52 protein-coding genes and 1 pseudogene (2 of these 53 running past the window's edge) are annotated in these 57,319 nt (G+C 64.8%); 26 read left to right on the top strand and 27 right to left on the bottom strand.

Annotated elements, in window-relative coordinates:
* Positions 1 to 174, bottom strand: partial view of a cell wall hydrolase gene (locus FJ414_RS14540; protein WP_140645066.1) — the 5' end (the start) only. 1,002 nt of this gene lie to the left of the window's left edge; only the first 174 of its 1,176 coding nucleotides appear in the window; it begins with the start codon at positions 172 to 174; its stop codon lies off the left edge, out of view.
* 151 nt (positions 175 to 325) lie between these two features.
* Positions 326 to 1,603 carry an MFS transporter gene (locus tag FJ414_RS14545; RefSeq protein ID WP_140645067.1) on the bottom strand — a complete coding sequence of 426 codons (1,278 nt, stop codon included), beginning with the start codon at positions 1,601 to 1,603 and terminating at the stop codon, positions 326 to 328.
* 115 nt (positions 1,604 to 1,718) lie between these two features.
* On the opposite strand from FJ414_RS14545, the gene FJ414_RS14550 reads away from it, so the two are divergent.
* Positions 1,719 to 2,639, top strand: coding sequence for a LysR substrate-binding domain-containing protein (locus tag FJ414_RS14550; RefSeq protein WP_140645068.1), 921 nt, complete (start codon positions 1,719 to 1,721; stop codon positions 2,637 to 2,639).
* 258 nt (positions 2,640 to 2,897) lie between these two features.
* On the opposite strand, the gene der is transcribed toward FJ414_RS14550, so the two are convergent.
* Entirely contained in the window at positions 2,898 to 4,328 is a 1,431-nt protein-coding gene (gene der / locus FJ414_RS14555; RefSeq protein WP_140645069.1) for a ribosome biogenesis GTPase Der, read from the bottom strand.
* A gap of 6 nt (positions 4,329 to 4,334) precedes the next feature.
* A complete protein-coding gene (locus FJ414_RS14560; protein WP_140645070.1) occupies positions 4,335 to 5,000 on the bottom strand; it encodes a tetratricopeptide repeat protein in 666 nt (221 codons plus the stop codon).
* A gap of 200 nt (positions 5,001 to 5,200) precedes the next feature.
* On the opposite strand from FJ414_RS14560, the gene FJ414_RS14565 reads away from it, so the two are divergent.
* Complete coding sequence (locus tag FJ414_RS14565) at positions 5,201 to 6,211, top strand: polysaccharide deacetylase family protein (protein ID WP_140645071.1); 1,011 nt, start codon at positions 5,201 to 5,203, stop codon at positions 6,209 to 6,211.
* 48 nt (positions 6,212 to 6,259) lie between these two features.
* Here FJ414_RS14565 and sbmA read toward each other — a convergent pair whose 3' ends face one another.
* From sbmA to FJ414_RS14580, 3 genes are all read right to left on the bottom strand, one after another.
* Positions 6,260 to 7,519 (bottom strand): peptide antibiotic transporter SbmA, encoded by a 1,260-nt coding sequence (gene sbmA, locus FJ414_RS14570; protein WP_140645072.1) that lies wholly within the window; start codon positions 7,517 to 7,519, stop codon positions 6,260 to 6,262.
* A gap of 123 nt (positions 7,520 to 7,642) precedes the next feature.
* Positions 7,643 to 8,800 carry a YbfB/YjiJ family MFS transporter gene (locus FJ414_RS14575; RefSeq protein WP_246672396.1) on the bottom strand — a complete coding sequence of 386 codons (1,158 nt, stop codon included), beginning with the start codon at positions 8,798 to 8,800 and terminating at the stop codon, positions 7,643 to 7,645.
* Between the two features lie 83 nt (positions 8,801 to 8,883).
* Positions 8,884 to 9,090: a hypothetical protein gene (locus tag FJ414_RS14580; protein WP_140645073.1), complete on the bottom strand. Its 207-nt coding sequence runs from the start codon at positions 9,088 to 9,090 to the stop codon at positions 8,884 to 8,886.
* Positions 9,091 to 9,187: 97 nt separating this feature from the next.
* On the opposite strand from FJ414_RS14580, the gene FJ414_RS14585 reads away from it, so the two are divergent.
* From FJ414_RS14585 to FJ414_RS14595, 3 genes are all read left to right on the top strand, one after another.
* Complete coding sequence (locus FJ414_RS14585) at positions 9,188 to 10,102, top strand: LysR substrate-binding domain-containing protein (RefSeq protein WP_140645074.1); 915 nt, start codon at positions 9,188 to 9,190, stop codon at positions 10,100 to 10,102.
* Between the two features lie 85 nt (positions 10,103 to 10,187).
* Positions 10,188 to 11,444 (top strand): aminopeptidase, encoded by a 1,257-nt coding sequence (locus FJ414_RS14590; protein WP_140645075.1) that lies wholly within the window; start codon positions 10,188 to 10,190, stop codon positions 11,442 to 11,444.
* A gap of 26 nt (positions 11,445 to 11,470) precedes the next feature.
* Positions 11,471 to 11,824, top strand: a complete 354-nt coding sequence (locus FJ414_RS14595) for a DUF488 domain-containing protein (RefSeq protein ID WP_140645076.1) — start codon at positions 11,471 to 11,473, stop codon at positions 11,822 to 11,824.
* Between the two features lie 249 nt (positions 11,825 to 12,073).
* Here the strand turns inward: FJ414_RS14595 and FJ414_RS14600 are convergent, their stop codons facing one another.
* Positions 12,074 to 12,421, bottom strand: a complete 348-nt coding sequence (locus tag FJ414_RS14600) for an ArsC family reductase (protein WP_140645077.1) — start codon at positions 12,419 to 12,421, stop codon at positions 12,074 to 12,076.
* Positions 12,422 to 12,571: 150 nt separating this feature from the next.
* Here FJ414_RS14600 and FJ414_RS14605 point away from each other — a divergent pair, with 150 nt between their 5' ends.
* On the top strand, positions 12,572 to 12,925 hold the full coding sequence (locus FJ414_RS14605; protein WP_140645078.1) for a metalloregulator ArsR/SmtB family transcription factor: 354 nt from the start codon (positions 12,572 to 12,574) through the stop codon (positions 12,923 to 12,925).
* A complete protein-coding gene (locus FJ414_RS14610) occupies positions 12,922 to 13,401 on the top strand; it encodes an SRPBCC family protein (RefSeq protein WP_140645079.1) in 480 nt (159 codons plus the stop codon). Before FJ414_RS14605 ends, FJ414_RS14610 begins: the two co-directional genes overlap by 4 nt.
* Before the next feature lie 94 nt (positions 13,402 to 13,495).
* Here the strand turns inward: FJ414_RS14610 and FJ414_RS14615 are convergent, their stop codons facing one another.
* From FJ414_RS14615 to FJ414_RS14655, 9 genes are all read right to left on the bottom strand, one after another.
* Entirely contained in the window at positions 13,496 to 13,849 is a 354-nt protein-coding gene (locus FJ414_RS14615) for a nuclear transport factor 2 family protein (RefSeq protein WP_140645080.1), read from the bottom strand.
* Between the two features lie 135 nt (positions 13,850 to 13,984).
* Complete coding sequence (locus FJ414_RS14620; RefSeq protein ID WP_140645081.1) at positions 13,985 to 14,620, bottom strand: 2'-5' RNA ligase family protein; 636 nt, start codon at positions 14,618 to 14,620, stop codon at positions 13,985 to 13,987.
* Between the two features lie 57 nt (positions 14,621 to 14,677).
* Positions 14,678 to 15,664 (bottom strand): 2-dehydropantoate 2-reductase, encoded by a 987-nt coding sequence (locus tag FJ414_RS14625; protein ID WP_140645082.1) that lies wholly within the window; start codon positions 15,662 to 15,664, stop codon positions 14,678 to 14,680.
* Positions 15,664 to 17,193: an acyl--CoA ligase gene (locus FJ414_RS14630; RefSeq protein WP_140645083.1), complete on the bottom strand. Its 1,530-nt coding sequence runs from the start codon at positions 17,191 to 17,193 to the stop codon at positions 15,664 to 15,666. Before FJ414_RS14630 ends, FJ414_RS14625 begins: the two co-directional genes overlap by 1 nt.
* Positions 17,194 to 17,238: 45 nt before the next feature.
* Entirely contained in the window at positions 17,239 to 18,825 is a 1,587-nt protein-coding gene (gene ggt / locus FJ414_RS14635) for a gamma-glutamyltransferase (RefSeq protein ID WP_140645084.1), read from the bottom strand.
* A gap of 21 nt (positions 18,826 to 18,846) precedes the next feature.
* A complete protein-coding gene (locus tag FJ414_RS14640) occupies positions 18,847 to 19,647 on the bottom strand; it encodes an ABC transporter permease (protein WP_140645085.1) in 801 nt (266 codons plus the stop codon).
* Positions 19,644 to 20,567: an ABC transporter permease gene (locus FJ414_RS14645; RefSeq protein WP_140645086.1), complete on the bottom strand. Its 924-nt coding sequence runs from the start codon at positions 20,565 to 20,567 to the stop codon at positions 19,644 to 19,646. Before FJ414_RS14645 ends, FJ414_RS14640 begins: the two co-directional genes overlap by 4 nt.
* Positions 20,564 to 21,643 carry an ABC transporter ATP-binding protein gene (locus FJ414_RS14650; protein ID WP_140645087.1) on the bottom strand — a complete coding sequence of 360 codons (1,080 nt, stop codon included), beginning with the start codon at positions 21,641 to 21,643 and terminating at the stop codon, positions 20,564 to 20,566. Before FJ414_RS14650 ends, FJ414_RS14645 begins: the two co-directional genes overlap by 4 nt.
* Before the next feature lie 80 nt (positions 21,644 to 21,723).
* Positions 21,724 to 22,764, bottom strand: coding sequence for an ABC transporter substrate-binding protein (locus FJ414_RS14655; RefSeq protein ID WP_140645088.1), 1,041 nt, complete (start codon positions 22,762 to 22,764; stop codon positions 21,724 to 21,726).
* Positions 22,765 to 23,000: 236 nt separating this feature from the next.
* On the opposite strand from FJ414_RS14655, the gene FJ414_RS14660 reads away from it, so the two are divergent.
* Complete coding sequence (locus FJ414_RS14660) at positions 23,001 to 23,699, top strand: GntR family transcriptional regulator (RefSeq protein ID WP_181167006.1); 699 nt, start codon at positions 23,001 to 23,003, stop codon at positions 23,697 to 23,699.
* Between the two features lie 15 nt (positions 23,700 to 23,714).
* On the opposite strand, the gene FJ414_RS14665 is transcribed toward FJ414_RS14660, so the two are convergent.
* The 6 genes and pseudogenes from FJ414_RS14665 to FJ414_RS14695 form a co-directional block, all read right to left on the bottom strand.
* A complete protein-coding gene (locus FJ414_RS14665) occupies positions 23,715 to 24,785 on the bottom strand; it encodes an ABC transporter ATP-binding protein (protein ID WP_246672397.1) in 1,071 nt (356 codons plus the stop codon).
* 61 nt (positions 24,786 to 24,846) lie between these two features.
* Entirely contained in the window at positions 24,847 to 25,455 is a 609-nt protein-coding gene (locus FJ414_RS14670) for a cupin domain-containing protein (RefSeq protein WP_140645091.1), read from the bottom strand.
* A gap of 283 nt (positions 25,456 to 25,738) precedes the next feature.
* The gene (locus FJ414_RS14680) at positions 25,739 to 26,809 is read right to left on the bottom strand and encodes an ABC transporter substrate-binding protein (protein ID WP_140645092.1); all 1,071 of its coding nucleotides are present in this window, start codon (positions 26,807 to 26,809) and stop codon (positions 25,739 to 25,741) included.
* Between the two features lie 26 nt (positions 26,810 to 26,835).
* Positions 26,836 to 27,653 (bottom strand): annotated as a pseudogene (locus tag FJ414_RS14685) (ABC transporter permease).
* On the bottom strand, positions 27,650 to 28,540 hold the full coding sequence (locus FJ414_RS14690; RefSeq protein ID WP_140645093.1) for an ABC transporter permease: 891 nt from the start codon (positions 28,538 to 28,540) through the stop codon (positions 27,650 to 27,652). The pseudogene FJ414_RS14685 and the gene FJ414_RS14690 overlap by 4 nt, the downstream one beginning before the upstream one ends.
* 94 nt (positions 28,541 to 28,634) lie before the next feature.
* Complete coding sequence (locus tag FJ414_RS14695) at positions 28,635 to 29,918, bottom strand: FAD-dependent oxidoreductase (RefSeq protein WP_140645094.1); 1,284 nt, start codon at positions 29,916 to 29,918, stop codon at positions 28,635 to 28,637.
* A gap of 194 nt (positions 29,919 to 30,112) precedes the next feature.
* Between FJ414_RS14695 and FJ414_RS14700 the strand changes: the two genes are divergently transcribed.
* The 5 genes from FJ414_RS14700 (at position 30,113) to FJ414_RS14720 (ending at position 35,467) form a co-directional block, all read left to right on the top strand.
* Positions 30,113 to 31,270, top strand: coding sequence for a fumarylacetoacetate hydrolase family protein (locus FJ414_RS14700; protein WP_140645095.1), 1,158 nt, complete (start codon positions 30,113 to 30,115; stop codon positions 31,268 to 31,270).
* 272 nt (positions 31,271 to 31,542) lie between these two features.
* Positions 31,543 to 32,475 carry a substrate-binding domain-containing protein gene (locus tag FJ414_RS14705; RefSeq protein WP_140645096.1) on the top strand — a complete coding sequence of 311 codons (933 nt, stop codon included), beginning with the start codon at positions 31,543 to 31,545 and terminating at the stop codon, positions 32,473 to 32,475.
* A 95-nt stretch (positions 32,476 to 32,570) separates the two neighbouring features.
* Positions 32,571 to 33,557 (top strand): ABC transporter permease, encoded by a 987-nt coding sequence (locus FJ414_RS14710; protein WP_140645097.1) that lies wholly within the window; start codon positions 32,571 to 32,573, stop codon positions 33,555 to 33,557.
* Between the two features lie 3 nt (positions 33,558 to 33,560).
* Positions 33,561 to 34,355 (top strand): ATP-binding cassette domain-containing protein, encoded by a 795-nt coding sequence (locus FJ414_RS14715; protein WP_140645098.1) that lies wholly within the window; start codon positions 33,561 to 33,563, stop codon positions 34,353 to 34,355.
* 89 nt (positions 34,356 to 34,444) lie between these two features.
* Entirely contained in the window at positions 34,445 to 35,467 is a 1,023-nt protein-coding gene (locus FJ414_RS14720; protein ID WP_140645099.1) for a LacI family DNA-binding transcriptional regulator, read from the top strand.
* 454 nt (positions 35,468 to 35,921) lie between these two features.
* On the opposite strand, the gene FJ414_RS14725 is transcribed toward FJ414_RS14720, so the two are convergent.
* The gene (locus FJ414_RS14725) at positions 35,922 to 36,770 is read right to left on the bottom strand and encodes a methyltransferase domain-containing protein (protein WP_140645100.1); all 849 of its coding nucleotides are present in this window, start codon (positions 36,768 to 36,770) and stop codon (positions 35,922 to 35,924) included.
* The gene (locus FJ414_RS14730) at positions 36,770 to 37,351 is read right to left on the bottom strand and encodes a TetR/AcrR family transcriptional regulator (protein WP_140544202.1); all 582 of its coding nucleotides are present in this window, start codon (positions 37,349 to 37,351) and stop codon (positions 36,770 to 36,772) included. The genes FJ414_RS14725 and FJ414_RS14730 overlap by 1 nt, the downstream gene beginning before the upstream one ends.
* 251 nt (positions 37,352 to 37,602) lie before the next feature.
* Between FJ414_RS14730 and FJ414_RS14735 the strand changes: the two genes are divergently transcribed.
* From FJ414_RS14735 to FJ414_RS14745, 3 genes are read left to right on the top strand one after another with little or no spacing between them, the layout of a single operon-like run.
* Positions 37,603 to 37,842, top strand: coding sequence for a hypothetical protein (locus FJ414_RS14735; RefSeq protein ID WP_140645141.1), 240 nt, complete (start codon positions 37,603 to 37,605; stop codon positions 37,840 to 37,842).
* Positions 37,836 to 41,033, top strand: a complete 3,198-nt coding sequence (locus FJ414_RS14740) for a multidrug efflux RND transporter permease subunit (protein WP_140645101.1) — start codon at positions 37,836 to 37,838, stop codon at positions 41,031 to 41,033. The genes FJ414_RS14735 and FJ414_RS14740 overlap by 7 nt, the downstream gene beginning before the upstream one ends.
* A gap of 35 nt (positions 41,034 to 41,068) precedes the next feature.
* Positions 41,069 to 42,217 carry an efflux RND transporter periplasmic adaptor subunit gene (locus FJ414_RS14745; RefSeq protein ID WP_140645102.1) on the top strand — a complete coding sequence of 383 codons (1,149 nt, stop codon included), beginning with the start codon at positions 41,069 to 41,071 and terminating at the stop codon, positions 42,215 to 42,217.
* A 115-nt stretch (positions 42,218 to 42,332) separates the two neighbouring features.
* On the opposite strand, the gene FJ414_RS14750 is transcribed toward FJ414_RS14745, so the two are convergent.
* Positions 42,333 to 43,226, bottom strand: coding sequence for a LysR substrate-binding domain-containing protein (locus FJ414_RS14750; protein ID WP_140645103.1), 894 nt, complete (start codon positions 43,224 to 43,226; stop codon positions 42,333 to 42,335).
* A 98-nt stretch (positions 43,227 to 43,324) separates the two neighbouring features.
* Between FJ414_RS14750 and FJ414_RS14755 the strand changes: the two genes are divergently transcribed.
* From FJ414_RS14755 to FJ414_RS14795, 9 genes are all read left to right on the top strand, one after another.
* A complete protein-coding gene (locus FJ414_RS14755) occupies positions 43,325 to 44,116 on the top strand; it encodes a 2OG-Fe(II) oxygenase (RefSeq protein ID WP_246672399.1) in 792 nt (263 codons plus the stop codon).
* 97 nt (positions 44,117 to 44,213) lie between these two features.
* Entirely contained in the window at positions 44,214 to 44,903 is a 690-nt protein-coding gene (locus tag FJ414_RS14760; RefSeq protein ID WP_140645104.1) for a GntR family transcriptional regulator, read from the top strand.
* Between the two features lie 26 nt (positions 44,904 to 44,929).
* A complete protein-coding gene (locus FJ414_RS14765; RefSeq protein ID WP_140645105.1) occupies positions 44,930 to 46,033 on the top strand; it encodes a mandelate racemase/muconate lactonizing enzyme family protein in 1,104 nt (367 codons plus the stop codon).
* A 1-nt stretch (position 46,034) separates the two neighbouring features.
* Entirely contained in the window at positions 46,035 to 47,219 is a 1,185-nt protein-coding gene (locus tag FJ414_RS14770) for a mandelate racemase/muconate lactonizing enzyme family protein (protein WP_140645106.1), read from the top strand.
* A 237-nt stretch (positions 47,220 to 47,456) separates the two neighbouring features.
* Complete coding sequence (locus FJ414_RS14775; RefSeq protein WP_140645107.1) at positions 47,457 to 49,118, top strand: ABC transporter substrate-binding protein; 1,662 nt, start codon at positions 47,457 to 47,459, stop codon at positions 49,116 to 49,118.
* A gap of 119 nt (positions 49,119 to 49,237) precedes the next feature.
* Positions 49,238 to 51,610, top strand: a complete 2,373-nt coding sequence (locus tag FJ414_RS14780; protein ID WP_140645108.1) for a molybdopterin guanine dinucleotide-containing S/N-oxide reductase — start codon at positions 49,238 to 49,240, stop codon at positions 51,608 to 51,610.
* Between the two features lie 56 nt (positions 51,611 to 51,666).
* Positions 51,667 to 52,557, top strand: coding sequence for an ABC transporter permease (locus FJ414_RS14785; RefSeq protein WP_246672030.1), 891 nt, complete (start codon positions 51,667 to 51,669; stop codon positions 52,555 to 52,557).
* Positions 52,554 to 53,435: an ABC transporter permease gene (locus FJ414_RS14790; RefSeq protein ID WP_140645110.1), complete on the top strand. Its 882-nt coding sequence runs from the start codon at positions 52,554 to 52,556 to the stop codon at positions 53,433 to 53,435. The genes FJ414_RS14785 and FJ414_RS14790 overlap by 4 nt, the downstream gene beginning before the upstream one ends.
* Complete coding sequence (locus FJ414_RS14795) at positions 53,428 to 55,461, top strand: ABC transporter ATP-binding protein (protein WP_140645111.1); 2,034 nt, start codon at positions 53,428 to 53,430, stop codon at positions 55,459 to 55,461. The genes FJ414_RS14790 and FJ414_RS14795 overlap by 8 nt, the downstream gene beginning before the upstream one ends.
* Positions 55,462 to 55,467: 6 nt before the next feature.
* On the opposite strand, the gene FJ414_RS14800 is transcribed toward FJ414_RS14795, so the two are convergent.
* Entirely contained in the window at positions 55,468 to 56,376 is a 909-nt protein-coding gene (locus tag FJ414_RS14800) for a LysR family transcriptional regulator (protein WP_140645112.1), read from the bottom strand.
* Positions 56,377 to 56,504: 128 nt separating this feature from the next.
* Here FJ414_RS14800 and FJ414_RS14805 point away from each other — a divergent pair, with 128 nt between their 5' ends.
* Positions 56,505 to 57,319: the 5' portion of an ABC transporter substrate-binding protein gene (locus tag FJ414_RS14805; RefSeq protein WP_140645113.1), read on the top strand. Its footprint extends 844 nt past the window's final position; only the first 815 of its 1,659 coding nucleotides appear in the window; the start codon lies at positions 56,505 to 56,507; the stop codon falls past the right edge of the window.

The raw sequence follows: 57,319 nt of genomic DNA on the forward strand, positions 1-57,319 counted from the left end.
ATAGGCGTTCCAGCGGGTGTTGGACGATTCCAGGCCGGAGATCAGGCTTGCCATATCCTGATAGGCGACGGCCGACGGAAAGCCGATCCAAATGCCGAGCCCGAGCACCAAAGGAGGAAGAAAGGAACTCGCAACGGCGGCGGCGGCAAGCCGCAATGAAACGCGTCGATGCACGGAACTCTCCAGAACGCTACTGACCCCGGAGAGTCAAAATGAAGCATTAACCTTGATGGGGGGTTAACGACATCGATCGTGTTCTTTTCATGTTTGAGCGAAGCCGGCTTGCCGTTTCCGCGGCAAGCCGGCGAGGAATCAGACTGGTGAATCAGGCCGGGCGCAGGAAGATCGGCCAGGCGGTCGCCGCGCAGATCGCGGCCGCGAGCCACACGCCCGGCCATGCGAAGAACACCAACAGCCACGGAATGGCGATCTGCACCACGCAGAAGCCGACGAACACAAAGCTGTTGGCCAGGCTGAGCGCGGTGCCGACATGGCCGGCACCGGCAAGCGTGGCAAGTTCGGTATAGGCGACGCCGTGCCAGGCGGAGATGGATATGCCGGCAACGACGACCATCAGCGGGAGCAGCGGCACCAGCGACGGTGCTATGGCGGCGCCGATCACCAGCAGCCAAAGCACCAGGAATGCCAGCGTGCTCAACGCGCTGCAGAGTTTCAGGAACGGCCGACGGTTGCCGTGCCGGTCGGTGAAGCGCCCGCTCCAGATACGCATCACCATGGCGCCGGTCTGCACGGCGGCGAGGCTGGCGCTGGTCACAAAGGTGCCCATGCCGGCGAAGTCGTGCAGGAAGACCGAGGCGAAGGTCAGCACCGCGACCTGCGGGAAGCAGAGCAGGCCGATGGCGGTCGAGATGCGCCATACCTCGATGTTGCGCAAGGGTGCCGGGCCGCTTGTCGCGGCGGCGGCGCGGCCGCCGCTTGCCACCGGCGGCTCGTGCAGCCAGCGCCAGGCAAACCAGGCCGACAGAGCGGAGACGGCCGCAAGCAGGCCGAAGACCGCGGTGAAGCCCAAGGCCAGCGCCAGGGACGGCAGGACGAGCGCGCCCAGCCCGCCGCCAAGCGGCACCGCCGTCTGCCGGATGCTCATGGCGAAGCCGCGCTCGCCCTCGCCGAACCAGCCCATGATGGCGCGGCCGCTGGAGCCGTTGACGCTGCCGCCGAGCAGGCCGGCGACGACCAGGCTTGCCGACAGCAGCGCGACGCCGGGATTGGCCGTTTTTGTCGGCACGACAAGCATGGCCATGATGAGAAGCCACGCGGCTGTCGCGCCAAGTCCGGTCAGGAGCACGCGGCGGTCGCCCCAGCGATCGGTGAGCACGCCCCAGGGCAACTCGCTGAGCGCCACGCCGAGGCCGAGCAGCCCAAGCGCCAAACCCAGCGCGGCATTGTCGAGGTGATAGCCCTGGCGCATCGCCACCGCGGTCGCCGGGATGCCGGAGAAGGTGGCGGAGAAGCCGGCATTGGCGGCGACGCCGATGCCCAGCACCTTCCAGCGATGATTGGGACCGAAGGCGCGGCGAGCAGGGTTGCCGGCACTTTCTCCTGCGGGCGGCTGGCAGTCGTTTCGTGTGACGCTGGCGGACATGGTTCCATTCCCGTCACGGCCTGCTGACGGCTTGACGGACGGGATGTAGCGCCATAGCTTTATCCATAAAATCAGGAAGTTTTTGATCAACAATCCTGAAAATCAGGACAATCTCATGCGCCGCATCACTTTCGACCTCCATGTCCTCAGGACTTTTGTCACCGGCATGGAGCTGGGCAGCTTCGCCAAGGCGGCCGAGCGGCTGGGACGCTCGACGTCCGCGGTCAGCGCGCAATTGAAAAAGCTCGAAGAACAGGCGGACACGCCGGTTTTCCGCAAGGCGGGGCGCGGCCTGGCGCTCACCGAAGCCGGCGAGACGATGCTTGGCTATGCGCGGCGGCTGATCGAGCTCAACGACGAGGCGGCCTCCGCCATCCGAGACATTGAACTGGAAGGCTGGGTGCGGCTCGGCCTGCAGGAGGATTTCGGCGAGGCCGTGCTGCCGGACGTGCTCGGCCGCTTCGCCCGCGCCCATCCCAAGGTCCGCATCGAAGCGCGGATCGGCCGCAGCCACGACCTGGCCGAGCGCGTCCTGTCAGGCAATCTCGACATCGCGCTCGCCTGGCATGACGGCATGACGCTGCCCTACAGCCGCCATGTCGCCAACGTGCAGGCGCGCTGGATCGGTCCGGCAAAGCCGATCGAGGCCGGTCCGCGCAATGGCGAGCCGCTGCCTCTGGTGGTGTTCGAGGCGCCGTGCCTCTTGCGCACCGTGGCGACCGAAACGCTCGACCGCGCGGGCATGCCCTGGCGCATGGCCTTCTCGAGCCCCAGCCTTGGAGGCATCTGGGCGGCGGTGGCGGCAGGCCTCGGCCTGACGATCCGCACCGATATCGGCTTGCCGGCCAATGTCAGGGCGATCGCACCGGGAATTCTGGAACTTCCCGCCCTGCCCACGATGGCGCTGCATCTGCACCAGAAGGACGCCGAACTCGATCCGGTGGCGGCGCGGCTGGCCGAGATATTGCTGCAGGCGGCGATGGAGACGTTGCCTGAGGGAGCGCGAACCCGCGATGGGTTGCGAGAGGTCGCTTAGCTTTTTCGGACAGGTAGTGCTGCGGATCGAAGTACCCGGCGTCGCGTTCCGTCACACCCCCCTCTGTCCTGCCGGACATCTCCCCCGCAAGGGGGGAGATCAGACGTCACGCAGACTTTCGCTACTCTCCCACGTTGCAGGATCGGCGGCGCGCCGAAGCTGCCAATCTCCCCCCTTGCGGGGGAGATGCCCGGCAGGGCAGAGGGGGGTGCTGTCCCGCCAGCATTGTGAGGATCTTACCCGCGACGGGAAAAGACCTCACCGCTTCTTCGCCCTGCCGGCAAACGGATTGTCCGACGTGCGCAGCGCCATGCGGATCGGCACGCCCGGCATGTCGAAGGCCTCGCGCAGGCTGTTGGTCAGGTAACGGACGTAGGATTGCGGCATCGCGTCCGGGCGCGAACAGGAGACGACGAAGCCCGGCGGGCGGGTCTTGGCCTGGGTGACATATTTGATCTTCAGGCGGCGGCCGGCGACGGCGGGCGGCGGATGATGGGCGAGGATGCCTTCCAGCCAGCGGTTGAGCTTGCCGGTCGAGACGCGGCTGTTCCACACCTTGTGCGTCTTGATGACGCTTTCCATCAGCTTGTCGAGGCCGCGCCCGGTCTCGGCCGAGACCGTCACCGCCTGGATGCCGCGCACCTGCGGCAAGAGCCGCTCGGTCTTTTCGCGCAACTCGGCCAGCAATTCCTGCGGGTTGTCGATCAGGTCCCATTTGTTGAAGGCGATCACCGGCGCCCTGCCCTCGCGGGTGATCAGGTCCGCGATCTGCAGGTCCTGCTTCTCGAAGGGAATCGTGGCGTCGAGGACGATGATGACGATCTCGGCAAAACGGATGGCGCGCAGGCCGTCCTGCACCGAGAGCACTTCCAGCTTTTCATGGATCCTGGACTTGCGGCGCATGCCGGCGGTGTCGAACAGCTTTATGCGGCGGCCGCGCCAGTCCCAGTCGACCGAGATCGAATCCCGCGTGATGCCGGCTTCCGGACCGGTCAACAGCCGCTCCTCGCCGATCAGCGCGTTGATCAGCGTCGACTTGCCGGCGTTCGGGCGGCCGACGACGGCGATGCGCAGCGGCTTGGTATCGTCATATGATGCTTCAGCGTCCGGGTCGGCGATGTCCTCGCCGATCAGCACTTCGCTCGCGGCGATCTCGTCGCTGCCGTCTTCGTCGTCGTCGCCGAAGGCGCGCTCCTCGCCAAGCGCCGCAATCACCGCGTCGCGCAGGTCGGGCATGCCCTGGCCGTGTTCGGCCGAAACCGGGATCGGTTCGCCGAGGCCGAGTTCCCAGGCCTCCAGCATGCCCCCTTGAGCGCCGCGCGCCTCGGCCTTGTTGGCGACGAGCACGACCGGCTTGCCCGATTTGCGCACGACGTCGGCGAAGGTGCGGTCGTCGGGCAGCAGGCCGGACTTGGCATCGATGGTGAAGAAGATGAGGTCGGCTTCGCGGATGGCGATCTCGGTCTGCTGACGCATGCGGCCGGGTAGCGTCGATGCGGCGGCATCCTCGAAGCCGGCGGTATCGATGACGTCGAAGTGAAGGTCGTAGAGCTTGGCGGCGTGGACGCGGCGGTCGCGCGTGACGCCCGGCGTGTCGTCGACAAGCGCCAGCTTCTTTCCGACCAGCCGATTGAAAAGAGTCGATTTGCCGACGTTAGGCCGGCCGATGATGGCGACTTTGAAGCCCATCCAGGATCACGACGCGTTGCCCGACCCGCGGATCAGCTCGGACATCAGCTGCGCCCGCTGGCGCACATTGCGCGGGGCGGCTTCATCCGAAGAGATCTGGTCGAACAGTTTGAGTGCGTCCGCGGACTTGCCATCCTTCCAGGCGGCAAGGCCGAGCGCCTCGCGCGCCGAATGGCGCAGCGGATTGGTGTCGGCGGTGAGCGCCTCGATGCGGCTGGAGACGTCGGCGTAGGAACCGTGGTCGACGAGCAGCAGCGCCGCCCTCAGCCGCGCGATGTCGCGAATGCCGGCCGGAATGGCGTTGTCGGCGGCGACCTCGTCGAAATCCTTGACCGCGCCGTCGACGTCGCCCTTGTCGGCCTTGACGGTCGCGGCGCGCATGCGGGCGAGCAGCGGATAGGCGCCGTAGCCGTCCTTCTCCAGCTGATCGAGAGCGGCGATCGCCTCGTCGTTCTTGCCATCATTGGCGAGCTTGAGGGCCGCCGAGAAGGCGTCGCCGGAGCGGTTGGCGCGGGTTTCGTCCCAGTAGCGGTAACCAACGACAGCGGCGGTGCCGAGCACGATGAGGATGGCAAGGCCGAGAATGGCCGGGCCAAAACGGTCCCATAGCTTCTGCGCCTGCTCGCGACGCATCTCTTCGTTGACTTCGCGGATAAAACTGTCGTCCGACATCAATCAAAACCATTGCTGCCCCGGAAGGGGGCGCCTCTTGAGCCCGCGTTTTAGCGAAATTTTGTCGGCATGGAAGGGGGCGGACCGGAAAATCGGCTTGGAATGCCGGGCGCCCACAGCCCTTGCCTGAACGCAACCGCGCCACATTTGCGCGATAGCCGGCTTCCGATCAGCCGGAGATGTCCCGCCAGAGGTTGCCAATGCTTCGTATGTACCGCGTCCTTGCATTCAGTCTCGCCTCGCTCGCCTCAGCCAATGCGGCCTTCGCCGATCCGCCGAAATCGCCAATCGTTTCGCCTGCCAGACCCAAGCAGGTGGTGCTGATCTCGTTCGATGCCGCCCGCGAGATCTCGCAGTGGCAACGCAGCCGTGCGCTGGCAAAGCGCACGGGCGCGCATTTCACCTATTTCCTGTCCTGCGTGTTCCTGCTCTCGCCACAAACGCGGCAGGACTATGCCGGCCCCGGCAAGGCAGCCGGCAAATCCAATGTCGGCTTCGGCGCGTCGAAACAGGACGTGGCCGACCGGCTGGAGCAGGTCCGGCTGGCCGCGGCCGAGGGTCACGACATCGGCAGCCATGCCTGCGGCCATTTCGACGGCAACGCGTGGAGCAAGGCGGACTGGCTGGCCGAATTCGCCTCCGTCCGGAGCATTTTCGAGAACGCCTATGCGATCAACGGCATTCAGGAGCCGGCCGACTGGCACGATTTCGCGCATCATGCGCTGGTTGGGTTCCGCGCGCCCTATCTCTCGACCGGCAAGGCGCTTTACGAAGCCCTGCCCGAGGCCGGTTTCCAGTATGACGCCAGCGGTGTCTCCAAAGGCCCGACCGTCCCGCCGACCCTGAATGGGACAACCCGCTTTGCCCTGCCGCTCATCCCGGAGGGACCGAAGGCGAAGCCGGTGATCGCCATGGATTACAATCTTTATGTCCGCCACTCGGACGGCACCGAGAAGCCGGCCATGGCGGACGCATTCACCGACCGCGCCTACCAGGCGTTCCACGCCGCTTTCGAGGCTCAGTACAACGGCAAGCGCCTGCCGCTGGAACTCGGCTTCCACTTCACGCTGATGAACGACGGCGCCTACTGGAACGCGCTGGAGCGCTTTGCCGGCGAGGTCTGCGTGATGCAGCAAGTCGAGTGCATCAGTTTCCGCGACTATGTCGCGCGCCGGCGCGCCGGCCAGGCACAGGCGACCGCGGGCGGCTGAGCCGCCCGCCGGATCGCTTATCTTTACGCTCTCCTGGGTTGTTCCAGATCAGGCCGGGTCCTCAGCGCCCTGCCGAGCCAGATAGCGCCGGTCGATGTCCGGAAGCGGCTCGCCTTGGAGCGTCGCCTCGAAGGCGCGCAGGCGCTTGTGGACCGACTGCAGTTCGACGATGGTCGACCAGGAATTCAGCAGGAACTGGAGCGAATTCGTCACCTTGCCGAAGGCATTCGAAATCTGGTTGAGCGCGCCGAAGGTGATCTTATGGGCGACCAGCGATGGCCCGAGGATCAGCAGCGAGAAGATGTTGTCCGCCTGCAGGTACGTGTACCGGACGACGTTGAAATAGATGTAGTGGAAATAGAGCCTGAAGTAGTTGCGGCGCACATTGGTGAACAGCTCCGCCGTCGTCGCCGGCTGCGCCCGATCGGGATGATCCTCGCCGTAGACAAGTTCCTTGCGGTAAGCCGCCTCGACGCGCTGATTGCGGAACTGGAGGCCCGGCAGCTTGATGCCTGCGAGCATCACCGAGGCCGTGCCGAACAGGCACCAGCCCAGAGCCGCAACGACCAGAGGCTGCGGCACCGCGCCGATGATCGGCAGCTCGGTGATGTGCGCCTGAAGCTGGATCATCACCGGCAGGAAGGCGATCAGGGTCATGATCGACTGGACGAAGCTGGAGCCCAGGTCCTCCATGATCTGCGAGAAACGCATCGTGTCTTCCTGGATGCGCTGCGAGGCGCCCTCGATATGGCGCAGCCGGCTCCAGTTGGCCACGAAGTAATTGTTCATCGCGGTTCGCCAGCGGAAGATCCAATGGCTGACGATGAAGGCGTTGATCACCTGCACGTTCATGCCGACTAGCGCCAGCCAGGAGAAGTCGGCCAATCCCTTGTAGAATTCGGTGTCGGTCGAGGCTGTCGTTCCCGACATCAGGCCCTGAACGTAGTCGAAGAAAGGACCATACCAGTTGTTGACCGCGACGGAGACCTGCACGTTGAAATAGATGAAGAACAGGATGACGGCGGTCATCAGGATCGACCAGTTCTGCCACGGATGCGGCGCATACCAGCTCCAGAACGCATAGAAGACCGCCACGCAGGCCGCGAAGTAGATGTAGAACCACAGGAAGGGCTTCGACCACAGCACCGCGATGCCGATGATGGGCGGCGCGCCGGCCGCAGCGGGAGGGAAGCCTAAGACGGCTCCCAGTTGCTCGCCGCCGAAAAACCAGAACAGAATCGCCGCAAGGCTCCAGACGGCGGCCGAGGTGAAGAAGAGCTTCGGCTGCGGGAAAAAAGATACGAACACTGTGGCGGGTTTCCTCGGTCTGACCGCAAATCAGCGGCGTTGCTGTTCGGCGGGCATAAGGTCACACATTAGGGGGAAAGAAAATGCCCATGCCCGATGCCCGGCATCGAACAAGGCCGCAAATCATGGCGATTTTGGCGCAGCCGACCAGGCAATGACGCCGGAGAGCAGCAAGGCCGCCGCCGCCATGATCGAGGCAAGCACGTAATTGCCCGATGCCTGAGCAAGCAGGCCGGCGGCGATCGGGCCGACGATCTGGCCAAGGCCGAAGGCTGCCGTCATCACCGCGAAGATGCGGCGCGGCGCCCGCGGCGCGAGCTGCCTGCCCATCTGTATGCCCAGCGCCGTGAGGGCGATGAAGGTGCCGCCGAGCAGGACGCCGGCAATCAACGGTCCGGCTGCGCCCTTGACGACGACGCTGGCGGTGACGCCGACCACCTCGACCAGGCAGCTCGCGGCATAAGCGGCATAGAGCCCTATCCGGCCGGCGAGCTTCTGCCACGCCCAAGTCGAGGGAAAGCCGGCAAGTCCGGCGACCATCCAGACGGTGGCCTCGAAGACGCGCCCGCCGCCGCCTTGGCGCACGATGGCGACCAGGAAAGTGGCCGTCACCACATAGCCGAAGCCGAACAACCCATAGGCGACGATCATCTTCACCAGGGAGCCGTCCTTCGGCAGCGCCGGCTCGCGCCCGTCGGTGACATTGGCCGGCGTGGTCGAGCCGGCGAGCAGCATGACGACGAGCAGGCCGACCGCCGAAAGCGCTCCGGACCAGAGCCAGCCGGCGGCCCAGCCCGCGTGTTCGGAGACGAGGATCGCCAGCAGCGCCGAGGACGCGGCAATGCCGAGACCGACGCCACCGAAATGCAGCGCCTGCAAATCGCCGCGGCCGGCCTCAGCCAGATGGCTGAAGACGATCGAGGCCATGAACACCATGACGAAGGCGCTGGCGAGGCCGGCGAGGAAGCGGATGACGAGGAAGGCGGCCATGGTCTCATTGAGCCCCATGAGGGCCGCGAGCACGGCGCTGGCGGCGAGGCCGGCGAACATCAGCATGCGCTCGCGGTCATGCGCCCAGCCGCCGGCCGCGGCGAGCGCGCCGATGAGGTAGCCGAGATAATTGGCGGAAGCTATCCAGCCGGCGTCGGCCGGCGTCAGGTGCAGTTCCTCCATCATGCCGGGCAGGATGGGCGTGTAGACGAAGCGGCCGATGCCCATGGCAACGGCGAGCGCGACCATGCCGGCAAGGGCAAGGCGCAGTGGAGATGGCGAGGCGTTCATTGCGGCGCACAATAAGTGCGCGCGTCAGCGAAACAATGTGCTTGCGTTGGGCCAGCGCTGCCCCGCAACCGGGCCGAATGGCGTCAGAGACAGGTTGTGCCCACGATCTCGTATGCGGTGCGGCGGGCCGTCAGCCGGAAGGGCATGTCGCCGAGCTCGCGCTCCGACATGGTGTCGAGCACCGGATGCGACAGCGGATCGGTGATCCAGCGGGTCATCTCATCGTCATCGTCATCGCGCGGCCTCGCCTCGGCGCCGGAAAGCCCTTTCAGCAAGGATAAAATCTTCATGGGACCACCTCCTGGCTCAAGGCTATTCCTGTTAAATTCCGCCCTTTTCTGTCGGGTTTCAATTGAGATTCCGATCCATCTACTTTAGAAAAACTGAATGGCTATGCTCAATCGCGTCCATCTCAACGGCCTGCGTGCCGTGGAAACCGTCGCTCGGCTGGGATCGCTGGCGGGAGCGGCCACCGAGCTGAATGTCTCGGTCAGCGCCGTCAGCCAGCAGGTCAAGCGCACCGAAAAGCAGCTGGGGCAGGCGCTGTTCGAACGGACGCCGGGCGGGCTCGTGCCGACCGAATTCGGCGCTGCCTTCACGGCGCGGCTCAGCGCCGGCTTCCGCGAGATCGCGCAAGCGGTGGCGCTGGCCGACGAGGCCAACGAATGCACGCTGGTCGTCTCGGTGGCGCCGGCCTTCGCCTCGAAATGGCTGCTGCCCCGGCTATCGAGGCATTTCTCCCGACACCCGAACGTGCTTTTGCGCATCGACGCCTCGGCCAGGGTCGCCGATCTCGACCGCTCGGACATCGATATCGCCATCCGGCTTGGCGATGGCAAATGGCCGGGCGACCGCGCCGAGCTTCTGCTTGCCCAGGAAGTGTTTCCGGTCTGCGCGCCATCGATCGCTGCCAGGCTGAAGTCGATCGGCGATCTGGCGCAGACCTGCGCCATCACCGACGAACGGGCGATGTTCAGCTGGGACGGCTGGTTCGAGGCGGCCGGCGTCGAGCCGGTCACCTTCCAGAAGGGAGCGCGTTTCACCGATCCGATGCTGTGCCTGGAATCGGCGATCGCCGGCCACGGCGTGATGCTCGCCTGGCAATTGCTCACCGCCGACGCGTTGGCCGACGGCCGGCTGGTCGCGCCCTTCGGTGTGCGGGCCGAGAGCGGGCTGGGTTACTGGCTGGTGACCTCAGCCACAAAAAGCGAAAGCCGCAAGGTGCGCGACTTCAAGGCCTGGATTCGCGAGGAGATCGAGGCGACCATGGCGCAGTTCCGGGCGCTGGACAGCGCCGCCTGAAATCAGGCCCAGTCGATCGCGGTGGAAAGGCCAACCGCAGCGGTCTATGTAGGAACAGGACCCCAACAAACGGCAGGCAGGACCCATGACCACACATTCGCGCGGCGTTTCGGCAACCATCGACCCGGTGAAGCTCGACAGGCTGGCGGAAGTCGCCATCAAGGTCGGGCTGCAGCTGCAGCCCGGACAGGATCTGGTGCTGACCTCGTCGATCGCGGCGCTGCCGCTGACCCGCCGCATCGTCGAGCACGCCTACAAGGCCGGCGCCGGGCTGGTGACGCCGATCTTCAACGACGACGAGATCACGCTGGCGCGTTTCCGCTACGGCGCCGACGCCGGCTTCGACCGCGCCGCCGGCTGGCTATATGAAGGCATGGCGAAGGCCTTCTCGAACAATGCGGCGCGGCTCGCCGTGCGCGGCGAAGATCCGTCGCTGCTCTCGTCGCAAGATCCGGCCAAGGTGGCGCGCGCCAACAAGGCGAACTCGATGGCCTACCAGCCGGCGCTGGAAAAAATCACCGGCTTCGACATCAACTGGAACATCGTCGCCTATCCCGACCTTGCCTGGGCAAAGCAGGTTTTTCCGGGCGAGGCGGACGACGTCACGGTGGTGAAGCTCGCCGACGCCATCTTCTCGGCCTCGCGGGTCGACGTCGAGGACCCGATCGGCAACTGGAAGGCACACAACGCCGCCTTGGCCGAACGCACGAAATGGCTGAACGGGCATAATTTCCACGCGCTGCATTTCACCGGTCCAGGCACCGACCTGACCGTCGGGCTGGCGGATGGCCATGAATGGATGGGCGGCGCCTCGACGGCGAAGAACGGCGTCACCTGCAACCCGAACATCCCGACCGAGGAAGTCTTCACCACGCCGCATGCAAGGCGCGTCGAGGGCCATGTCTCCTCGACCAAGCCGCTCTCCTATCAGGGCACGCTGATCGACGAGATTTCCGTGCGCTTCGAGGGCGGGCGGATCGTCGAGGCCAAGGCCTCGAAGGGCGAGGACGTCTTGAAGAAGGTGCTCGACACCGACGAGGGCGCGCGCCGCCTCGGCGAAGTGGCGCTGGTGCCGCATTCCTCGCCGATTTCGAAGAGCGGGCTGTTGTTCTTCAACACGCTGTTCGACGAAAACGCCGCCTGCCACATCGCGCTCGGGCAGTGCTATTCGAAGTGCTTCGTCGACGGCGCTTCGCTCAGCCAGGACGAGATCGCCGAGCGCGGCGGCAACAAGAGCTTCATCCATATCGACTGGATGATCGGCTCCGACAAGATCGACATTGACGGCGTCGCCAAGGACGGCGGCCGCGTGCCGGTGATGCGCAAGGGCGAGTGGGCGTAAGAGGTCTCTCGCTCATTGGAGGTATGATGGCCTTCGACATAGCGGTGAAGCGCGTCTACGAGCCGCCGGCGAAAGCCGACGGCCAGCGGGTGCTCGTCGACCGAATCTGGCCGCGTGGCGTCAGCAAGAAGGACGCCGAACTGACGCTATGGCTGAAGGAGATCGCGCCGAGCGACGCGCTGCGCAAATGGTTCGGGCACGAGCCGGAGCGCTGGGCAGAGTTCCAGAAGCGGTATCGAGCTGAGCTCGACGCGAATGGCGACGCGGTGGCAGAGCTGCGTGCGCTACTCGGCAGGGGCAAGGTGACGCTGCTCTACGGCGCGCATGACGAGGCACATAACAACGCGATGGCGCTGGCGGGATATTTGCGAGGGGCGTGAGAGGATCTCTGCGCTACCTATCGGCGATTGACGAAAGCCGACGCGACGTCATATCTCCCCCCTTGCGGGGGAGATGCCCGGCAGGGCAGAGGGGGATGCTGTCCCTCAAACCCCTCAATAATCAAACCGCTTACCCGAGGCAGGTTCGCGTCGCCACGTTGGCCAACGCCGCGTTCCTTCACACCCCCCTCTGGCCTGCCGGCCATCTCCCCCGCAAGGGGGGAGATTGGCAGCTTCGGCGTCCGGCCCCTATTTCACCGCCTCCTCATAGACCTCCGGCTTGAACCCTACCAAAACCCGCTCCCCGACCTCCAGTACCGGGCGCTTGATCATCGTCGGCTTGGCGAGCATCAGCTTCTTCGCCTTCTTCTCGTCCAGCCCGGCCTTGTCCGCCTCCGTCAGCTCACGAAAAGTGGTGCTGCCCTTGTTGAGCAGCTTTTCCCAGCCGACCCTGCCGACCCAGCCGTTCAGCCTTTCCGCCTCGATCCCTTCGGCGCGGTAGTCATGGAAGCGATACGGCACGTCATGGCTCTCCAGCCAGGCGCGCGCCTTCCTGATCGTCTCGCAGGTGGTGATGCCGTACATAGTGATGGGCAAGGCAGGCCTCGGTGGGTTTGCGAATCTGAGTGAATCCTAGGCCCGCAGCAGCAGCTTTGCCAGCGCTTCACGACGGCTCGTTCTTGGCTCTTGCCAACACTAAGGTTTTTTCCTAAGTATTATTCGCAACGCCAGGACCGAGAGCCAATGATGAGCCTCGATACCGCCAGCCAGAGCCCGCCGCCCATCGACGGCATTTTTCGCGCGCTTGCCGATCCGACGCGCCGGGGTGTCGTGGAGCGGCTGAACAGAAGCCCAGCCTCGGTCAGCGAACTGGCGGAGCCGTTCGAGATGGCCCTGCCCTCCTTCGTCGAGCATCTCAAGGTGCTGGAGGGCTGCGGACTGGTGCAGTCGCAAAAGACCGGCCGCGTCAGAACCTACAGTCTTTTGCCCGAGCCGCTGAAGCTTGCGGAAAACTGGCTCGTCGAACAGCGCGCGCTGTGGGAGCGCCGCCTCGACCAGTTCGACGCTTATGTGATGAGCCTCAAGGAGAGTGAAAAGTGAGCTATCCGTTCAAGCCGAACCCGAAACTGGACCTGACGCTGGAGCGCTTTCTCGATGCGCCACGCGAATTGCTGTGGCGCGCCTGGACGATGCCGGAGCACGTCAAGCAGTGGTTCACGCCAAAACCGTGGGTCATCACCGATTGCGAGATCGACTTCAGACCGGGCGGCCTGTTCCGCACGCGCATCCAGTCGCCCGACGGCAAGGAGGTGAGCGACCGCCATTGCTGCTATCTCGAGATCGTGCCGAACGAACGCTTGGTGTGGACCGACGCGCTGCTGCCGGGCTACCGGCCGTCGGGCAAGCCGTTCATCACCGCGGTCATTACCCTGACACCGGAAGGCAAGGGCACGCGCTACACCGCCACCGCCATCCACCGCGACGAGGCGACGCGCAACAGCCACGAGGAGATGGGTTTCTTCGACGGCTGGGGCGCGGTGGCCGACCAGCTGGCTCAGTATGTGAAGACGATTTGAGAAGCCGGCATGGCGACCGGAATATCTGCCCGGTCGCCATCCCTGATTTCAAATTTGCAAGCGAAAGGAAGCAAAAAGCCTCAGCGCATCGGCCTCAATAGTAAAAACGCTCTTCGCTGATCTTGCCGTTCTTGACCGTGTAGAGGCCGACCTCGTCCATTTTGACACGTTCGCCGGTGGATTTGGGCGTAATGTCGAAGCTGAAGCGCAAGGCGAACTGGTCGCCATTGACATAGGGACCCTCGACCGAGCCGCCATGGACCTCGTGGTTCGCTTCCCACCACTCGCCCTTCTGCTTGACGGCTTCCTTGCCGTTGCACACGGCCATCGGGCCTTCCATGGCTTCGTAACTTACGATGTCGTCGGCATTGTATTTCGCGGCGGCGCTATGGCTGTCGCCCTGCTTGAGGAGTTCGGTGAAGTCCTTGGCAATTTCGGCAGTGGTCATGGGATCCTCCCGGTTTGGACCAGACATCAAGTAGGTATCGATCGTTCGCCCGCCACGGCTCGGTCGCTTCGCAGGTGACAATTCCTGTCAGCATGGCGAGGCCTGCGCGCTGACGCTAAAGACGATTTGAGATGCTCACATGACAGCATGCGCGTCATCCTGACCGTTCAATTGCCAGCGTCTGATGACCTGATAGCGGTCCTGACGCAGGAAGCTGTGTATCAGCACGAACTCGCGCACGGTCCAACCAATCGGCTCAATTGGCCGCTCATTGACTTTCGGAACACGCACTTTGTCACGCAGCAATGTGACGTGCGGCTCGATCGACTTCCCGACAAGCGGCTTAAACGGGCTGTCGGATAGCACAGCGGCGAGCGCTCGCCAGAAGGCCTGCAATGCGGGAACGCCGTCACTGCCGCGCAGAACGAGAGCGCCGCCACCAAAGGCCGACAGACGGTCAAACGACACATCAAAGGCTTGAGCTCGGACGAGAGAGCCTGCCGAGCAAGCGGCGTCGACCAGAGATCTTGGCAATCCATCGTGATCGCCGAGCATGACAAGCGAAATATGCAGATGCCTGGTTCGAATGAGCTTTCCGCCGAGCCCTAACTCCCGCTGCCAAGTCACGGCTCGTGAGGCCAGCATACGAGCAATCATCTCTTCGAGAAGGATGGCGAAGAACAGTCGGTCGTTGGGCTCCTGACTGGGCTCGTCCCAACGAAAAAAAGCCTGCCCATTCCTGCCGATCCCGAACCACGGTTGTTCGTTCATGGCTGATCCCTTTCGGATATCGTCCAAAGGATCAGATTAGAACAAATCAGGAACAAACTACAAGGGAGAATAACACCCGCGCTCGATCGCCAGCCGCCGTACCAGCGCCAGCACGGTGTCGATGGTAGGCGTCGGCTGGCCGGTCAGGCGCCCGAGCTCCTGCACGGCGGTAACCAGCGCGTCGATCTCCATCGGGCGGCCGCGTTCGAGATCCTGCAGCATCGAGGTCTTGTGCTCGCCGACATCGCCTGCGCCCTTGATGCGCCGGTCGACGGGGATGAGGAAACGCACGCCGAGGCTCTCGCCGATCGCCTGCGCCTCCAGCATCATGGCGCGGGCGACGGCGCGGGTGGATTCGTCTGCAACGATGGCCGCAAGCGTGCTGCCGGTCAGCGCCGAGATCGGGTTGAAGGAAAGATTGCCCCAAAGCTTCACCCAAATCTCCGAGCGGATGTCCTCGCGCACCGGCGCCTGCAGCCCGGCCTTGACCATTTCGCGGGCAAGCGCGGTGGCTCGCTCGCTCTTCTCGCCCGACGGTTCGCCCAGCGAAAAGCGCGCGCCCTCGACATGGCGGATCAGGCCGGGCGCGTCGACCTCGACGGCGGGATAGACGACCGAGCCGATGACCCGCTCCGGCCCGATGCGATCCCAGATCGCACCGCCAGGATCGACCGCGTCGAGCCGCGAGCCTTCGAGCGCGCCGCCGGCCTTGTGGAAATACCACCAGGGCACGCCGTTCTGCATGGTGACGACGGCTGTCCCCTCGCCCAGCAGCCGCGCGATCTGATCGAGCGCCGGCGCCAGCGAATGCGCCTTCAGCGCCAGCACGACATAGTCCTGCACGCCGAGTTCCTCGGCACGTGCCGCCGCCCTGACCCGCGCCACCGTTTCCTTGCCGTCCTCGATCAGGCGAAGGCCGTTGGCCTCGATCGCCTCCAGATGCGCGCCGCGCGCCACGATCGACAGATCGACCGAGCCGGCGATCGCGAGCTTCGCGGCGAGATAGCCACCGATGGCGCCGGCGCCGAAGACAGTGATGCGCATCAGCCGAGACCGAGCTTGGCCGCCAGCCCAATGCGCTGCAGCTTGCCGGTCGCGCCCTTCGGGATCTCGTCGAGGATCAGCACCTTGCGCGGCACCTTGAAATCGGCGAGCCGCGTCGAGGCAAAGCCGCGAATGTCTGCCTCGCTGGCGCTCTGGCCTTCGCGAAGCACGACAGCGGATGCTACCTCTTCACCCAGCTTGTCATGCGGCATGGCGAAGGTGACGACCTGCGCCACCGCCGGATGGTCCATCAGCACTTCGTCGACCTCGAGCGGCGAAATCTTTTCGCCACCGCGATTGATGATTTCCTTCAGCCGGCCGGTGACGCGCAGGTAGCTGTCCTCGTCGAGCACGCCCTGGTCGCCGGTGTGGAACCAGCCATGAGCGAAGGCGCTGGCGTTGGCGTCCGGGTTCTTCTCATAGCCGGCGGTGACGTTGGGGCCGCGAATGACGATCTCGCCGATCTCGCCGGGTTTGAGCAGCCGCCCGTCCTGCGCCATGACGGCGATTTCCGGTCCCGCCGACGCGCCGACGCTGCCGGGCTTGCGCAGTCCGGGCGGCAGGCGGTTGGACGCCATCTGGTGCGCGGCCTCGGTCATGCCGTAGGCCTCGACCACCGGGCAGCCGAAGGTGGATTCGAGCTCGGCCATCACTTGCGCCGGGAGCGAAGCCGACGACGAGCGGATGAAGCGCAGCTTCGCCTCGGCGAGTTGCTCGGGGTTGCGGGCGGCGCGCGGCAGGATCGCCTGGTGCATGGTGGGCACGGCGGTGTACCAGCTGGGCTTGGCTTCGGAGAGCCACTGGAAGAAACGCAGCGCGTTGAAACCCGGCGTGCAGAAAACGCTGCCGCCGGCGGCGAGCGAGGAAAGCACCGCGGCGATCAGGCCATGGATGTGAAACAACGGCATGATGTTGAGGCAGCGGTCGGCTGGCGTCAGGCCGAGCGTCGCGCCGATATGCGTTGCCGACGCCGCGAGATTGGCGTGGCTGAGCGGCACCAGTTTCGGACGCGACGTGGTGCCGGAGGTATGCAGAAGGAGCGCGACATCGCCGTCGGCGGCCAGGCCCGAGGCGACCGGCGGCCCGGCGGGATCGCCCTCGATCGTGAACACGCCGGACGGCGCGCCTTGCGGCGCCGCCAGCCGCAGCACCGGGATGCCGAGGCGCCCGGCGACTTCGACCGAAGGGCCCTGCTCGTCCCTGCCGACGAGGATCGCCTTGACGCCGATGTCGCTCAGATAGAAATCGAGCTCGTCGGCGCGGTAGGCCGGATTGAGCGGCGCGGTGGACGCGGCCGCAGCAACGGCGATGAAAGCCGTCGCCATTTCCGGACCGTTCGGCAGCACGATGGCGACACGGTCGCCGCGGCCGATGCCCAGCGCGTTGAGCCCCGCCACGGTATCGCCGATCAGGCGGCGCAGTCCGCCATGCGAAAGGGCCGTCCGTTCGGGCGCGGCGATGGCCGGCGCGTCGTCGGCGCCAGGCGCAAGGCGATGGGCGAGATCGGTGGCGTTTTCGCTGTTTGTCATGGTTCCAGACTATGTTTCGAACGATCGGCCGATGTCCAGCGCTGCTCAATATCCGAGCGCCAGGCCGTCCTTGCGCGGATCGGACGCGCCGGTCAGCGTGCCCTTTTCCCAATCGATCAGCACCGCCTGCCCGCCGCCCAGCGGATGACCGGGCTCGACCACCTTGTGACCAAGCCGGCGGAGGCCTTCGATCGTCTCGGTGCGCACGCTTCGCTCGGCCTCGACGACGTCGTGGTTGTAGAACACCCGCGCGGCATCGATCGCCTGCTGCGGGTCCATGCCGAAGTCGATCATGTTTGTCAGCACATGGACATGGCCGAAGGGCTGATAGCCGCCGCCCATCACGCCGAAGGGCATCATGGCGCGGCCGTTCCTCGTCATCATGCCCGGCATGATCGTGTGCATCGGCCGCTTGCCCGGCGCGATTGCGTTCGGGTGCTTCGGATCGAGGCGGAAGCTGGAACCGCGGTTCTGCAGCACGACGCCGGTCTTCGGGCCGACGACGCCGCTGCCGAAGGAATAATAGGTCGAGTTGATGAAGCTGACCGCATTGCGGTCGCGGTCGACGACGCTGATATAGACCGTGTCGCTGCCCGGCAGGTCGAGACGCGGCAGATCGGTCATGGCGCGCTCGGGATCGATCGCGGCGCGCAGGCGATCGGCATAGGCGCCGGAAAGCAGCGCCTTGACCGGCACGTCGACATGATCTTGATCGGCGAAAAACGCATCGCGGTCCTGGTAGGCGAGCCGGCCCGCCTCGATCTCGAGGTGCAGGCGCGCGGCGCCGTCCGGATCGAGCTTGCCCAGATCAAAGCCCGAGAGCAGGTTAAGCATCAGAAGCGCTGTGAGGCCCTGATTGTTGGGCGGCATCTGGTGGATGTCGTAGCCGCGATAGGAGGTGCTGACCGGGGTCCGGTAATCGCCCTTGGTGGCGGCGAAATCGTCGAGCGTATGCAGGCCGCCGAGCGCGCGAAGCCGCCCGACCAGATCGTCCGCGACCGCACCCTCGTAGAAACCGGCGCGGCCTTTCCTGGCGATGACGCGCAGCGTCTCAGCCAGCTCCGGCTGGCGATGGACGTCACCCGCCTTCGGCGGCTTGCCGCCCGGCAGGAAGATGCGCGTCGCGACCTCGTCGGCCGACAGGTCGGTCTCGGGATCCTCCCAGTCGAAGGCGACGCGGTCGTGCACGACATAGCCTTCTTCCGCGTAACGAATGGCCGGAGCGAGCGCGTCGGCCAAACCCTTGCGGCCGTGATCCTCCAACAAGCGGCACCAGGCGTCGATGGCGCCGGGAACGGTGACCGCGTGCGGGCCTTGTTTCGGCAGTTCGCTGAATCCCTTGTCCCGGTACCAGTCGACCGTCGCGGCGGCGGGTGCGCGGCCCGAGCCATTGAAGGCAAGCACGTTCCCGTCGCCCTTCGGGCAATAGAGGACAAAGCAGTCGCCGCCGATGCCGGTCGATTGCGGCTCGACCACGGCCTGCACCGCGGCCGCGCAGACCGCGGCGTCCATGGCGTTGCCGCCGGAGCGCAGCATGTCGATTGCCGCAAGCGTGGCGAGCGGATGCGAGGTCGCGGCCATGGCCCCGGTGGCGCGAACCGGCGAGCGGCCTGGAAACTGGAAGTCACGCATGCGGTTCTGGGTATCCCTGTATCAACGTCGGCGGCCGAAAAGCTGGGCAGCGGACAACAAGACGATCGATAGCCCGATCAGGCAAGTCGAAATGGCGGCGATCGTCGGATCGATCTGGTCGCGCAGCGCATTGAACATGCGGCGCGTCAGCGTCGTGGTCTCGCCGCCGGAGATGAACAGCGACACCACCACCTCGTCGAAGGAGGTGATGAAGGCAAACAGCGCACCGGAGACGATCGAGAAGCGTATCTGCGGCATCGTCACCTGAAAGAAGGCAGAGAAGCGGCCGGCGCCGAGGCTGCGCGCGACCATCTCCTGGTTCATGTCGTAGGAGCGCAGGCCCGAAAGGACTGTCAACACGACCAGCGGCAGCGCCTGCACCGTGTGCGCGATGACGAGGCCGGTCAGCGTGTTGTTGAGGCCTATGCGGGCATAGAGAAAGAATGTGCCGATGCCGATCAGGATGACCGGGATGATCAGCGAGGCGGTGAGCAGCGCGTTGATGGCGCCGGTCAGCCGCAGCGTGCGGGCGTTGATGGCGTAGGCCGCGGCGGTGCCGAGCAGGGTTGCGACGACCGCCGTCATTAACGCCACTTTGACCGACACGATGGTGGCGTCGCGCCATTCGACGGAGCCGAAATAGCTCTCATACCAGCGCAGCGACCATTCCTGCGGCGGGAACTGCAAGAGCGTCGAACCGGAGAAGGACATGATGACGATGATCACCGACGGCGCGATCAGGAACAGCATGACAAGCCCGCCGAGCGCGTAGAGCCAGAGGCGTTGCCGATGCGAGATGGGCAGGGCGTTCTCCATGCTCATCGCTCACTCCAGACCCCGGTGGCGCGGGCGCCGAGCAGCCACTGGAAGAGGCCGAGCAGCGCCAGCGTGACGCCAAGCAGCACGACGCCGAGCGCGGCGCCCGCGCCCCAGTTGGAATAGAGGCTGGTGGTCTGTTCCATGCGCATCGCCCACATGATCACCTTGCCGCCGCCCATTAGCGCCGGGGTGACGAAGAAGCCGAGGCACAGCACGAAGATGATGACCACGCCCGAGGCGAGACCGGGCAGCGACAGCGGCAGGAAAATCTGCCGGAAAGTGGCGGCCGGGCTGGCGCCGAGATTCATGCCGGCGCGCAGGCAGTCGGTGTCGATGCTCTTCATCGACGCGTAGAGCGGCAGGACCAGGAAGGGCAGCATGATGTGGGTCATGCCGATGACCACGCCGGCGAAATTGTTGGCGAGCGGCAGCGGCTGGGAGACAACGCCGAGGTCGATCAGCCAGCTGTTGACCAGGCCCTTGCGCTGCAGGATGACCAGCCAGGCATAGGTGCGCACCAGCACCGAGGTCCAGAACGGCAGGATGACGAAGACCAGGCAGACCCCGGCGGCGCGGCGCGGCAGCTGCGACAGCATATAGGCCAGCGGATAACCGAACAGCACGCAGGCGCCGGTGACGACGAAGGCCACCTTGAAGGTGGTGACGAAGGTCTTGATGTAGGAGGCCTGCTCGAAGAAGCGCGCGTAATTGGCGGCGCTGAGTTGGCCGGCTTCGTCGAACAGCGACAGCCAGAACAGCCAGCCGATCGGCACGATGATGACGGCGAAGACCAGAAGCAGCCCGGGCGACAGAAGCGCGAGCAGGCCACGCGCCTCCCGGCGCGCGTCGGCGTTGAGCGCATCGGCATTGAGCGCGCGATGAGACCTGCCGACATGATCGAAACCGGCGGATGCGAGGCTCATTGATCGGCCACCAGAACGACGTCCTGCGCGTCGATGCCGAGCGTGATCGGCTCGCCCGGCGCCGGCAGTTTCGCCAGCACGTCGGAACGGCAATAGTCGCGCAACGTCACCTGTCGCCCATCCCTGAGCGTCGCGTAGCAGACGAAGCTGTCGCCCTGATAGATGACGTCGCCGACAATTGCCGGCAGCGCATTGACGTCGCCTGCAGGTTCGCCGGCGATCACGCGCAGCTTTTCCGGCCGCACCACCATCAGGTGCCGGCCCGAGGACGGCATCGGATCCTTCATGCGCAGCTTGCTCCCCTCATGCCAGACGCCGCCATTGCGGCATTCGACCGGAATGAAGCTGGATTCGCCGATGAAGCCGGCGACGAATTTTGTCTTCGGCCTGGCGTAAAGGGCTTCGGGCTGGTCGATCTGCTCGATGCGCCCGGCATTCATGACGGCGACGCGGTCCGACATGGTGATCGCCTCGCGCTGGTCGTGCGTGACGTAGACCGTCGTCATGCCGAGCCTTCGATGCAGGTTGCGCAGCTCGATCTGCATATGCTCGCGCAGGCTCTTGTCGAGCGCCGAGAGCGGCTCGTCCATCAGCACGATGCGCGGCTCGAAGACAATGGCGCGGGCCAAGGCCACACGTTGCCGCTGGCCGCCGGAGAGCTGGTCGACGCGGCGCTCGCCGAGGCCTTTCATCTGCACAAGGTCCAGCGCCCTCTCGACACGCTCGGCCGTTTCGGCCGTCGACACGCGTCGCTGCTTTAGCGGAAAGGCGATGTTGTGGAAGACGTTCATATGCGGGAACAGCGCATAGTTCTGGAACACCATGCCGATGTTGCGCTTGTGCGGCGGCATGGTGATGATCTCCTCGCCACCGACCTTGATGGAGCCGGCATTGGCCCGGACGAAACCGGCCAGGATCATCAGCAGCGTCGTCTTTCCCGAACCGGACGGCCCGAGCAGCGTCAGGAACTCGCCGGCGGCGACATCGAGGCCGAGGTTATGCAGCACGGACACGCCGCCGAAGCGCTTCTCGATACCGCTGATACCGATGGGAAGCGCGGTCTGCGCGAGAGACAAGAGCATCTCCTTCAACTCCGGATCATTTTTCGCGAAACGATACGGAGCGGCGTCTCGCCGACGCCGCTCCAACAGGATCGCTATTGCTGGATCAGGTTGTTGAACTTCTCGGTCGCCTCGACGAGGGTGTCGCGCCAGAAGGCTGGATCCTGCAGCACCTGCTTCTTGACGTTCTCGGGCGCGGAATTGATGTCCTTGATGCGCTCCGGCGGGATTTTGCCGGTCTCGAAGGCCTTCTCGTTGGCGGGGCCATTGTCGACATAGAGGGGCAAATTGGCCTGCAACTCGGGGCTGACGAACTTGGCCAGCGCCTTCATCGCGATGTCCTTGTTCTTCGAGCCCTTCGGGATGACCATGCAGTCGGCGGTGAGCACGCCCTGGTCGAAGGAGAAGCTCACGGGCGCGCCTTCCTTCTTCAAGGTGCCGGCGCGGCCGTTCCAGATGCTGGCCATGTCGACCTCGCCGTCCTTGACGAGTTGCATGGCCTGCGCGCCGGATGTCCACCAGGCATCGATGTGGCCGCGGATCTTGTCCACCGACTGCAGCGCGCCGTCGATGTCGACGGGATAGACCTTGTCGATCGGAATGCCCTTGGCGAGTGCCGCAACGCTCAGCGTTTCGGTCGACTGGCTGCCGGAAAGCGCGCGGCGGCCGGGGAATTTTTCGACGTCCCAGAAATCGGCCCAGGTCTTCGGGCCTTTGTCGCCGAAGACATCGGTGCGGTAGATCAGCACAACGGAGGTGTAGGAGATGCCGACCCAGTCGTCGTGGACAAGCTTCGGGTTGATACCGCTCTTGTCTATGACGTTGTAGTCGAGTTTTTCGAACAGACCTTCCTTGGAGCCGCGCGCGCATTCGTCGGCGCCAAGCTCGGTGATGTCCCATTTGACGGCATTGCCGGTGACCTGCAGGCGCACGTCGTCGAGGCCGTTGGTGGTGTCCTGCTTGATGGTGATGCCGAGTTCCTTGGCCGTCGGATCGAAGAAGGCCTTGGCCTGCGCTTCCTGGTAGGTGCCGCCCCATGAGGCGACGGTGATGGTGTCGGCGGCCGAGGCCGGAACGGCGACTATGGCCAGCAGGCCGGCGACGGCCATGCCGTGAATACAAAGTCTCTTCGTCATTTTCGCTTCTCCAACCGGTGTTCCCGTTATCGTTGATTTGGTATGCGAATTTGTATACAATTTTGAGTGTATTTTTTCGGAGGCCGATGTCAACTCGGGTTTTCGCGTTTTTTGGTTGCGGTAGAGGACGACCGTTCCGCGGGGGGCAATTGCCTCCGGCGAAATGCTCCTGTTCAAGCCTGCCCTAAAACGAACTAAGCTCGCGAATCCGTGACGCAACGTTGGAGACGGAACGCTTGAAGGAGAGAAAGAACACGCTGCGCGACTCGGTGTTCGAGGCGCTGAAGGCGTTGATCATCACTGGCCAGATCCCGCCGGGCGGCCGCGTGACGGAAAATGAGATCGCCGAGCGCCTGAAGGTTAGCCGCACGCCGGTGCGCGAGGCCTTCAACCGGCTGGAGCGCGACGGGCTGGTGATCGGGCGCCCGCGCCAGGGCTATGTGGTGGCAGAGTTCAATCTCACCATGTTCCGCGAGGCTTTCGACATCCGCGAACTGCTCGACGGGCGCGCAACCGAACTGGCGGCAGCCAACGCGACCGCCGCCGACAAGGCGAAACTGCGCGACATGCTCGCCGAATGCGAACGGCTGGCGGCGATCCCGGACCGCAGCACCAGGGAGAAATTCGAGGAGCTGCAGGTCGGCATCGATCTGCACCGGGTGATCGCGGAGATCAGCGGCAACGAAATGCTGCACGGCATGCTTTGCGGCATCCTCGACAAATGCCAGCAATATGTCTGGACAGAGCTTCTGTGGCTGGACGAATGGAAGCTCACCCGCGAGGAACATGCCGGCATCGTCGACGCGATCTGCGCCGGCGATGTCACGCTGGCCGGCGAGCGCGCCCGTTCGCATGTGCGCGGCTCGCGCGAGAACATCCTGCGCCTGCTGCAGGCCAAGTCCGATTATCAGGGATTCTTCGCCAAGGCGTCTTGAACCAACGCTATCGCATCAATTGGAAAGCATGGGACAGTTGGCGCCGCGCCGCAGGCTGACATGCGCCACGTCGCCGACGCTGAATTGTGAACCGTCGGCACGGCGCGGGGCATCGATGACGATCGCGGTCCCCTCACCCAGTTCGGCATGCAGGCGCAGCGTGCGGCCATGGAAGACGACGCCGCTCACCCGTGCCGGCGCGGTTCCCTCGGCGGCTTCACCGGCAGCCAGAAGATCCTCCGGCCGCACGCCGATGGTGCGCGTGTCGCCGACAGCCGGCGTCTCGCCGCTGTCGGATGTAGCCTCCAGCGGCAACTCACCTGCGGCGAAGCGCAGCCGCTCGCCGTCGCGTCCGACGAAATGCGACTGTAAGAGGTTCATCGTGCCGATGAAGGAAGCAACGAAGCGCGTCGCCGGCCGGTCGTAGAGCGTCGCCGGCGCAGCAGTCTGCTCGATGCGGCCCTTGTTCATGACGACGATGCGGTCCGAAATCGACAACGCCTCGGTCTGATCGTGGGTGACCATGACGAAGGTGGTGCCGAGCCGCGACTGCAGCCGCTTCAATTCGACCTGCATCTGCTCGCGCAGATGCGCGTCGAGCGCCGACAGCGGCTCGTCGAGCAGCAGCACGCGCGGCTCGCAGACGATGGCGCGGGCCAAAGCGACGCGTTGGCGCTGGCCGCCGGAAAGCTCCGAGACGCGGGCACGCAGTTTGTCGGCGAGGCCGACCATGTCGAGCGCCTCGCGGACCCGTTTGGCCTGCTCGGCTCCGGTGAGTTTGCGCAGCGACAGGCCGAAGCCGACATTGGCCGCGACGTCCATATGCGGGAACAGCGCATAGTCCTGGAAGACGGTGTTGACCGGACGCGCGAAGGGGCGCAGCGCCGTGATGTCGCGACCTTCGAGCAGGACCTTGCCGCCGGTCGGACTTTCGAAGCCGGCGATGACGCGCAGGCTCGTCGTCTTGCCGCAGCCGGACGGACCGAGCAAGGTCAGGAACTCACCGGCGGCGATATCCAGATCGACGGCATCGAGGCCGACCACGCCACCCGGAAAGACTTTCGAGACTTTCTGCAGCCGAACCAATGGTTCTCGCAATTCCGGACGGAAAACCGCTTCACACTTTTCCTGGAATTGCTCTGAGGCATCAGGCGCCATCGCGCACCTCTGACGGTTTTGTCGTGTTGACCCACAGGATCTGGCAGCACTCGGCGCCAGGGTTGCGGAAGGCATGCAGCAGCGTGCTCTTGAAGGCAAAACTGTCGCCGGCTTTCAGCACATAGGTCGTGGCGTCCACCACCAGTTCGACCTCGCCCGCCATCACGAAGCCGAATTCATGGCCGGCATGGGCATAGGCTTCCGCCGTGCCGCCGCCGGCCTCGACCGTGACCAGCATGCCGGTGAGCGTCGCGGCAGGCGGCGACAGCAGCGCCTTGGCGATGCCCTCGGACTTCACCGGGATCTGCCGCCGCTTGTCGGCGCGCACGCAATAGAGATCGTTGACCGCTTCATTGCCGTCGGCGATCAGCGCCGAAGGCTCGATGTCGAGCGCGGCGGCGAGCGGCCAGATCACCTTGACGCGCAGCGAGGACATGCCGCGCTCGATCTGGCTGAGCGCGCCGATTGAGATGCCGGCCTTGGCCGCGAGCTCGGCCAGCGACAGCTTGCGCTCGAGCCTGAGCGCCCGGACGCGCCGGCCGACGCGGATATCGGCATCGTCTTTCGGCTTCGCCGCCGCTTCGTCGAGAATGTCCATGCAATGGTCCTCGTTGCAGTCAATTAGGCCGGCAATTGACCAAGCCGGCCTCATTATTAAGTTTCTTATCCTGCCGGACGCTGGCACTGCCCCTCATCGCCCTGCCGGGCACTTCTCCCCGTATAGTGACGGGGAGAAGGAACTGGCCGCAACGCTGGCGCCAGTCCTGCGACGAGGTGATTGGCGAAACCACCGGCGACAGCGCCCCTCTCCCCGTCACTATACGGGGAGAGGATGCCGGCAGGCAGGTGAGGGGCAGCGCAAAACTTCGGCAATTAATCGCTCAGCCCCCGGCCTTCACCTTCTCGAACATCTTGGCCATATCGTCATTCTGCTTCATCGGACCGGTGAAGATGGTGCTCTTCAGCATCACGTCCGGATCCGCTGGCAGTTGCAGCTTGTCGAGTTCCTCCTTCGACACGCCGGCGAAGGCGGTCGAGAGCGAGCTGCCATAGCCGTAGGACTGGATCAGGAACTTGCCCGAGTCGGCGTCGAGCCGGCTGTTGATGAAGTCATAGGCGAGATCGACGTTCTTGGCCTCCTTGAGCATGACGAAGCCGCAGGCCCAGGTCAGCATGCCTTCCTTCGGCTTCATGAATTCGACAGGCACGCCCTGCTTCTTCAGCGAGGTGGCCGAGGCATTCCAGGTCATGGCGGCGACCAGCTGGCCGCTCGCCAAAGCCTGCTCGACCGAGGTCATGTCGGTGGTGTAGCTCGACAGCAGCGGCCGTTGCTCGCGCAGCTTTTCGGCCACCTTGTCCATCTGGGCCGGCGTCATGTCGAAGGGGTTCACGCCGGCCAGAAGAGCCGCAACGATCGGCGTGTCGTGCACGGCGTCGATGGTCGCCATGCGGCCGGCATATTGCTTGTCCCACAGAAGGTTCCAGCTCGCCTCGGGATTTTTTACCAGGTCGGTGCGGTAGAGGATCGAGGTGTTGCCCCAGTCCCACGGCACCATCCAGACCTTGCCGTCGCCGGCCTGCAGGTCGGGCAGGTTCTTGAACACCGGGAAGATCGAATCCCAGTTCTTGATGCGCTTGGTGTCGATCGGCTGCAGCAGGCCTTCCTTGTTCCAGCGCGCTACCTTGTCGTAGCAGGGGTGAGCGATGTCGGGGCGGAAGCCGGCCTTGACCTTGGTGAAGGCATCGTCGTCGTCGCCGAAGATCGAGGCCTCGACACCGTCGGGATGCGCGGCAAGGAAGCTCTTGTTGAAGTCGGGCAGCTCATAGCCCGACCAGGTGAAATATTGCAGCTTGTCGGCGGCAAGAGCGACCGTCGACGACAGCGCGAGCGCCAGCGCGGCAAGGCCCGCCCGGGCTTTGTGTGCGGTGATCGATTTCAGGTGGAATGTCATTTTCGTTCTCCTCTTCTTGTTGTGGTTCAGGCTGGATTGCGGCGCGCAGTTCCAAGACCGCGATGGCGAAGGATTTCTGCGGTTCCGGCGATGATGAAGGACACGGTGAGGATCACCGTTCCCAGCGCCATCACGGTCGGCAGCGAGCGCGGGAAGCGCAGCTGGCTCCAGATGTAGAGCGGCAGCGTCGGCTCGGTGCCGGCGAGGAAGAAGACGACGATGAACTCGTCGAAGGAAACCAGGAAGGAGAGCATGAAGGCCGACAGCACGGCGGGCAAGCTCAGCGGCAGCATGACGCGCCGGAACGTCGTCCAGTCGGAAGCGCCCAGGTCGAGCGCCGCTTCGCGGATCGTCTTCGGGATGGCGGCGAAGCGGCTGCGCATCACCACCACGGTGGTCGGCAGCGCGACGAGGATGTGACCGAGCACGATGGAAACGCGCGATGGTCCAAGGCCGATGAGGTTGACCAGGATCAACAGCGAAATGCCGACGATGACGCCGGGGATGAGGATCGGAGCCGGGCGATGGCGCTGATCGTGGCGGCGAGCGGCGAGCGGCCGTAGAGGTCCATATAGGATACGGTGATGCCGCAGAGCGTCGCGCCGGAGGCGGCGATGACGCCGATGACCAGGCTGTTGGCCAAAGCGCCGGAAAGCGCCGGATTGCCATAGAGCGTGCGGTACCATTCGAGCGTGAAGCCCCGCAGCGGAAACGCCGCCTGGATGGAGTTGTTGAAGGAAAACAGCGGGATCAGCAGCACCGGCAGATAGAGGAAGACGAGATAGCCAAGCACATAGAGGCCGAGCCAGCGGCCGTCGCTGCTGGTGTCAGCCCGGGCGCTCATGTGCGACTGCCGAATCTGCGGTCGGCGCCGCGCGCCACCAGGACGACGCAAAGGATGACTAGCATGACGCAGACCGAGAGGGCCGCCCCGAACGGCCAGTCATTGGCCTTGCCGAACTGCGACTGGATCAGCGTGCCGATCATGGTGCTGGCAGGACCACCGACCATGGCTGGCGTGACATAGTCGCCGACCGTCGGCACGAAGACGACGAGTGCTGCCGCCAGCACGCCCGGCATGGAATTCGGCAGCACGACACGACGGAAGCAGGTGAAGGGCCGCGCGCCGAGATCGGATGCGGCTTCGAGCAACGATTTCGGGATCGTGTCCAGCGCCACATAGATCGGCAGGATTGCGAAAGGCGCGTAGGCGTGGGCGAGCGTCACCACCACCGCTGCCGGCGTGTTGAGGAAGGCAAGCGTCGGCTGTGACCAGAGGCCGGTCTCGATGAAGGCCGAGTTCAGAACGCCATTATAGGCGAGCACGATCTTCCAGGCGAAGACGCGCAGCAGATAGCTGGTCCAGAACGGCAGCGTGACCAGGAAGAGCAGCAGGTTGCGCCGCCGGCCGGCGTGGAAGGCGAGGTAATAGGCAACCGGATATGCAGTAGCGACGGTGGCGAGCGTGACCAGGCCGGCGATGACCAGCGAGCGCAGCGTCACCGTCCAGTAGAGCGGATCGGTAGCGACGGTGACGAAATTCTCCGCCGTCAGGCCGACGCCGAGCAGCGAGCCGTCATTCCCCCTGAAGGCGAGGAAGACCACCAGGCCAAGCGCGAACAGGATCAGGAAGAAGGTGACCAGTCCGCCCGGCAGCAGCATGGCGAAGCGGAACACCGGCGAGATGCGGTTTTCCGGCAGGGGCCGCGTTGCAGCGATGGTCGACGACATCGAACTGTCCATCGAAATTCTGAAATCACCAAATGATTTTTCATATTCCTGAAATTGTCAAGCTGAATCGCTTGTGCGCCGCACGCGTTCGGGGTCAGCGCTCGAACGCGTCGAGCATCCGGTACCAGGTGATCGCCGCGGCGACGCCGACCTGGCGGAAAGCATGGAACGGGATCGGCCGGATCGGCGACAGCGGGAACGGCAATTGCCTGGCATCGCCGCTCGAGAGGTAGCCCGCCATGCGCTTGCCCAGCGCGCTCATCAGGCCGACGCCCCTGCCCTGGCAGCCGACGACCGCGAGCAGACCTTTCTCCGGCTCATGCAGATGCGGCAGATGATCCGGTGTCAGCGCCACGCGGCCGAACCAGCGCTTTTCGATGGCGACGCCCGCGAGCGCCGGATAGAGGCGGGTGAGCGCGCGTTCGCAATGCGCCCAGTCCGCAGGGCTGGAGGGCAGCGCCATGCGGCCGCGGCCGCCCAGCACCATCCGGCCATCGGGACTCCGGCGATAGTAGACGAGGATGCGACAGGAATCGGAAACGGCTTGCCCGCCCGGCAGGATGCTGGCTGCAAGGTCCGCCGGGAGCGGCGCGGTGGCGATCTGGAAGGAATGCAGCGGCACGATCGTCTGTGCGAGGCCAGGCAGCAGGCCATCCGTATAGGCGTTGGTGGCGAGCACGACCGACTTGGCGCGCAATTCGGCGCCGCCTTGCGTCGAAACCCGCCAGACGCCGGCCTCCTTGGCGAGTTTCACCACCCGTTGCTGCTCGGCGATCTTGACGCCGGCGGCCGAGGCGACGCGCGCCAATTCCATCGTGTAGGACAGCGGATCGATGACGCCAGCGCGGCGGTCGAGCCAGCCGCCGAGATAGCCCCTGGCGCCGGTCATCGCCGCGATCCCTGCCTTGTCGAGCAACTCGACGTCGGCGCCGCGCGAGCGCCATTGACGATCCCGGTTCGCCGCCGCCTTCAGCGCGGTTTCGGTGTGGGCCGCCTGGATCCAGCCGTTGCGCGTGAACGGCACGGTCAGCTTCTCGTCGCGGATCACATCGAACACGGCGTCGGCTGTCGCGGCGGCGAATTCCACCAGGGCTTCGCCGCGCTCCTTGCCGAAATGCCTGAGCAGCCATTCCGGATCGTATTTGAGGCCTGGAATGACCTGGCCGCCATTGAGGCCCGAAGCGCCCTGCCCGATCGCGCCGGCGTCAAGCACCTGAATGGAAAGGCCCGCGCGCGCCGCATGCAGCGCCGTCGATAGTCCCATGATGCCGCCGCCGACGATGACCGCGTCAAGCGTGCCGCCAGCCGACAAGCCCGATTGAAATGCCGGGGCGGCCTGCGGCTTTTGCCAAATCGGATCGGAAAAGGCTGCGGGCAAAGATTACCTCGGCGCTGGAGCTTCGTGAAAATCCTATTGTTCATTTCACGAATTTGAAAGCGCGTTCGATGGGCCAGCCGGCTACGCTTTTGATGACAGGGACAACTGGCCCACGAACCGGGTTACAAAACGGCATGGACGTTTGACCCAAATCCGGGGAAAGTGCCGCGCGACAGTTGAGAGGAAGCATCACCATGACCGATCCGACCCGCCTGCCCGCCGACGGCCTCTTCGTCGGCCGCGCCAGGACAAGCGAAGCTACTCATCCGCTGGTGGTGACGGTGCGGGACGGCCAGGTCATCGACATCACCTCGAGCGCGGCGCCCACGGTGCGCGATGTCTGCGAGCTGAAGGATCCGGCCGGCTATCTGCGCTCGGCCAAGGGCAAGGCGATCGGCGCGATCGCCGAGATCGCGGCCAACAGCCTCGAAGACAAACGCGATGCGAAGAAGCCGATCCTGCTCTCGCCCGTCGACCTGCAGGCGGTGAAAGCTTCCGGCGTCACCTTCGTCGTCAGCCTGCTCGAGCGCGTCATCGAGGAACAGGCGCGTGGTTCGGCCGAAAAAGCCGACGCCATACGCGCCGACATCGCGGGGCTGATCGGCCACGACCTGTCGAAGCTCAAGCCCGGCTCGCCCGAAGCGATGGAGATCAAGACCAAGCTGATTTCGCGCGGCGCCTGGTCGCAATATCTCGAAGTGGGCATCGGCCCGGACGCCGAGATCTTCACCAAGTGCCAGCCGATGGCTTCCGTCGGCTTCGGCGCCGATGTCGGGCTGCACCCCGTCTCCACCTGGAACAATCCGGAGCCCGAGATCGCCATGATCGCCGACAGTTCGGGTCGCATCGTCGGCGCCACGCTCGGCAATGACGTCAATCTGCGCGATGTCGAAGGACGCTCGGCGCTGCTCCTCGGCAAAGCCAAGGACAACAACGCCTCGGCCTCGCTCGGGCCGTTCATCCGCCTTTTCGACGAAACCTTCTCAATCGCCGATGTGAAGCGCGCCACGGTGCGGCTCAGCGTCGAGGGCGAGGACGGCTTCGCGCTGCAGGGCGCGAGCTCGATGGCCGAGATCAGCCGTTCGCCGGAAGAGCTGGTCAAGGCGGCGATGGGACCGCACCACCAGTATCCGGACGGACTCGCGCTCTATCTCGGCACCATGTTCGTGCCGTCGAAGGATCGCGGCGAGAAGGGCAAGGGCTTTACCCACAAGGTCGGCGACATCGTTACCATCTCGTCGGAAAAGCTCGGCGCGCTGGTCAACCGCGTAAGGCTGTCGCCGGACTGCCCGCACTGGACCTACGGCGCCAGCCATCTGATGCGCGACCTGGCCAAGGCGGGCCTGATCTAACGCCGCACCGAAGGGCGGTTGCTTGGAGGCCAATCCGTGCAGCGGATGGTCGATGGCGCCGCTTGCCCAACGAATATCACCGCTGCTGATGCAATCTGATGGGATTGCTGATGGCGCGCGCGCCTGTGCCAACATCCACTGACGATGGAGGCTTGCCACCGCCCGAAAAAGAGAATGCTCTGGACGTTCCGGTCGGCGCTGGCAGGAGATGCGGGTTCCAAGGTCGCATCGCGCTGATCCAGGAGGAGAGTTTCAACATGGGAGGAAATCGAATGCTTTCGCGGCTAAGACTACTCGTGCTTGGCTTGATCGCGGCTATCGCCATTCCGGCGATGGCCGAGGCCAAGACGTTCTACTGGATTTCGCATGGCGGCCCGGCCGATCCGGTCTGGACCTATTTCCTGGCCGGAGCCAAGCAATGGGCCAAGGACACGGGCAACACCGTCAACACCTCGTTCCACAATGGCGACGTCGCGTCCCAGCAGGAAGCCGTGCGCGCCGCGATCGCGGCCAAGGCCGACGGCATCGCCACCACCAGCCCCGATCCGGGCAGCCTGGTCGAGATCGTCAAGGAAGCCCGCGCGGCCAACATCCCGATCATCAACTTCAACACGCCCGATCCGAAAGCCAATTTCAACGCCTATGTGGGCGGCGACAACGTCACCTTCGGCAAGCACTGGGCGCAGTATCTGGTCGACAAGGGCCTGGTGAAGAAGGGCGACTTCGTCTGGATGCCGGTCGAGATCCCCGGCGCCACCTATGGCGTGCAGGAAGAAGAAGGCATCAAGAGCGTGTTCGAGCCGGCCGGCATCACCTATGAGGTGACCGAGGCGACGCTCGACCAAGCCGAAGCGATCAACCGCATGGTCGACTACCTCACCGCGCACAAGGGCAAGGTGAAGGCGATCATCGGCCTCGGCGATCTCGTCACCGGCTCGATCAAGCGCGTGTTCGACCAGGCCGGCGTCAAGCCGGGCGAAATCCCGGTCGTCGGCTGGGGCAACTCGCTCGACACCACGCAGGAAGTGCTCAACGGCTACGTCAATGCCGGGCAGTGGCAGGACCCGCAGGCGACCAGCTATATCGCGCTGTCGATGGCCAACATGGCCGCCAGCGGCATTCCTCCGGGCTTCAACGTCATCACCGGCGCGCTCTATGAGAAGGACACCGCCGGCGTCTACGACAAGATCCTGTCCGGCAAATAATCCTCGAGCGAACGGTCGCGACACCCCTGTCGCGACCGTTTTTCCTTCTCCCAGCGCCGTCCTCATCGGACGGCCGCGCTTACGTCGCGGGTTCAATGGAAAACCATTCCTTCGTCCAACGCCTTGTCGCGCGGCCGGAATTCGGTCCGCTGGTGCTGCTCGTCGTCGAGCTCGCCGTCTTCTGGGGCATCAATCCCGACTTCCTGTCGCCGCAGAACATTTCGAACATCCTGGCCTTCACCGTCGAACTCGGCCTGATCGCGCTGGCAATGACCTTGCTGATGACATCCGGAGAATTCGACCTCTCGGTCGGCTCGCTGTTCGGCTTCTCGCCGGTGCTGATGTGGACGCTCTTCAACAGCGGCGTCACTTCGCTGGAGATGGGCCTGCTGATCGCGCTGATCGTCGCTGCCCTGGTCGGGCTGGTGAATGGCTGGTTCGTCACGCAGCTCAAGATCCCGTCCTTTCTGGTGACGCTCGGCATGCTGCTGGTCGTGCGCGGCACGGCATTGTTCATCACCGACGGTTTCCCGCAGCGCACCTGGAGCGCGGAAGGCAGCTGGCTGGCGAACATCCTGGTCGGCGACTTCTATGTCGGCCCGTTCCGCATCTATGCCTCGCTGTTCTGGTTCATCGGCGCCGCGATCGTGCTCGGCTATGTGCTGACGCAGAGCCGAACCGGCAACTGGATCCAGGCGGCGGGCGGCAATCCGAACGCGGCGCGCGCGCGCGGCGTCAACGTCAACCGCGTCAAGGTCGGCCTGTTCATCCTGTCGGCGGTGATGGCCTCGCTCGCCGGCGTCATCTCGTCGCTGCGCACGTCCGCCGCCAACCCCAACAGCGGCACCGGCTACGAGCTCGAAGTCATCGCCATGGTGGTGATCGGCGGCACGGCGCTGACCGGCGGACGCGGCACCATCATCGGCACGGTGCTCGGCATCCTGATCCTGCGCGTCATGCGCAACGGCATCGTGCTGATCGGCGTGCCGGGGCTCGCCTACAACATCTTCATCGGCGCGATCATCCTCGGCATGATGGCGCTGCACTCCTGGCTCGAACGCCGGCACCAGGCAGGGACCTGAACCATGGCCGAACCGCTGATCCGCATGGAAAACATCCGCAAGTCCTACGGGCGCGTGCAGGCGCTGGTGGACGCCAATTTCCACGTCAACGAAAAGGAGATCGTCGGCCTGCTCGGCGACAACGGCGCGGGCAAGTCGACGCTGATCAAGGTGCTGTCGGGCGCCGTGCCACTGACCAGCGGTGACATCTTCATCCGCGGCAAGAAGGTCACGCTGCGCAGCACCAGCGACGCCATCGCCCACGGCATCGAGACGATCTACCAGGACTCGGCCCTCGTCACGCAGTTGTCGATCGCGCGCAACCTGTTCCTCGGGCGCGAGCCGATCAGGGCGCCGCGCTTCCTGAACCGCATGGACCAGGACGCAATGAACGCAGTGGCGCGCGACCTGCTCAGGCAGGTCGGCATCACCAAGAATATCCCGCCGACGACACCGATCGGCTCGCTGTCGGGCGGCGAGCGGCAGGCCGTGGCGATCGCGCGCGCCATGCATTTCGACAGCGATCTCATCATCCTCGACGAACCGACCAACAATCTCGGCGTCGCCGAGACGCAAGGCGTGCTGAGCTTCGTGCGCAGCGCCCGCGATTCCGGGCACTCCTGCATCTTCATCGCGCACAACATCCATCACGTCTTCCAGGTGGTCGACCGCATCGTGGTGATGCGCCGGGGCAAGGTGGTGGCCGACGACATCGATCCGAAAAAGACGACGGTCGCCGAGGTCGAACGCGTCATCACCGGCATGTCGGACAAGGAGATCCGGGACGCGATTTCCGACGGCCCGCAGCGGCATGGCTGACGATCTGGCGTCGATTTGGCCCGACGTCGATTTGGCCTGACGTTGAATTGTCCTGACAGGGGCTCGCTTGCCATCCTATGACTGGACTCATGAAAGCCACGGTAGCCGACATCGCCAGAAGCTGCGGCCTGTCGACCGCGACCGTCGACAGGGTGCTCAACAACCGGCCAGGGGCAAGTGCTGCCAACCGGCAGCGGGTGATGGAGGCGGCCAAGCAGCTCGGCTATCTGCCGACACTCGATCAGGTCGTGCTGCCGTCGAAGCCGGCGCACCTGGAATTCTTCCTGCCGATCGGGTCCAACGGCTTCATGGCCGATCTTGCGCATCACATCGAGGATTATGCGGCACGCCTGCCGCTGGTCGCCTCCTGCCGCATCCACAACCTTGCCGGCATTTCGCCTGGCGCGCTGCAAGGCGCGGTGGAGAATCTGTCGCTCAAAGCCAACGGTGTCGGCGTCATCGCCGTCGACCACCCGCGCACGCGCAACATCCTGCGCGAGCTGGTCGATGCCGGGATCAGGCTGGTCACGCTGATCTCGGATGTGCCGGCGGCACCCCGCTCGGCCTATGTCGGCATCGACAACCGGGTGGCGGGCCGCACCGCGGCGCTGCTGATGGGCCGCTTCCTCGGCGGCCGTACAGGACATCTGGCGATGGTGGTCGGCTCGCGCTCCTATCGTGGCCACGAGGAGCGCGAGATGGGTTTTCGTTCGGTGCTGAGCGAAGAGTTTCCCAACCTCACGGTCTCAAGCGCCGCCGAAAGCAATGACGACCCGGACGCCAGCTACCGCGCGACCATCAAGGCGCTGCACAACGAACCGGACCTTCTCGGCATCTATTGCGTCGGCGCCGGACGGTCAGGCGTGGCCAAGGCCTTGCTCGAGGTCAAGCCGCGCAAGAAGCCGGTCTTCATCTGCCACGACCTGACCAAGGAAACGCGCCGCTATCTCGTCGACGATCTCGCCGACGTCGTGATCGACCAGAATGCGCGGCTGATCGCCGAGCAGTCGGTGATCCGCCTGCTCGGTTCCATCGCGTCGTCGGCGCCGTATCTGACGAAAAAGTTCATCGAGCCGCGGCTGATCTTCAAGGAAAACGTGCCGGTGCAATAAACCAGCGGGTGGGCGCACGAAGGCGGCCTTAATGCATGTCGCGCAAAAGTGTGCAGCGGTTTTGCGATAACGACATGCATGAAAACACAGGCTTAAAGCGCGTCGCCTGAATCCGCTTCAGCGCGACGCGCTTTAGCATTTGTCTGACGATTGATCCTGCAATTCTGCACACCAGCTATGCAGGTTTCGCAATTGCCGAATCGTTAGGCAACCCGTATTTACCTGGGTGTCGGCCGTCTCCTCCTCCCAGATGTGATGCCGACGCTGAGTACGGTACACCTCCTCCCGTGCCGTATTCGAAATCAAGCCCGCTGCCACCTCCTCCCGGCAGCGGGCTTTTTCTTTGCCCGCACGGCGATTATGCAGGGCGGCGCCAACCCCGTGGAGCGAGCGTCCATCTGACGTTACGGCGAAGGCGCCGAGCCCAACCGCTCACACTTTTCCTTGAATTGCTCTAGGCTTTGGCTGTCGCCAGGTTGGCGCTGAGTTCGAAAGCGACTCCCGATCCATCGGAGTGGAACTGCAGCACGGCAGCGCTCCCGCTTACGATGTCCTCCACAACGCGCTTGCGTTCCTGATCGGTCATTGCCTTGCAGGCAGCACTCATGCCGACCAGCGCCATCGTATTCAATCGCAGGAGGGGCGCGCCGTCCTCAAAGCGTATGATACGCGATATTGTCCTTGATCGAACGTCGTGGAAGCCGACGTCCCGGAGCAGCGCCTCGAGCGGCGCCGAGTTCCCAAAGCTGTGGCGCAGGTCTGCGATTGGGCCGAGGAGTCGCTCGGCGACGCGGCGGAGTTCTCGAAAGAAGGGGATTTCCTCATCGGACCGCCAAGTGGCAACCGCCAACATGCCGCCCTGCGCCAGCGCTCGTCGCATCTCCGCCGCCGCAGCGGGCTTGTCGGGAACGAACTGCAGCCCCTGCTGACAGACGACCACGTCGAACTGCTCTCCGTCACGGAGCGGCAGCGCACTGGCATTGCCGGCGCGCCAGTCGATGTCCGGCGCCACGGTGCGCGCGACGGCGAGCATATCCGGGCTGATGTCGATGCCGACAACATATCCGGCGGCACCAAGCCGTTCCTTGGCAACGCGCGCAACTATCCCTGTGCCACAAGCGATGTCCAAGACACGATGGCCTGGGGACAGCCTTACCTCTTCGAAGGTCACTTCGGCCCAAGGGCGAAAGAGAGGACCCACGAGCCAGCGCTCATACATCTCCGGAAAACTTGCCCGACCCATTGCATGGCTGGGCGCCTGATTCTGAGACAGGATCACAGAGTCAGGATGAGGCGAAGACATCAGCGCGCCCGGAACGAGGCGATCAGGCTTTCGGCCATGCGCACGAACTGCGCGCTCGGGCCTTCGGCGCCGACGCTCTGCATCGAGACGCGCGCGCCTTCGAGCAGCAGCGACAGTGTGTCGGCGAGCAGCTCGGCCTGGCCGATGCCGGCATCGCGGCAAAGCGCAACCAGCTTCTCGCGCTGGGCCTCCTTCAGTTCCTTGATGACGCGCCTGGCCGGGTGATCGGTCTCGGTGAGCTCGACGGCGGCATTGGCCATGTCGCAGCCGCGGCTGTCGGCGCTGAGCAGTTCGGAAGCTTTTTGGACCCAGGCATGCAACTGGGCGAGCTTGTCGCCGGGATGCTTGGCCTCGAACTCGTCCCAGATCCTTGACGCCTTCGCCGCCGTGGCGCGCAGGCATTCGACGATCAATTCGTCCTTGGATTCGAAGTGACGGTAAAGCGTCATCTTGTTCGTGCCGGCAGCCTCGGTGATGGCGTCGACGCCAACACCCTTGATGCCGTGCTTGTGGAACATGTCCTGCGCCGTCTCCAGGATTCGATCCCGGGGGCGGGAACGCTCCGCGACGCCGTCAGTCATCATGATCTCCTTTCGTCGTTTCCAAAAAAACCGTCGCCACCTCTTGACTAGGGTGTTACCGGTCTGTAACTTCCAGCATGTTACTTACTGGTAACACCTATATCGCTCGCCGTCAAACGACAAGGCCTCCGATAGCCCTGCCAGAGTGAGATAGGACGCAAAACCTGCCTGTCATGCGGCTTCGGCCGGTGAAGAACGAGAAAAAAGCGGCCCGTGATCAATCGATGCGGGCCGAGCAAGGAGCCGCTCCTATGCAAAAGCGCAAAGACCTGACGATCGACGAAGCCATCCGGGATCCGATGATCCGGCTGGTGATGAAGGCGGACGGGATCGACCCCAAAGCCTTCGAACGGATGCTGCGCTCACGCGCGGCGGAACAGGCGCTGGGCGACGATGACCCGCCATCCTTCCTGGCGGATTCCGGCTCCGGCCGCGCCCGGCGCCTGCGCCATTTCGCGAAACCGTTCGGCGAGGCGTCCGCATCATGGTGAACTTCTTCATCCACCGCCCGATCTTCGCCTCGGCGATCGCCATCATCATGGTGCTCGCCGGTGCGATCGCCTATTTCCTGTTGCCGGTCTCGCAGTTCCCCGACATCACGCCCCCGCAAGTCGTGGTCAGCGCCCATTATCCGGGCGCCAGCGCGCAGGTCGTGGCCGATACGGTCACCACGCCGCTCGAGCAGCAGATCAACGGCGTGCAGGGCATGACCTACATGTCGTCGACGAGCTCGAATGACGGCTCCTCGACCATCACCATCACCTTCGACGTCGGCTATCCGCTGAGCACGGCGGCCGTCGACGTGCAGAATCGCGTCTCGCAAGCGGCATCCTCCCTGCCGGCCATCGTCAACCAGGGCGGCGTGACGATCAAGAAGCAAAACCCCAATTTCGTGCTGATCGTCGACCTCACCTCGCCGGACGGCTCGGTCGATCCGGTGGCGCTGAGCAACCTCGCCTATCTGCAGGTGGTCGATCCGCTGAAGCGCCTCCCCGGCGTCGGCGACGTGCAGATCTTCGGCGAGCGCCGCTATTCGATGCGCGTCTGGCTCGACCCGGACAAGCTTGCCAATCTCGGCATCACCGCCGTCGACGTGCAGAACGCGATCGCCGAGCAGAACGTGCAGGTGGCGGCCGGCAAGATCGGCCAGTCGCCGGCGCCCGCCGGCACCGCCTTCGAAATGCAGGTCAACGCCGTCGGCCGCCTCAGCGACCCGAAGGAATTCGGCGACATCGTCGTGCGCGCCAATTCGCAGAACGGCTCGCTGGTGCGCCTTCGCGACGTTGCCCGCATCGAGCTCGGCGCGCTGCAATATTCTTCCTCCGCCTTCTTCGGCAAGGACCCGACGGTGGTTTTGGCCGTCTACCAGATGCCCGGCTCCAACGCCCTCGACCTGCAGCAGCGGGTCAAGGACAAGATGCAGGAGCTGTCGCAGCGCTTCCCGAAGGGCGTCAACTACGCCATGCATTACGACACGACGCGCTTCGTGTCGGCTTCGATGCATGACGTGCTGATCACGCTCGGCGAAGCATTGGTGCTGGTCGTGGCGGTGGTGTTCATCTTCCTGCAGAGCTGGCGCACCACGATCATCCCGACCATCGCCATTCCCGTCTCGCTGATCGCGACATTGGCGATCATGTATATGCTGGGCTTCTCGCTCAACATGCTCTCGCTGCTCGGCATGGTGCTGGCGATCGGTCTTGTGGTCGACGACGCTATCGTCGTGGTCGAGAATGTCGAGCGACAGCTGGAGGCCGGGCTCAAGCCGCTTGCCGCGACACGCGCGGCGATGGCCGAGGTGACCGGGCCGATCATCGCCACCACGGCGGTGCTGATGGCGGTGTTCGTTCCCGTCGCCTTCATCCCTGGCGTCTCCGGCCGGCTCTACAATCAGTTCGCGTTGACAGTCGCGATCTCTGTCGGCATTTCCGCCTTCAACTCGCTGACGCTGTCGCCTGCGCTGAGCGCCGCCTTCCTGCGCCATCGCGGTGAGACCCAGTTCGTGCTGTTCCGCTGGTTCAACGCTGGCTTCGACTGGTTGTCGCATGCCTATGCGCATGGCGTGCGCATCCTGATCAAGCTGCGCTGGGCGATGCTCGGCCTGTTCGCGGCGGGTCTGGTCGCCACCTATTTCGTCTGGCAGAAACTGCCCTCGACCTTCCTGCCGGTCGAAGACCAGGGCTATTTCTTCGTCGTCATCCAGCTGCCGGACGGCGCTTCGCTCGAACGCACGGATGCGGTGGCGCAGAAGGCGCGCGACATCCTGCAGAACACGCCCGGCGTCGACATCGTCGGCTCGATCAGCGGCCTGAACTTCCTGACCAGCGCCGCCCAATCGAACTCGGCGGTGGAGTTCGCGATCCTCAAGCCATGGGACGAACGCGGCCCAGACCAGAGCGCGTCGAAACTGGTCGAGCAGGTGCGCGGCAAGCTGTTGCAGATGCCGGATGCGTTCGCGCTGTCCTTCGACCCACCCTCGATCCCCGGCATAGGCACCACCGGCGGCTTCGAGTTCCAGGTGGAGGATCTCTCCGGACGCGGCAGTGCGGCGCTGAACGATGTCACGCAGGCGCTGATCGCAGAAGCGCGCAAGCAGCCGGAGCTCAACCCGCAACAGCTGTTCTCGTCCTTCTCGACCTCGACGCCGCAGTTCAACTACGACCTCGACCGCAGCAAGGCGAAGCTTCTCGGCCTCAACCTGCCGGACGTGTTCAACACGCTGCAGATCTATCTCGGCTCGCTCTACGTCAACGACTTCAACCTGTTCGGCCGCACCTTCCGCGTGACCATCCAGGCCGACAAGGACGCGCGCGCCGACGCCACCGACATCTCGCGGCTCTATGTGCGCAATGCGTCGGGCGGCATGGTGCCGCTGAGCACGCTGGGCAGGCTGGTGCCGATTGTCGGTCCGGAGACCGTGCCGCACTACAACAACAATGCCTCGGCCCTGATCAACGGCGGCGCTGCCCCCGGCTTCTCGTCCGGGCAGGCGGTGGCGGCCATGGAACGGGCGGCGGCGAACGTGCTGCCGCGCGACTTCGGCTACGAGTGGACCGGCATCACCTATCAAGAGCTCAAGGCCGGATCGATCGCTTCTGTCGTGTTCGGGTTGGCGATCGTCTTCGTCTTCCTGATCCTGGCGGCGCAGTATGAAAGCTGGGCGATGCCCTTCATGGTGTTGCTCGCCGTGCCGCTCGCTTTGTTCGGCGCCTTCGTGGTGCTCCTGCTGCGCGGCATGCAGATCGACGTCTACTCGCAGATCGGCTTCGTCATGCTGATCGGCCTGGCGGCCAAGAACGCGATCCTGATCGTCGAGTTCGCCAGACGCCGGCGCGAGGAAGGGCTCACCATCGTCGAAGCGGCGATGGAAGCCGCGAGGCTTCGCCTGCGGCCGATCCTGATGACGGCCTTCGCCTTCATCCTCGGCGTGCTGCCGCTGATGTTCGCGACCGGCGCCGGTGCGGCCAGCCGTCAGTCGATCGGCACCACCGTCTTCGGCGGCATGGTGGCGGCGACGATCCTGTCGCTGGTCTTCGTGCCGGTCTTCTACGCGGTGATCGAGCAGCTGCGCGAACGCGGCGAAAAGGAACCGGACAAGGGCCACCATGACGCCCCTCGGCCAGAAGAAATTGAACCGACCGCCGAGCCGGCGCTTCAGCCGCTGGCCCAGGCGGCTGAATAGCTCGCCAGGCGGCTGAATAAGGATTGGAGAAAAAAATGCGTAGATGGAAAATCGCTTTGGGGACGGCCGTCGCGCTGGGCGCGATCTCGGTGGCAAGTGTCCACCTGCTCGACATGGGCAATCTCAGCGGAGGCACGGCGGGCGCCGCGCCAGCGCCGGCAGCCTTCGTCATGCCGGTGCCAGTGGTGAATGTCGTGAAAAGGACGCTGCCGATCTATCTCGACTACGCCGCGCGGGTCGAGTCGATCCGCAGCATCACGCTGCAGGCGCGCGTGCCGGGCTATCTGCAGGAGCAGACCGCGGCCGACGGCAGCGACGTCAAGCAGGGCGATATGCTCTACCGCATCGCGCCCGATGACTATCAGGCCGCGCTGGACCAGGCGAAGGCCCAGGTGCAGCGCGATACCGCGACGCTCGACTATGCAAAATCCAATCTCGGCCGCGGCACCGATCTTGCCAAGGCCGGTTACCTCGACAAGGACAGTTTCGACCAGCGCACCAGCAATCTGCGCACGGCGCAAGCCGCCCTTGCCGTCGACCAGGCGGCGGTGCGGACGGCCGAGCTCAATCTCGGCTATGCCGAGATCAAGGCGCCGTTCCCGGGTCGTATCGGCCGCAACCAGGCCTCGGTCGGCACGCTGGTCAGCGTCGCCGGAACGGTGCTCAACACGCTGGTGCAGCTCGATCCGATCTATGTGACCTTCAATCCGAGCGAGACCGACCTCGTCCAGATCGAGCAGGCGAAGGCCAACGGTCCGATCGCCGTCGACGTGCTCCTGCCTGGCGAGACCCAGCCCAGCCAGAAGGGCGAGCTCACCTTCATCGACAACACGATCGACCACTCGACCGGCACGATCACGGCGCGCGCCACGATCGGCAACGCCAAGTTCACGCTGCTGCCGGGACAGTATGTGCGGGTGCGGCTGCATGTGAAGGAGCAGCCCAACACGCTGATGGTGCCGCAGGTGGCGCTGGGTTCCAGCCAGCTCGGCAAGTACCTCTATGTCATCGGCAAGGGCAACACCGTCGACCAGAAGCTGGTGTCGCTTGGGCCCACCGATGGCGACCTGATTTCCGTGACCTCCGGAATCTCCGAGTCCGATCAGGTGATCACGGGCAATCTGCAGAAAATCGGACCCGGAATGCCGGTCTCTCCCTTGCCGCAACCGAAACCGGCCAGCTGATAACCCCCATCAGTTTCCGGTCCGACGGCGCCCTCGACACCCACGTCGAGGGCGCCGTTTTTGCTATGAGGTTCAGGCGGCTCCCGACGCTGGCTCCGTGCGCGGCTTAGTGGAATTACTTGCCAAGCAGCGCGACCAATCCGGTAATATCCGCGCGTTCCGCCTTCGCCGGCAGCATGAAGGCGCAATAAGGCTGGCCGAGACGAACCGAGACGGACGACAGGGCGATCAATCGGCCCGCCTCAAGATCGGCATTCGCCATCACCCTTTGTCCCAGGGCTACCCCCAACCCCAGCCGCGCCGCGCCGATCGCCAGGCTGGACAGGCCGACGCGGCGGCCATGCGAAGGGTCCGGCGCGCGGCTGCCGCCGACGGCGGCGAACCAGTCCGCCCAGCTCGGGTGCGAGGCATAGTTCGGCCCCCAATTGGTGTGGATGATGTGGCTCTCATGCACGTCCGCCAAGCTGGCGGCCCCGTTGCCGTGACGCTGCCAGAACTCGGGCGCGGCGACCGGCAGGACCTCGTCATGAACGAGCCGCACCATCTTCAGTGCCGGATAGTGGTAGTCGCCATAAGAGATGCGCAGGTCGATGTTCTGGCGCACCACGTCGACGGGATCGTCCTCGACCCGGACATCGATCGCCATCCGCGGAAAATTGTCGAGCAGCACCGCGAGCCTCGGCGCCAGCCACAGCTCGGCGAGCGAGAACGGCACGCTCACCACGAGGCGCGTGCGCAAGCCGCCTTCCAGCATGCGCCGGCCGACCGCCGCGATCTCGCCCAGTGCGTGCGCCGTCTGCGGATAGATAGCGTGGCCGGCATCGGTCAGCGCGATGCGGTTGCCGTTGCGCATGAAAAGCTGCTTGCCGAACCAGTCTTCCAGGTTGCGGATCTGCTGGCTGACCGCGGCCGACGACACACCGAGCTCGCTTGCGGCGAGCGTGAAGCTGCCGGCGCGCGCGGCGACCTCGAAAGTCCTCATCGCATTCAATGGCGGAAGCTTGTCCACGTTTCCCTCGAAAGTTTTTCTTGGGAGAGCCTAACAATTTTCCGCGTTGCTGCAAAGATTTCCTTGCGGTGTAGTGACCTCAGATTTCGGAGGACGCTATGATCGAAAACATTCTCGACTTGGACCGCTACCCGCTCGACCGCGAGGGCAGTGCCGAATGGCAGCGGCTGGTGGACGAGTCCAAGGCCGCGCTGGCGGCAAACGGCATGTTCAATCTGGAAGGGTTCCTGCGCCCGGGCATTGCCGAAAAGGCGGTCGCCGAGATCCGGCCGGTAATGGACACGCGCTCGCATGTCCACAGGCGCATGCACAATATCTATTTCAAGCCGACGATCCCGGAGCTTTCGCCGGACCATCCGGCGCTGCGCAAGGTCGAGACGATCAGCCATACGGTCTGCGCCGACCAGATTCCCGGCAGCACGGTGCTTTCAATCTACGAATACGCGCCGCTGGCGCGATTCCTGGCGGCGACGATGGACAAGCCGCAATTGCATGTCATGCAGGATCCGCTGGCCCGCGCCAATGTCATGGGCTACCGCGCCGGCGAAGCGCTCAACTGGCATTTCGACCGCTCGGAATTCACCACGACGTTGTTGCTACAAGCCCCGGAGGTCGGCGGCGACTTCGAATACCGCACCGACCTGCGCTCGGACGACAACCCGAACTATGACGGCGTGGCCAAGCTGCTCGAGGGACGCGATCCCGAAGCCAAGATCCTGCGCATCAATGCCGGCACGCTCAACGTCTTCCGCGGCAAGAACACCGCGCACCGCGTGACCACCGTCGAAGGCAATCGCGAGCGCATGATCGCGGTGTTTTCCTATTACGAACGTCCTGGCGTCATGTTCACCGATGAGGAGCGGATCGGCTTCTACGGGCGAGCGGCTTGAGCTGCCGGTTCAAAAATCCGGAATTCACGGAGATCGGCTCTTGTTAGATTGTCGACAATCTGCTTGTCTTGCAGAAGTTCCTCTCGGGAGTCGACACATGGCGAAGCCGGATTTCAGTCCGATCGCGGATACGACGCGCAGGGCGGAGATCGTCGCCTTGCTGAGGCGCGCCATCCTGACCGGACAGCTGGAACCGGGGCAAAAGCTCAATGAGCTCAGGATTTCCGAACAGATGCGGGTGAGCCGCGCGCCATTGCGCGAGGCGATGCGCGAGCTGGTGCAGGAAGGCATCCTGACCAGCATCCCCTATGCCGGAACCTTCGTCATCGAGGTCACCGCCAAGGATATCGTCGACGCCTATTCCCTGAACCAGGTGCTGGACGAGTTCGCCATCGAGAAGACCTGGCCGCAGCGCGACCAGCGCTTCTTCGACGAGCTCGACCGCCGCCATGAAGCGGTGAAGCAGGCGACGCGGGCGAAGGACACCACGCGCCAGATCGAGACGGCGCTGCAGCTGCACGGGCTGATCTACGAATGGGCCGACAATTCGGTGCTGCTGGAGACCTGGCAGCGCTTGACCAGCCGGCTGCAGATGTATTTCGCCCTGCACCAGCGCGCCCGCAACGAGCCGGTGCCGGCCGAGGATGTGCACGAAACCTATGTGGCGCTGATGAAGGGCTCGGACATGCGCGCCGCCCAACGCCATGCGCGCGAGCATATCGGCCTCGATTTCGAAGAGCTTCTTGCCTATGCGCGCGGCCTCGAAAAGCGCGCATCGAAGAACTGACAGACGTACGGACAACGGACACGAACATGAAGATCAAGAGCATCAAGGCCTATCATGTCGTCCAGCCCTTCGTGGACGGACCTTACCGCATGTCCAAGGGGCGCGTTGCCGACTGCTTCGACGCGGTGATCGTCGCCATCACGTCGGACAGCGGCGTGACCGGATGGGGCGAGATGGCGCCGCTCGGCAATTTCTATTCGGCCGCGTTTCCGGCGGGAACACGCACGGGCGTGCCGGAGATCGCGCCGCATCTCATCGGCCAGGATCCGCGCGGGCTGGCCGGCATCGGCCGGCTGATGGACACGGTGTTCAAGGGCCATCCCTACATCAAGTCCGCGCTCAACATGGCGTGCTGGGATCTGGCCGCCCGTGCGGCCGACGTGCCTCTGGTGACGATGCTCGGCGGGCGCGAGAGCGACATGGCGGAGACCTACCGGGTCGTCACCCACGGCACGCTCGACCAGATGGCGGCGCTGGCCAAGCGGATCATCGCCGAAGGGTGCCGGCGCCTGCAGGTCAAGGTCGGCGGCAATGTGCATGACGACATCGAGCGGGTCGCGGCGGTGGCCGCCGCCGTGCCGAAGGGCACGGTGATCTTCTGCGACGCCAATGCCGGCTGGACGCCTTACCAGGCGCGGCAGTTCGCCGACGCCACGCGCGGCATCGACTACACGTTCGAGCAGCCCTGCACGACCATCGAGGAGAACATGTCGGTGCGCCGCATGCTCGACAAGCCGATGGTGCTGGACGAATCCGTCACTTCGCTGGGCGAGATGCTGGAGATCCACCGCAGGGGTGCCGCCGACGGTTTGACGCTGAAGATTTCGCGCTTGGGCGGGGTGACGCAGACAAGGCTGATCCGCGACGTCGCTGTCGATCTCGGCTTCATGATCACGGTCGAGGATACGGGAGGCGCCGAGATCGACACCGCGGCCATGGCGCATCTGTCGCTGTCGACACCGCAAGAGCGCCGGCTGCATGCGATCGCCTTTCACGAATGGGTGAAGGTGCGCACGGCCAGGAATGCACCGCCGGTGACCGGCAGCCATATGGGCATTCCCGACGGCCCCGGCCTCGGCATCGACGTAGACCCGGGCCTGCTCGGCGAACCCTTCTTCGAGATCGGCTGAAATGAAGATCAGGCGCGTCAAGGCAACACCCATCAATTACAGGCTGGAGGCCCCTTATGTCTGGGTCTTCGGCGAGCTCGACGGCTTCTCGCCGACCATCGTCGAGGTCGAGACCGAGGACGGACTTGTCGGCATCGGCGAGGCGCCGACGCCAGGCGCGGCCGCCGTCATCAATGACGTGCTGGCGCCGAGGCTTGGCGGGCGCGACGCCTTCGACATCGCCGGAGCGGAGGAAGTCTGCCTGCCCTTCTGGAGCGGCGTGCAATCGACCAACGACCGCATCCGCATCATGGCCTTCGGCGCCATCGAGATGGCGCTGTGGGACCTGCGCGGCAAGGCCTGGAAGCAGCCGCTCTATCAGTTGCTCTGCGGCGCGGTGCGCAAGGACATTCCCTTCACCGACTATTTTTCGCTGCGCGGCGATGGAGCCAAGGTGAAAGGCGAGAAGACGCCGGAAGAAGTCGCCGACTACTGCGTCGAACTCAACGAGCGCCACGGCACGACCTTCTTCGAGGGCAAGTTCTCGACGCACGATCCGAAGGTTTCGCTGAAGATGGTCGAGCTCATCCGCAAGAAGCTTGGCGACGATGCGATGATCCGCATCGATTCCAACCAGGCCTATTCGCTGGCGACCGCCAGGCAGTTGGCGCGGCCGCTGGAAGAGCTCGGCGTGCGCAACTGGGAGGATCCGGTGGCGACCATCGAGGAGATGCGCGAGCTTCGCCGCCACACCTCGATCCCGTTCTCGACCCACAACATCGACATTGCCCGCGCCATTGAGCTGAAGGTTCCTGACGCCTTCGTCGGCAACCCGACGGCGCATGGCGGCATAAACCGGATGCTGCGCTTCGTCGGTGCCTGCGAGCACGCCGGCATCGATTACTGGTGCTACAGCGGCGACACCGGCATCGGCAGCGCCTGCTACCTGCATCTGTGCGCCGCGCTCGGCTGGATCAGGGAGCCCAACCAGTCGCTGTTTCGCATGCAGCCGATGGACATCATCGAGGAAGGCCCGTTCGCGCCGAAAAACAACGTCGTACGGGTGCCTGAAGGCCACGGCCTCGGGGTCACGCTGTCGCGGGAAGGGCTTGCCGCCTGCCATCGCGACTTCGTCGAAAACGGCCCCTGCAACAAATATCACGACCCGGAAAAGCCCGGGACCTACCGCAGATTGCCGCTGAATTAGGAGGATGTCGAAAAGCAAACAGGACTTATCGAAAAAAGGGCGGCCACGGGGCGCCTGGCCGATAGACAATCCATCAAGAAAATCTGACTTTTCCGCCCCAAGGAGCGGATGGACCGGTCGGAACCGCATGCTACTGTACATCGACCGATACCGAGTGCCTGGACCGGAGAACTCCACGGAACTCGTCTACTGGAATGCACCCGCCAACCATAACAACTGGGGAAAGGGCTTAGACCCATGAGCAAGAACTATCGCATTCTCGATCTGATCCGGCGCGGCCGGACGCCACTCGAAAACCACCTCATCGACGGGCTGATCGACGGCCGCATCAGCCGCCGCGAATTCGTGCGCCACGGCAGCCTGCTCGGCCTGTCGCTGCCGCTGCTCGGCCGCATCGGCATGGCCGCCGGCTTCGGCGCGGCACCCTCGCTCGCTCGCGCCGGCGCGCCCGGCGCCACCATCCGCGTCGGCAGCAGCGTGCCGGCAGCGGCGATCGACCCGGTCACCATCGCCGACGCCGGTGGCCTGCTCGTCATGCAACAGGTCGCGGAATTCCTCTGCGTCGACGGTCCGGACCTCGTTCTGAAGCCGGCACTGGCGGAAAGCTGGTCGCCGAACACCGACGGCACGGTGTGGACCTTCAAGCTGCGCAAGGGCGTGAAATTCCACTCGGGCGGCGAGATGAAGGCCGACGACGTGGTGGCCAGCATCGACCGGCTCGCCGATCCGGCAAACTCGTCCAACGCGCTGTCGGTATTCACAGGTATCCTGCAGAAGGGCGCCTCGAAGAAGGTCGATGACTACACCGTCGAATTCCACCTCGATGCGCCGAACGGCAACTTCCCCTACATGCTGTCCTCCGACAACTACAACGCCGTCATCATCCCGGCGAGCTACAAGGGCGGCTACGAGCAGAGCTTCGACGGCACCGGGCCGTTCAAGCTCGAAAAATACACGCCCAAGGTCGGCGCCTCCTTCGTGCGCAACGACGATTACTGGGGCGAAAAGGCTCTGCCGGACCGCACCGAATTCACCTTCTTCACCGACATCCAGCCGCAGATCCTGGCGCTGCAGGGCGGCCAGATCGACATCATCAACCAGATGCCGGTGCTGGCGGGCGTCGCGGTGCTGAACGATCCGAATGTCGACGTCATCAGCCTGAAGTCGTCCGCGCATCAGCAGCTGCATATGCATTGCGACGAGGGCCCGACCAAGGACGCTCGCGTGCGCCGCGCCATCGCGCTCTGCCTCGACCGTGAAAAGCTCGCCGCCGGCCTGATGAAAGGGCGTTCGGCACTCGGCAACGATAGCCCATTCGCCCCTGTCTACCCTTCGACCGACACCAGCGTGCCGCAACGCAAGCAGGACATCGCCCAGGCCAAGCAACTGATGGAAGCGGCGGGCGCCGGCCAGGGCTTCAAGATGACGCTCACCACCGAGCGCTATCTGGAAATCCCGGAATACGCCCAGCTCATCCAGAACTGGGTCAAGGAAATTGGCATCGAGCTTGAGCTCAACATCTTGGACCAGAGCGCCTATTATGGCGATGCCGTGTTCGGCAAGTCGAACTGGCTGGATTCGGCGATGGGCATCACCGATTACGGCCACCGCGGCGTGCCCAACGTCTATCTGGCGGCACCCTTGAAGAGCGACGGCACCTGGAATGCCGCCCACTTCAAGAACAAGGACTACGACCAGATGGCGGCGAGCTATATCGCGGCCCTCGACCTCGAGGCGCAGAAGGCCACCGCCGGCAAGATCCAGAAGCTGCTGCTCGAGGAAACGCCGGTCATCTTCGGTTATTTCTACGACTACCTGACGGCGACGGCGAAAGGCGTGGCGGGCGTGCAGCCCACCGCCATGTCGCAGTTGTTCCTCGAGAAGGCGTCGAAAGGCTGAGCATGAGGCAAGCATAGATCCCGCACCGCCAGTCTCGAAGGGGGCTGGCGGTTCGCGGCCGGTCGGAGCAGGGCGACAAGGCACCCTGCCCCGACCGTCGTGGCTGGATGATGCGTCCCATGGGAACCGCAACCCTGCTCACCACCATGCATTGGGGGACGTACGAGATCCGCGCCGAGAACGGCCGGCTCGTCGGCGTCGAGCCGTGGAGCGGCGATCCCGATCCGTCGCCGATCGGCCGATCGATGCTCGGCACGGTGCAAGGCGAGCTGCGCGTCGCCCGCCCGGCCATCAGGCGCGGCTGGCTGGGGGGAGACAGGTCCAGCCCGGCAAGCCGGCGAAGCGACGAGCCCTTCGTGGAAGTGTCCTGGGAAATCGCGCTGGACATCGTGGCGGCTGAGCTGGAGCGCGTTCGCTCGACGCATGGCAACAGCGCGATCTATGCGGGCTCGTATGGATGGGCGAGCGCCGGGCGCTTCCACCATGCGCAGGGCCAGGTCCACCGCTTCCTCAACACGATCGGCGGCTATACCGGCTCGGTGCTGAGTTATTCCTATGGCGCGGCCGAGATGATCCTGCCGCATGTGCTGGGCAGCACCGACGCGCTGACCGGCAACCACACCACCTGGGACGGAATCGAAGAACATGCCAAGCTGATCGTCGCCTTCGGCGGGCTGCCATGGCGCAACACGCAGGTGCAGGGCGGCGGCTCGGCGCGGCACGAGGCGTCGGCGGCCTTGCGCAACGCCGTCGCCAATGGCGCACGGTTGATCAATGTCTCGCCGGTGCGCGACGACGCGCCGCGCGGCGTCGACACCGAATGGCTGCCGCTGCGGCCGAACAGCGACACCGCCGTGATGCTGGCGCTTTGCCATGCGCTGATCGGCAAGGGTCTGCACGACGAAGCGTTCCTCGCACGCTATTGCACCGGCTTCGTCATCGTGCGCGCCTATCTCATGGGCGAAAGCGACGGCCAGCCGAAGGATCCGGCCTGGGCGGCGAAACTCAGTGGCGTCGACGCGGCGACGATCGAAGCACTCGCCGGGGAGATGGCCGCCAAGCGCACTATGCTGATGGTCAGCTGGTCGCTGCAGCGCGCCGATCATGGCGAGCAGCCCTATTGGGCGGCGATCACGCTTGCCGCGCTGCTCGGCCAGATCGGACTGCCGGGCGGCGGCATCGGCTTCGGCTATTCCTCGACCAACGGCGCCGGCAGGCCAGAGATGGGATTCCGCTGGCCTTCGGTGCCGCAGGGCAAGAATGCCGTGGCGCATTTCATCCCTGTCGCGCGCATGGCCGACATGCTGCTCAATCCAGGCGGATCGTTCGACTTCAACGGCGCTGCGCTGACCTATCCCGACATCAGGCTCGTCTACTGGGCCGGCGGCAATCCGTTCCACCACCACCAGGATCTCAACCGACTGGTCGAGGCCTGGCGGCGGCCCGAGACGGTGATCGTCAACGAGCAATTCTGGACGGCGACGGCGCGTCATGCCGACATCGTGCTGCCGGTGACGACAGCGCTGGAGCGCAACGACCTCGCCTTCTCGAACCGTGAAAACCTGATCGTCGCCATGAAGCAGGCGATCGAGCCGTTCGAAGAGGCGCGCGACGATTTTGCCATCTTCGCCGATTTGGCAGTGCGGCTCGGCACGAGCGATGCCTTCACCGAAGGGCGCGGCGCCGACGAATGGATCCGGTATCTCTACGGCCAAGCCGTGGAGAATGCCGGCGCGGCCGGTGTGAAGATGCCGCCCTTCGACCGGTTCTGGCAGGACGGCCATGCCGAGCTTGCGCGCTCGGTGACGTCGCAGACCTTCCTTGGCGCCTTCCGGGCCGATCCGGAGCGGCATCCCTTGGCGACGCCGTCCGGACGCATCGAGCTTTTCTCGGCGACGGTCGAGTCGTTCGGCTATGACGACTGCCCCGGCCACGCCGTATGGCGCGAGCCGCGGGAGTGGCTGGGCAATGCCGGCCTGGCGGAGAATTTTCCGCTGCATCTCTTGTCGCCGCAGCCGGCCGACAAGCTGCACAGCCAGTACGACCATGGGTCAGTCAGCCGGGCGAACAAGGTCGCGGGCCGCGCGCCGCTGCTGATCAATCGCGAGGACGCGACGGCACGCGGCATCGTGGACGGCGCGGTGGTCAAAGTTTTCAACGATCGCGGATCGTGCCTCGCCGGCGCCGTGCTCACCGACAATCTGATCCCCGGCGTGGTGCAGTTGCCGACCGGCGCCTGGTTCGATCCGGCCCGGCCGGGCGAGCCGGAGGGCCTCGAAAAGCACGGCAATCCGAATGTGCTGACGCCCGATCGCGGCACGTCGCGGCTTGCGCAATCGCCGACCTGCAATTCGACGCTGGTTCAGGTGTCGCGGTTTACGGGAGCCGTTCCGCCCGTGACAGCCTTCGATCCGCCTGCCACTATGAGCTTGTCCGATGCATCCGGCTCGGCTGGCGCAAAGGTCTTTTGTAAGGAGACGCTGCCATTCTAGCTTTCCTCGTCCGGCGCCTGGCACTGTCGCTCGTCACGCTGTTCCTGCTCAGCGTCATGGTGTTTCTTGGCGGCCAGGTGCTGCCTGGCAATGTCGGGCGGGCCATTCTGGGGCCGTTCGCCGACCAGCGCGCGGTGGATGCGCTGAACCATTCGCTCGGCGTCGACCGGCCGCTGCTCGTCCAATATGGCAGCTGGATCTGGAATTTTCTCCACGGCGACATGGGCACCTCCTATGTCTTCCGCGCGCCGGTGGCGCCGTTCGTCGTCGATGCCTTGGGCAATTCGATGAAGCTGGCGCTGGTCGCCTTCGTGCTGGTGGTGCCGATCGGCATCCTGGGCGGGGTGATCGCCGCGCTCAATTTCAACCGGCCGCTCGACCGCATCATCAGCCTCGGCGGCCTGTCGGTCACGGTACTGCCGGAATTCGTCACCGGCATCATCCTGATCCTGATCTTCGGGGTGTGGCTGCGCTGGCTGCCGATCGCCGCCGCCTGGCCGAAAGGCGCCGGCTTCTTCACCCAGCTCTACTACCTGATCCTGCCCTCGCTGCCGCTGTTTTTGGTGCTGTTCGGCTATATCGCGCGCATGGCGCGCTCCGGCATGATCGAGGCGCTCGATTCCGACTATACGCGCACCGCGGTTCTCAAGGGCCTGCCGTGGCGCACGGTGATCTGGCGCCATGTGCTGCGCAACGCGCTGTTGCCGACCATCACGGTGATCGCCACCCAGACCGGCTATCTCATCGGCGGCCTGGTCGTGATCGAGACGCTGTTCCGCTACCAGGGCATCGGCTCGCTGATCTTCACCGCCGCGCGCGGCAAGGACTTCCCGATGCTCGAAGCCGGCATCCTCACCATCGGCATCGTCTATGCGGTGGCGACCTTGATCGCCGACTTTCTCTATTCCGTGCTCAATCCGCGCATCCGGCTGGGAGCAGAGCAATGAGCGCGACAGATACACCTGTCAGCCTGCCGACGCCCGACACCGCACAGCGCAGCCCTTGGGGCGAAGTGCTGCATTCGCTCTCCAGGTCCGGCACCTTCCTGACCGGGCTTTTCATCCTGTTGTTCTGGGTCGTCTGCGCGCTGTTCGGCCAGCACTTCGTCCCCTACGACCCGCTGGCAAGCGACATCATCAACGCCCTCACGCCGCCGGCGGCCGATCACTGGTTCGGCACCGACCAGCTCGGCCGCGACGTGTTCTCGCGCGTCATCGTCGGCTCGCGCGACATCCTGACGGTGGCGCCGCTGGCCACCATCCTTGCGACCATCGCCGGCACCGCGCTCGGCCTCGTCATCGGCTATTTCCGCGGCATCGTCGACGACATCGTCAGCCGCGTGCTCGAAGCCTTCATGGCGATCCCGGTGGTCATCATCGCGCTGCTCGCCATCGTCGCGCTCGGCACGTCCAAGATCACCGTCATCGTCGTCATCGGCCTGAGCTTCGCGCCGATCATCGCCCGCACCGTGCGCTCGGCGGTGCTGGCCGAACGCGAGCTCGACTATGTGGCCGCGGCAAAGCTGCGCCACGAGGGCGCGCTGCACACCATGTTCGTCGAGATCCTGCCCAACGTCATCCCGCCGATCCTGGTCGAGACGACGGTGCGGCTGGGCTACGCCATCTTCGCGGTGGCCACGCTTTCCTTCATGGGCTTCGGCATCCAGCCGCCCTCGCCCGACTGGGGCCTGTCGATTTCCTCCAATTACGGCATGATCGGCGGCGGCTTCTGGTGGACGGTGCTGTTCGATGCCCTGGCCATCGCCTCGCTGGTGATCGGCGTCAACCTGGTGGCCGACGGCGTGCATGGAGCGTTCAATGACTGAGCCTAGCCAAGCCGCCAACGCGCTCGAGCTGAAGGACCTTTCGGTCGCCTATCGCGTCGGCCGCCGCAACCGGGCGGTGCTGCGCAACGTCAACCTGACCATCGGGGCCGGCGAAGCCTACGGGCTGGTCGGTGAATCCGGCTGCGGCAAATCCACCGTGGCACTTTCGGTGGTGCGCTATCTGCCGCGCAACGGCTCCATCACCGGCGGCTCGATCGCGCTCGACGGCAAGGATGTGATGAAGCTCGACGCGGAAGCGCTCAGGCGCGCCCGCGCGGACAGCGTGTCGATGGTCTACCAGGATCCCGGCAAGGCGCTGAACCCGTCGCTGCGCATCGGCCGCCAGCTGACCGAGATTTTCGAGCTTACCGGCGTCACCGGACAGGCGGCGCAAGACAAGGCGCTCGCCATGCTGAACCGGGTGCGCATCTCCGATCCGGCCAGCGTCATGCAGCGCTATCCGCATCAGCTTTCCGGCGGCATGCAGCAGCGCGTGGCGATCGCCATGGCCTTGGCCAACGACCCCTCGATGCTGATCCTCGACGAGCCGACGACAGGCCTCGACGCCACGGTCGAAGCGGAAGTGCTCGACCTGATCGGGCAGTTGCGGCGCGAGCTGTCGGCCTCGATCCTGTTCATCAGCCACAACCTCGCCGTCGTCTCCAACATGTGCGACCGCGTCGGCGTGCTCTATGCCGGCATGCTGGTCGAGGAAGGCTCGACCAAGGACGTCTTCAACGATCCGCGCCATCCTTACACGGTGGCGCTGCTGCGCTGCCTGCCGCGCGGCGGCCAGCGCAAGGACCAGGGCCGGCTCGACACCATTCCGGGCTTCCTGCCCGGCATCGGCGCCACCATCACGGGCTGCGCCTTCGCCGACCGCTGCGCTTTGGCCACCGAACGCTGCCGCGCCGAGCCGCCGCCGCTCTACGAGCTCGGCGATCGCCGCCTGTCGCGCTGCCACTATCACGACCAGGCGCAGTCGCTGCCGCGCGCCACGCCCGCCGAGATCGCTGCCATCCCGCCGAAGCAGGCGCCGCCGGTGCTGCAGGTCGAGGGGCTGAACAAGACCTATGCCAGCCACGGTCGCCCGCTGCGGGCGGTGAAGGACGTCTCGGTCAGCCTGAGGCCCGGCGAGACCCTTGGCCTGGTCGGCGAATCCGGCAGCGGCAAGACCACCTTCGCCAGGCTCCTGCTCGGCCTCGTCGCACCGGACGACGGCGGCTCGATCGAGCTCGAGGGCAAGCAGTTGGCGCCGCGGCTCGCCAGCCGCTCGGAAGACCAGGTCAAGGCAGTGCAGATCGTCTTCCAGAATCCGGACTCGGCGCTCAACCGCTCGCATTCGATCCGGCATATATTGAGCCGAGCCCTGAAGCGGCTGGGCGGGCTCAGCGGCAAGACGCTGGATACACGCCTGGAAGAGCTCGTCCGCTCGGTGCGGCTCACCGACCGGCATCTCGCGGTCAAGCCGCGCCAGTTGTCGGGCGGGCTGAAGCAGCGCGTGGCGATCGCGCGCGCCTTCGCCGGCGATCCGCGCATCGTCGTGTGCGACGAGCCGACCTCGGCGCTCGACGTCTCGGTGCAGGCGGCGATCCTCAACCTTCTGGCCGACCTGCAGTCGAGGCAGGATGTTAGCTACATCTTCATCTCGCACGACCTTGGCGTGGTGCGCTATCTCTCCGACAAGATCGCCGTGCTCTATCTTGGCCGCATCATGGAGTTCGGGCCGTCGGAGGCGGTCTTTTCCGGCCCGCACCATCCCTACACCGAAGCGCTGCTGTCGGCGGTTCCAAAACTCGACCGCACCGAGAGCTCGCGCATCCGTCTCGACGGCGAGATCCCAAGCGCGGCCAACCCGCCGACGGGCTGCGTCTTCCATACGCGCTGCCCACGCAAGATCGGCGCCATCTGCGAGACGCAGGAGCCTGACCTCACCGAGGCCCAGCCAGGCCACACGATCCGCTGCCATATCCCCTTCGCGGAATTGGCACGGCTGCAGAGGTCAAAGACCGTGGAGACGGCCTGACGGCAATCAGGGCACCGGCACATCCGCCATGCTGAGGGCGCGGTCGCCCTCGGCAAAGCCGCTTGCGTTCGACCAGTCCCTTACCAGCATGCGGAGGCCTTTCAGCGCAATGTCGAGAGCATCGGACGATGCCGGATTGGCGGGATAGGCAAGATAGATCGGGCGCTGGAACACCGGCGTGCCCTCCACGCGCTTCAACTCGCCGCGCTCGATATGCGAGCTGACCGCGCTGAGCGGCAAGTAAGCGGCCGCCTTCTGCGACAGGACGTGCTGCAGGCCGATGAACACCAGCCCGGCCGAGATCGCCGGCTTCACCATCCCGGCAAAGGCACGGTCGTGCTCGATACGGAACTCCAGCCCCCAGTCCATCAGGATGTAGTTGTCGGTCCACGATCCTGGCTGCTCGGCGTGCTGGACGAGAACCACCTGGTCGACGGCCAAGGTCTCATAGACGATGCCCGGATGCGGCTTCGGCAGATAGAGGATGCAGATGTCGAGCAAGCCCTCGGCGATCTGGTCGACCGCCAGATCCGGGAAACTGCCTTCCAGCCTGAGCGCCACATTCGGCCGCTTCGCGCGCATCCAGGCGATCCAGGGCGAAGTGATGCTGTCCCAGAGGTAGGCGGGCGCGGTCAGCCTCAGCAATGTCTCGTAGCCATCGGGAACGGCGATGTCCTGGCGCGATTGCTCCCAGGTGCGGGTGATCGTCGAGGCATGCGGCAGGAACTGCCGGCCGGCCGGCGACAGCGTGACGCCGTCACTATCGCGAACGAACAGCTTGCGACCCAACTGTTCCTCGAGGCCGCGAATGCGCGCGCTGACGGTGGACTGGGCGAGGTTCAGCCGATGAGCGGCGACGGTGAAGCTGCCATGCGCCGCGACCTCCAGGAAACTGCGCAGATTCTCAGTGTCCATGGTTCCTCGCCTTTCAGTGTACCGCCATCGAAAATTCCGATGGCTCCAATCAAAAAATATCGCTTTCCGGTCGCGGTCAACAGTGGCCTAAATGCCAAAGCCCCCCGCGACAAACAAGGAATGCCGCCATGCCGAAGCATTTCAGGACGATCGACGCCGCTCGCAAAACCCTCGGTGCAATCGAAAATTCCGCTGTCGACGAATTGCTCGCCGGCAGGATCGGCCGGCGCGAATTCCTGCGCCATGGCAGCGTGCTCGGCCTGTCGCTGCCTTTCCTCGGCGGCATCGCTTCGGCGATCGGCCTCGGCGCTCCGCAAGCGCGCGCCGAAGGCAAGCCAGGCGGCACGGTGCGCGCCGGCGTCGCGGTGCCGGGCGGCGCCATCGATCCCGTCACCTTCTATGACAGCGGCAGCTATCAGCTGGTTTTCCAGACGGCCGAGTTCCTGTGCGTGACGCAGCCCGACCTGACGCTGAAGCCGGTGCTGGCCGAAAGCTGGTCGCCCAACGCCGATGGCAGCGTGTGGACCTTCAAGCTGCGCAAGGACGTGAAATTCCACAATGGCGAGGCTTTTAAAGCCGACGACGTCGTGGCGACCTTCGATCGCCTTGCCGACCCGAACGGCACGTCCAACGCTCTGTCGGTGTTCAAGGGCCTGCTGTCGAAGGGCGGCACGCGCAAGGTCGACGACCATACGGTCGAATTCCATCTCGACGCGCCGAACGGCAGCTTCCCCTATTCGGTGTCGATCGACAATTACAACGCCGTCATCCTGCCGGCGAGCTACAAGGGCGATTACGAGAAGACCTTCGAAGGCACCGGTCCGTTCCGGCTCGAAAGCTACACGCCGAAGGTCGGCGCCAGCTTCGTGCGCAATCCCGACTATTGGGGCGAGAAAGCGCTGCCCGACCGGCTCGAGTTCAAGTTCTATGCCGACGTGCAGCC

It is taken from the genome of Mesorhizobium sp. B3-1-6 (assembly GCF_006439555.1).
Classification (GTDB): domain Bacteria; phylum Pseudomonadota; class Alphaproteobacteria; order Rhizobiales; family Rhizobiaceae; genus Mesorhizobium.

Bases quoted from the DNA above. Each gene is read 5' to 3' on its own strand.
- FJ414_RS14545 (WP_140645067.1), bottom strand. From the start codon at position 1,603: ATGTCCGCCAGCGTCACACGAAACGACTGCCAGCCGCCCGCAGGAGAA.
- FJ414_RS14550 (WP_140645068.1), top strand. From the start codon at position 1,719: ATGCGCCGCATCACTTTCGACCTCCATGTCCTCAGGACTTTTGTCACC.
- der (WP_140645069.1), bottom strand. From the start codon at position 4,328: ATGGGCTTCAAAGTCGCCATCATCGGCCGGCCTAACGTCGGCAAATCG.
- FJ414_RS14560 (WP_140645070.1), bottom strand. From the start codon at position 5,000: ATGTCGGACGACAGTTTTATCCGCGAAGTCAACGAAGAGATGCGTCGC.
- FJ414_RS14565 (WP_140645071.1), top strand. From the start codon at position 5,201: ATGCTTCGTATGTACCGCGTCCTTGCATTCAGTCTCGCCTCGCTCGCC.
- FJ414_RS14575 (WP_246672396.1), bottom strand. From the start codon at position 8,800: ATGAACGCCTCGCCATCTCCACTGCGCCTTGCCCTTGCCGGCATGGTC.
- FJ414_RS14580 (WP_140645073.1), bottom strand. From the start codon at position 9,090: ATGAAGATTTTATCCTTGCTGAAAGGGCTTTCCGGCGCCGAGGCGAGG.
- FJ414_RS14585 (WP_140645074.1), top strand. From the start codon at position 9,188: ATGGCTATGCTCAATCGCGTCCATCTCAACGGCCTGCGTGCCGTGGAA.
- FJ414_RS14590 (WP_140645075.1), top strand. From the start codon at position 10,188: ATGACCACACATTCGCGCGGCGTTTCGGCAACCATCGACCCGGTGAAG.
- FJ414_RS14595 (WP_140645076.1), top strand. From the start codon at position 11,471: ATGGCCTTCGACATAGCGGTGAAGCGCGTCTACGAGCCGCCGGCGAAA.
- FJ414_RS14605 (WP_140645078.1), top strand. From the start codon at position 12,572: ATGAGCCTCGATACCGCCAGCCAGAGCCCGCCGCCCATCGACGGCATT.
- FJ414_RS14615 (WP_140645080.1), bottom strand. From the start codon at position 13,849: ATGACCACTGCCGAAATTGCCAAGGACTTCACCGAACTCCTCAAGCAG.
- FJ414_RS14620 (WP_140645081.1), bottom strand. From the start codon at position 14,620: ATGAACGAACAACCGTGGTTCGGGATCGGCAGGAATGGGCAGGCTTTT.
- FJ414_RS14625 (WP_140645082.1), bottom strand. From the start codon at position 15,664: ATGCGCATCACTGTCTTCGGCGCCGGCGCCATCGGTGGCTATCTCGCC.
- FJ414_RS14630 (WP_140645083.1), bottom strand. From the start codon at position 17,193: ATGACAAACAGCGAAAACGCCACCGATCTCGCCCATCGCCTTGCGCCT.
- ggt (WP_140645084.1), bottom strand. From the start codon at position 18,825: ATGCGTGACTTCCAGTTTCCAGGCCGCTCGCCGGTTCGCGCCACCGGG.
- FJ414_RS14640 (WP_140645085.1), bottom strand. From the start codon at position 19,647: ATGAGCATGGAGAACGCCCTGCCCATCTCGCATCGGCAACGCCTCTGG.
- FJ414_RS14645 (WP_140645086.1), bottom strand. From the start codon at position 20,567: ATGAGCCTCGCATCCGCCGGTTTCGATCATGTCGGCAGGTCTCATCGC.
- FJ414_RS14655 (WP_140645088.1), bottom strand. From the start codon at position 22,764: ATGACGAAGAGACTTTGTATTCACGGCATGGCCGTCGCCGGCCTGCTG.
- FJ414_RS14670 (WP_140645091.1), bottom strand. From the start codon at position 25,455: ATGGACATTCTCGACGAAGCGGCGGCGAAGCCGAAAGACGATGCCGAT.
- FJ414_RS14680 (WP_140645092.1), bottom strand. From the start codon at position 26,809: ATGACATTCCACCTGAAATCGATCACCGCACACAAAGCCCGGGCGGGC.
- FJ414_RS14690 (WP_140645093.1), bottom strand. From the start codon at position 28,540: ATGTCGTCGACCATCGCTGCAACGCGGCCCCTGCCGGAAAACCGCATC.
- FJ414_RS14700 (WP_140645095.1), top strand. From the start codon at position 30,113: ATGACCGATCCGACCCGCCTGCCCGCCGACGGCCTCTTCGTCGGCCGC.
- FJ414_RS14705 (WP_140645096.1), top strand. From the start codon at position 31,543: ATGCTTTCGCGGCTAAGACTACTCGTGCTTGGCTTGATCGCGGCTATC.
- FJ414_RS14710 (WP_140645097.1), top strand. From the start codon at position 32,571: ATGGAAAACCATTCCTTCGTCCAACGCCTTGTCGCGCGGCCGGAATTC.
- FJ414_RS14715 (WP_140645098.1), top strand. From the start codon at position 33,561: ATGGCCGAACCGCTGATCCGCATGGAAAACATCCGCAAGTCCTACGGG.
- FJ414_RS14720 (WP_140645099.1), top strand. From the start codon at position 34,445: ATGAAAGCCACGGTAGCCGACATCGCCAGAAGCTGCGGCCTGTCGACC.
- FJ414_RS14725 (WP_140645100.1), bottom strand. From the start codon at position 36,770: ATGTCTTCGCCTCATCCTGACTCTGTGATCCTGTCTCAGAATCAGGCG.
- FJ414_RS14730 (WP_140544202.1), bottom strand. From the start codon at position 37,351: ATGACTGACGGCGTCGCGGAGCGTTCCCGCCCCCGGGATCGAATCCTG.
- FJ414_RS14735 (WP_140645141.1), top strand. From the start codon at position 37,603: ATGCAAAAGCGCAAAGACCTGACGATCGACGAAGCCATCCGGGATCCG.
- FJ414_RS14740 (WP_140645101.1), top strand. From the start codon at position 37,836: ATGGTGAACTTCTTCATCCACCGCCCGATCTTCGCCTCGGCGATCGCC.
- FJ414_RS14745 (WP_140645102.1), top strand. From the start codon at position 41,069: ATGCGTAGATGGAAAATCGCTTTGGGGACGGCCGTCGCGCTGGGCGCG.
- FJ414_RS14755 (WP_246672399.1), top strand. From the start codon at position 43,325: ATGATCGAAAACATTCTCGACTTGGACCGCTACCCGCTCGACCGCGAG.
- FJ414_RS14760 (WP_140645104.1), top strand. From the start codon at position 44,214: ATGGCGAAGCCGGATTTCAGTCCGATCGCGGATACGACGCGCAGGGCG.
- FJ414_RS14765 (WP_140645105.1), top strand. From the start codon at position 44,930: ATGAAGATCAAGAGCATCAAGGCCTATCATGTCGTCCAGCCCTTCGTG.
- FJ414_RS14770 (WP_140645106.1), top strand. From the start codon at position 46,035: ATGAAGATCAGGCGCGTCAAGGCAACACCCATCAATTACAGGCTGGAG.
- FJ414_RS14775 (WP_140645107.1), top strand. From the start codon at position 47,457: ATGAGCAAGAACTATCGCATTCTCGATCTGATCCGGCGCGGCCGGACG.
- FJ414_RS14780 (WP_140645108.1), top strand. From the start codon at position 49,238: ATGGGAACCGCAACCCTGCTCACCACCATGCATTGGGGGACGTACGAG.
- FJ414_RS14785 (WP_246672030.1), top strand. From the start codon at position 51,667: ATGGTGTTTCTTGGCGGCCAGGTGCTGCCTGGCAATGTCGGGCGGGCC.
- FJ414_RS14790 (WP_140645110.1), top strand. From the start codon at position 52,554: ATGAGCGCGACAGATACACCTGTCAGCCTGCCGACGCCCGACACCGCA.
- FJ414_RS14795 (WP_140645111.1), top strand. From the start codon at position 53,428: ATGACTGAGCCTAGCCAAGCCGCCAACGCGCTCGAGCTGAAGGACCTT.
- FJ414_RS14800 (WP_140645112.1), bottom strand. From the start codon at position 56,376: ATGGACACTGAGAATCTGCGCAGTTTCCTGGAGGTCGCGGCGCATGGC.